Raw genomic sequence first — 57,671 nt, forward strand, 5'->3', positions numbered from 1 at the left:
GAATTTACAGGAGAAGTCGTCGAAGTCGGTTCCTCCATTAAAAACCTGAAGGTCGGAGATCATGTATTGGTACCCTTTAATATTGCCTGTGGTGTATGTCCTTTCTGTAAACAGGAATTATATGGAAACTGCCATGAGTCCAATCCGGAAGCTACTGCAGTAGGTGGTATTTTTGGGTATTCTCATACAGCTGGTGGCTTTGATGGCGGACAGGCAGAATATGTACGTGTTCCATTTGCGGATGTAGGTCCAATGGTAATTCCTCCGGATCTGGACCTGGATGATGCTGTTCTGCTTACAGATGTAGTTCCAACTGGTTATCAGGCTGCAGAGATGGGTGGTATTAAAGAGGGGGATACAGTGGTAGTCTTTGGAGCCGGACCTGTTGGCATTATGGCAGCAAAATGTGCATGGCTTTTCGGAGCAGGTCGGGTGATTATCATTGATCAGCTGGAGTATCGATTGGAATTTGCCCAAAGATTTGCTCAATGTGAAGCCTATAACTTCCGTTCATTATCTGATCCAGTACTATTTTTGAAAAAGACAACGGATTATTTTGGTGCGGATGTATGCATTGATGCGGTAGGCTGTGAAGCAGCAGGTAGTACACTCCAAACCATAACAGGTAGAAAAACATTGCTCCAGGCAGGTTCTGCAACAGCTCTGCACTGGGCCATTAACTCTGTCAAAAAAGGCGGTATTGTGTCCATTGTGGGTGTATATGGTCCTACAGGTAATTTGATTCCGATTGGCAATGTGGTCAACAAAGGGATTACCATCCGGGCCAATCAAGCCTCTGTGAAACGGCTGTTACCAAAGCTTATAGAACATATACGTGCCGGACGACTCAATCCGAAAGAAATTATCACCCATCGTGTACCATTGGAAGAAGTATCGGATGCCTATCATATTTTTTCCCGCAAGCTTGACAACTGTATCAAGACAATACTTATACCTCCTTCCGCAAGAGCCTAACACGAACCATAAACCTGAGCTATCATGAAAAAAAAACCTGAAGACTATTCTCATATCAAGGGATGGGGAATAGATGCTGATCCGGAAAATGAACCAACCTATCCAATTAAGAAGTATACAGGTGATGACCACCAACGCCTTTCGTATGCCAAACCGCCACAGCAGCCAAGCAAAGTGGAGATACTACATTCCAATGAACGTCCTGGTCTGACTTCTGTTTTTGGTACATCATCTCCTCCATCAGGTTTGAGTGGCCTTATTCGTCGGCATGCCTTTACATATAGTGAGGGCAACTGGGGTCACTGGCTATCACTGATACTGGCAGATCGTATCAATGTGTGGGAAGGTATTGCCTCGGATCTGCTACATGGCCATATTCCGAATATATTTGCAGAACGAGGATGGAATGCTGAACTTAAATACAACAAAAAGGGTGCTATTCAAAAAGTTGTTACAGGCGTCTTAGTTGCAACAGTTGCAGCCGGCTTACTATATGGGCTAACAAGAAAGAAGAAAAAGACTCACTGGTTGTAAGTTGATTCAAATGTATGCTTTCTCCTTGAGAAACTAAGTTACCTACTTTTGTTAGTCTGTGTACTCAGATATATCCAGATCAGCAAAAAGAGAATCTCTATTGCACCATCTAGCATATAGATATTGGAGATTACATCTGTAAGGGAATAATAGAAGTCCACAGAAATAAATGCCAGGGCTGTCAATGCCCCAAGCAGGAATGCAGGCCTGGCATCTGTATGGACAAACAAAAAGCTTCCCAGTGTTAACGAAACAGGTATAAGCAGAGCGCCTACTGTTTTTACCAGCCAGATATCTGTTTTATATCCGGTTATCATCATAAAAGTTTCTATATCTATTAATGGCCATAAGGCTGTTATCAAAATATAAACACTCTGGATTTTTATCTGCCATCTGAATAATTTCATTTCTTATTCTATGTAAGTGTGTTTACGTTTTTATTCGGGATATAGGAAGTATACAATTACTCTCCCTGTAATCAGAAACAGATAAAAAAGCCCCTCTGAATCAGAGAGGCTTTTTCGTAAACCCATTTATGCTGATATATACATAAACCTTATGTCCTTTATGAAATGTTTGTGTATCTGGCCATTTATCTCTCTTTCTGCCCATTTTACATATCTGTGTAGTAGATTATAAACCAGTACTGTTTCCTTACCTACTCTTAGTAAGGACTCTACAAAGTTCATACTTGGGATTTATGTATAAAAGAGGATAAATACGCAATTACCAAAACAGGTATTTAACGTAACAAAGAGGAATAGATAGCATCTAGTATCTTCCTCAAAAAATATTTCTCTTTACTGATGCAGAGCATTTCAAATCTCGGCTCGAACAGGCCTTCGCTATCGAGCCAAGATCTTTTCCTTAAAAATGAAAAGTATAAGCACACTAAAGAAAATAACTATTCTTCTGTTTGTTTCCGCAATACTTCATGTGTACTTATATCCTGCATAATTACCCTCTTGATACGATTTACATACTCATCTACTTCCTCAATCTTTTCTTCGTAAATGGCTTGTACAGCAGTACTGACCTCGATCTGATTGACCATAGAAATAAGCATATTTTTCCGCTCCTCCAGAATTCGCATCGCCATCCATAAAGTCTCTTCCAGTTGTCTGTCTTTGTCCTCCAGAAGAGTTTGCGCAACATAGGCATGACCTGAATGGCAACGAAAGCGAACTACATTGCCATGTTTCATCTGCGACAATGGACCTCCACAATCCGGACAGATAAATGCAGACCGTTCGCCAAGCTCTTCTACATTTTCAGTGGAAGTTGTAATTCTTTCTACAATGGCGGCCTCAGCTTTTATATCATCCGGAATTGGATGTTTTTCTACCTGCCGATATACAAGTTCGTTAACTAAAATACCTATCTCCACTGCAGGTACATTATAGTTCACTTCCATCTGAAGCAAAACATTTCCAGGCATGTCCCGATAGGTAGCCTCAGAAGGGTCCTGAACAATCGTGATCCCTTTGCTACGTCGTATAGCATCCATTCCTACAATACCATCATATAACATTCCGGTTAGAATAACTCCAATCGTTCTGGAACCATGATAAGCTGCTGCGGAACGGAACAATGTATCAATGGAGGGACGAAATCCGTTTTCACGTGGTCCTTTGGTCAGACGAATGTGATTGTCTGTTAGTATCAGATGACAATCTGCTGGTGCCAGATAAATAGTTCCATAGGTTATAGATTCATCTGCCTCAGCAACCTTGCATGGGAGTATGGTGTACTTTTGAAGGGTAGATACAATACTTTCTGCAGAAGAGGCAGCAGATAAATGCAGCACAATAAAGATGGCAGCAGGTAGGTTCTTTTCTAATGGAGTAATTAGTGTGATGAGAGTTTCCAGACCGCCTGCTGATGTCCCAATAACAACAATATCATGTCTGTTCATAATGTGATACTAGTCAGTAGTGAAAAAAATAGTAAAAAACGAAGTGTCTGTTGTTTCAAAAGTGTCTTCTTTATATAAGAAGTACAACTGACTCAGGTATTAGGATTTTTTGGTGCAATTGTTTCTGTTTTTAGGCAATATTTGTTAACTCTGCACGAATTAGCTGTCGTTTTTTCATAAAATGCCTGTTATAGTCAAAATAAGTTTCTGAAATACAGTGTAATTTCTAAAAATGAAATGCTGTCTAATGCATTACCTCTATTTATAGTAATTGCTATACAGTATATCATTATGACAGAGTTTTTGACGTGGTATTTTTACCTTGTCAGAATAGTATATCTTTCTAAAGTAATTAACATATACATAAAAAATAATGCCTTATTGCTTGTTTAATCTGTAAGATAACTTCCTTAGCATATACACAATAGTTTTTTTTATATTGATGAAAGAGAATGTCAAGAAGCAAACCCAGAAAGAAAATACTGATACAATAAGTTCCGACACTAAAGAACTACCAGAGGATACGTCAATAGGTCCATTAACCAAAAACAGGCGGTTTACTATTGTAGGTATGGGTGGTTCGGCAGGGTCACTGGAAGCCATCGAAGAGTTTCTTCAAAACGTTCCTCCTGACAGTGGTATTGCTTTTGTGCTTGTCAAACACCTTGACCCTAATCACGAAAGTTTGTTACCAGATCTACTTCAACGTTGCACACTAATGCCTGTAAGGAACATTGAAGACGGTATGGAAGTACATCCCAATCATGTATATGTAATCCCGGAGAATAAAGATCTGGCTATAATGAATGGCCAGCTATTGCTTCTTAAACCTTCCAAACCACGGGGGTTCCGTATGCCTATCGATAACTTTTTACAAAGTCTGGCCGAGGACTGGGGTGAGAAAGCTGCTTGTATCATTTTTTCTGGAATGGGTTCAGATGGCGAACTGGGAGCTCGTTTTATAAAAGAAAGCATTGGACTGGTCATTGTGCAGGATCCAGCCACTGCCACGTATGATAGTATGCCCCGAAGTATAATCCAAACAGGAACACCTGATTATATCGTTTCACCTGCAGAAATGGCAGGAAAACTCATAGATTACATCAAATATCCTTCGAAAAAGCTAGAGAAAAAACACCAGAGCACAGACAAAAAAATGGCTGTTGCCCTGCAGAAGGTCTTTATATTGTTGCGTTCTCAGACTGGCCATGATTTTTCTTTGTACAAACGCAACACCATCATGCGCCGAATGGAGCGTCGTATGCAAACCAATCAAATCTTTGATTTGGAAGAATACGTCCGTTTTTTGCAGGAACACACTACTGAAACCGAAAATCTTTTTAAAGAATTGCTCATCGGGGTAACAAAATTTTTTCGTGATGCACCTGGCTTTATGGCACTGGAAGAACGCATTTTACCAGAGTTGCTTAAAAAGAAAGGGAAGAATGATGCATTTCGAGTATGGATTGTAGGCTGCTCCACCGGGGAAGAGGCTTATTCCATAGCAATTCTAATACGTGAATGTATCAACAAACTCAAAATCAGGCCTAACTTTAAAGTACAGATCTATGCCACAGATCTGGATGCAGATGCCATTAAAAAAGCTCGAAGCGGATTGTATATGGCTAACATCAGCAATGACATGTCTTCCGACAGGCTCGACAGATGGTTTATAAAAAAAGATGATCAATACCAGATTGTTCAGGAAATTCGGGAAATGGTCATCTTTGCTGAACATAATCTCCTCAAGGATGCATCCTTTACAAAGCTTGATCTACTTTGCTGCCGCAATGTGCTAATCTATTTTACACAGGAGCTTCAGAAAAAGCTATTACCGATGTTTCATTATACGCTCAATCCGGGAGGCGTTTTATTTCTGGGCCCTTCGGAAACAATCAGTGGGCATGAAGATCTGTTTGTCTCTGTTGACGTAAAATGGAAGCTATACAGACGACGGGATAATACTTCCTCTATCAATAAAATAGCAGAGTTTCCCAATACTACTATTCTACCCAAACTCCCTATCACATTGCCTGCACAGAAGAAACAGCCTAGTCGGCAACCTAGTTTCCTGACTGATCTGACCCGTAAACTGCTGCTGGAAAAACATACGCCTCCGGCAGTATTGATTGATGAAAATGGTACTATCCTCTATGTCAATGGCCGTACCGGCAAATACCTGGAATTATATCCGGGACAGATGGCTATGAATGTGTTTGACATGGCGCGTGAAGGACTTGGTTTTGAATTGCGTAATGCAGTGCTTCGTGCTTATACCCAGCAAGAACCTGTGGTTATCAATGAAGTACGTGTAAAAACCAATGGCAGCTTTAGTTTAATTCGGTTAAAGGTAGACCCCATTGAACAACCTCTGGAAATGAAGGGTCTGCTACTGGTCGTTTTTGAGGATTTGCCTCAGGTAAAAAAGACCCGGACAATAAACAGGAATGGTTCTACTGATACAGAGAAAGATCGCCTTATAGCGGAACTGGAAAAAGAGCTTCGGTTTACCAAAGAACATTTGCAGCATACCATTGAAGAAATGGAAACTTCCGTAGAAGAACTTAAGTCTACCAATGAAGAAGCCAATACAGCGAAAGAAGAAACACAGGCTCTGAATGAAGAACTGCTTACCGTCAATATGGAGTTTAGAGCCAAGACAGATGAATTGACTGAGATTAACAATGATATGGCCAATCTGCTTAACAGCTCTGACATTGCCACTATCTTTCTCAATCAAAAGCTGGAAATCAAGCGGTTCACAAACCGAGCAACCAAGATAGTCAATCTGATACAATCGGACATTGGCCGTCCGGTAACTCACATTAGTACTAATCTTAATTACAACCATATCACCCGTGATGCCAAAGAGGTACTGGATCTGTTGCAACCCAAAGAATTACAGGTTGAGGCTAAAAATGGACAATGGTATGCCATGCGAATCAATCCATACCGCACGTTGGATAATTTCATTGGTGGCGTAGTTATTTCTTTTATTGATATTTCGACACTGAAACAACTGGAAAAGGCAGCAATCGGTCTGGCTGAAAATATTGTGCAAACCATTCGACACCCGATGGTAGTATTGGATAGCAGCTTCCGGATTGTCTCAGTGAATTATAGTTTTTTGCAGTTGTTTTCGCTTTCCGAGCCACAAGTTTCCGGACAGGTGATATTTACTATAGGTAATGGTGTGCTAAGTATTCCGGAATTGCGGGAATTATTGGAAGAATTGCCCCGTCACGAAACGCAGTTTAACAATCAGGTGTTGAATTACACTTTCGATGGAGTAGGTACTAAAAATATTGTAATTAACAGTCATCGGATTGTACAAGAGGAAACATCTGCTGAATTAATTGTAATTTCTATTGAAGAGGCGGTTCAATATTAAAATATTCATAACAAACATTCTATATTTAGTTCTATACAAAAATACTTTTGGCTTTCTTGAGCCATAACTATATGTGAGGAGATCTTGTATGAGAGAGTCAGATGAAGAATCAAAATTTGCACAATTGCGTATGCTGGCAGAAAAGATGTTGCATGAACAAGATAACTTCATAGCGAAACAACCTGATAATGAGCATATCAAACAGTTGATTCATGAATTACATGTGCATCAGATAGAACTGGAGATTCAAAACGAAGAGTTAATGCGTTCACGCATGGAAGCAGAACAATCCAGAAATGAATATGCCTTACTCTATGAATCGGCACCCATTGGGTATTTTACATTGGATCAATATGGAATCATTTTAAAGGCAAACCATATGGGCTCTCTCCTAAGTGGGCGTCGTTTATCGTCTCTTATAAAAAAGCCTTTTCGGAGTCTGCTTACTTTTGATTCAGGCAAGACCTTTTATACTTTTATCCAACAGGTATTTGAAACCACGGAGAAACAATTCTGTGAAGTAGGTTTAACACACAAAACAGGAAAAGTCTCAGAAGTACGGTTGGAGGGATGGCAGATCAAAGACACAAACAATACAGTACAATGCTTGCTGGGGGTGATAGATCTTACAGAACGAAAAAGTATGGAGCGAGAAACCATGCAGTTAAAACTCACCCAGCAACAGGAACTTATGAATGCTATTCTCAATGCACAGGAGCAGGAAAGAATCCGCATTGGAGAATCCTTACACAACGGACTGGCTCAGGTATTGTATGCGGCTAAGCTCAATTTGCAAGTATTACATTCATTGCTGGATACTTCAAAACAAAAAGAAGTAGCCAAAGCATTGAATACAGTGGACAACTTTCTGGTAGAAGGCATAGAGCTCACCCGAAGTATCTCTCATGATCTGGTTCCTACAGTGATTAAAGACTTTGGTCTGGAATATGCTCTCAATGCAGTATGTAGCAAAGTATCTTCGCCTGATCTGACAGTTACGCTAGACTACAGAGGATTCAATCAACGACTTGAACAAAACCTGGAAATGGCTATCTTTCGAATCGTCCAGGAACTGATCAATAATATTCTCAAACATTCCAGAGCCCGTATGGCTCTGGTGAAAATCACCCGAAACGGTACTGACATCTTTATTCAAGTGAAAGACAATGGAATTGGGTTTGAAGTAGAACGAGAAATGGCAAACGGAAAGGGGATTGGCTTATCTAGTATTCAAAATAGAGTTGTGTTACTGAGCGGCACTGTGAATGTACATTCCCAGCCAAACCAGGGTACCCAAATCAGTATCCTCTTACCTGAAAAATCAATCAAAAAGGTAACAGTATCTTAAACACTCTCTTTTCAGTTTTTTATTGGTTCTACTTTATCGGCTTTTCGTCCGAATATGATTATGTATTTAGGTATAGCTACTTTTATTTCTGGTTTTACTACATCTTTCATTTTTTTCTATTTTCTATTGTTCTTTTTCCACGTTGCCATACAAGTTGCTATACTTAAAGTTCACTATCCGGCAATTTGTATGATTATTGAAAACTTCAACTACCTCAGATCTTTTTAAAACACCCATAATGGGGCAAAAAGAACCTTTCTATACTAAAGATAGCCCTATTCTAACAGCACAGGCTTAAAAACACATATTACCCGAATAAATATATACCTCTATCTTTTCAAGTCTAAGGCATCTAAACAAAAACAGAAATTTCACTGTTTTTAGCTGTTAACCTGATACATTTTCTCTCACACCTCCAAATCTTACAGATAGCAGTACTGCCCTATTTTCTTGTACCTGATAATCCAGAAAATTATCACTATCTTGTATGAGCAAACAAACCTCTCCCAATAGTCTCTTCTAAAAAAATGGCTTTTACTATTATAAAAATATGTTTATCAGTTTTGATTCCGACAGTGTTGACGGAAATCCAGCTGCCAGTGTTTTCTATGAACTGCTAACTCAACACTGGCAGTCAGCGTTCAGTCAGAAAAGCAACAAGATAAAGCTAACTATCGAGTTATCGCTGGAAATAGATGCTATTATCCGCTCTCACATCTTCTCTTATGACATACTGGTAAAGGAGTGGCAGGCCAATAATTCTATTGAGTATCAGATTAAACTAGCAATTGGTAATTTATTATTTGATGCAGGAGCCATCCATCATCTGCCTTTTGATTATGAGAAGATGGATGAACTTATTGATGCCTGTGTAGCTGCTGCCAAAATCCATTATCCTGCACAACCTGTGGAGAGTTAATCATTATCCTATACTAGACAGAAATCACACCCTTAGTTACACAGTAATCCTTAGGCATGGGTTTTTTGCCTATTTCAGATAAACACTTAACAATTCGTTACTATTATCTGATATAAAACAATGGCAAAGAAAAAAAAGAAGAAGAATAAAAATTCTTTATGGAAAAGCATTAAGCCCTTCGCAAAAAATAACAAAGCACTTTTATCTATTTTGGGTGCTGTAGGCGTAGGAGCTGCTTTAGCTTCAGTGATTGGTACGGAGAAAGTAAATCAATGGATTGAGCAGGCCTCGGATGCTTTGAACCGACAAAGTACACCACTAAGTAATGGTCATGTCTCCAAGGTAAAGCCTTCTATGGGATAAATCCTGTTGAATTTGCATTAGACAACCATCCTATTACTATCAAGCTTCTGACAAAGTAGTAAGAAACTTGATAGTAATAGTAATCAATGTCGTTCCAGATTGGGTAACCGGACCCGAAAACAACTACCTTGATTTTCCAGTGACTCCAGCCCAATAGTCCCTTTCAGTTTATCTACAGCCTGAGCAGCCAGGTATAATCCCAAACCAGCCCCTTCGGATCGTTCGGAAGCCCGGAAAAACATATCAAAGACACGAGTCTGGTATTGCTTTGCAATTCCGATCCCATTATCCCGAATTTCAATCAATGTTTCGAATGAGCTACTGATAACCTTAATATCCACAATGGACCTTTCCTGGCTATAATTCCGGTAACGGATCGCATTATCTATCAGATGTGATAAAATCAATTCTACCCGATCCGGATCTGTAACAAAGTGGCCGGATATCTGATAGTTAGTCTGTATAATAATAGTATCGTTAATAGGATGTATTTTTTTCATACCAGAAACAACATCAGCAATTTGTTGTTCCCAGTCAATTGTCTGCGTTTGTAGCTGCAAACGCCGATTCAGTGAATATTTCAAAATTTCGGCAATGACTTTATCCTGCTTCTTCAGCACTTTTTGTCCCAAGTCCATATAGAGGTGAAGCTGTTCATTATTTAGTTGACTCTCTTCAGATTCCTGTCGAATTAACTCTAGTAAGCTCATCAATGAAGCAATAGGTGCCCGAAGATCATGAGAGGTCTGATACACAAACCGATCCAACTCCTGATTGAGATGTTTGAGCTGATGATTTTGTTCATAACGTAACTGACTGATCATTTTGAGTCGATGCAATGTACGAACAGTACCACGGGATAATGCAAAAGCCATGAGTGCCACAAAAATAAAAAGTCCTAGTGGCAAAAAAGGCCCTATGTGTAGAAGTCCTAATTCTCTTCCCCAGTCATTCACAAAAGCCAAGAGGACTGCACTAAAACCCAGCAAGTACTCCCGACTATCTGTTACCTTTTGTCTCCATGCTCCAACTAGTAGACCCCAGCTGTATATAGTAACAATTAATGTAAATAAACTAAAGCCTTGAAAAATTCCATATAGTAATTCTAGTGGGCTAACTAATGCCAAAACAGCTACAGGTGAACACACCAGACCAATAGTCAGGTAAAACCATTGGGGAAGTAAACGAGGAAAAGCGGAACGAATGTGTGATGCAAAAGCAAAAACAATTAATGCAAAAAACAAATAATTGAGGCGTACTACATTTTGAAGACTTATAGAAACAAATAAAAGAATAAATTCTTCATTATTAGTTATAATTTCTCCTACAGAAAGCAAACAAACGAAGGCAAAGTATAATGGCGGCTGATAATCTCTTCTATACCAGAATAACCCCAGAAAGGCCGCCAACAGCATACATGAAATTAAACCAAAAGTGACTGCAATAGTCTGAAAATATTGCTGATGTGTAGGAATTCCATAGGTACTGGCACCGCTAGAAATAATAGGATTCTGATTCTGTACTGTGACAGCAGGAATATGAGTTTGTATGACCAAAGAATCCGTATGTAGAACAGACATCTGCGCATACCCAGGCAAAAAACAAATCCACAATGCCAATAAAGCCACAAACAGTTTCCGGTCTGACCGGCCAGGAAGAAACATCATACTCTACTACTCTTTTGTGTATATTCATCTACGAGCTAATTGGTAAGTCTGACCAGGAATTTATTCTTCTAATTTCTTAAAAAAGCAGACAAACTCCACTACTCACCCGATGAGTGACCTAGAGAATATATGGATAAACTTTTCAAAGATTCAACTTCCAAAGAAGACTGTTTTACTTTTCTAAACAAATAGTATTGATTTTCAAACACATTATTTGTCAAAGTCTAGACATTATCTATATTTATGAGAATTGACAGAGAACTAAAATTTGCGGATATTTTTCACTTAGTATACAACACAATCTATCTTTAGACCCGCAAAAGTTGGAGAGAAACAAGAAAATAGTTTTTCCAATTTAAGAACAAACACAAGAACTATTTACAGGTATTTATAATATAACATTAGGAATAACTTTTTCAGTGTATAATTTTTACCCACTTACCTGTATGTTATATACTCAGATTAATCTATCAGGACCTATTCTTATCATTGAAGATGATGAAGATGATCAACTTATTTTAACCAGAATTCTTAAAGAATTGAATCTTGCAGATAAAGTTATCTATTTTTCTACCCCGATAGAAGCGTTAGATTATCTGCAACAGGCAACTGTCCACCCTTTTATCCTTATCTGTGACATTAATATGCCTATGATTAACGGCATTGAATTCAAAAAACAGATTGATCAGGATCCAGTGCTAAAAGCCAAATGCACTCCTTTTATTTTTTGGTCCACCTCTATCAGCGACACACTTGTCCATCAGGCTTATACAGAAACAACCATTCAGGGATTTTTTCAGAAAAGCTGCAATTATAATGAGCTAAAACAGCAACTTTACTACATTCTGGGTTACTGGTACTATTGTCAGCATCCGGTTTTTGAGTAAGACCATTCGATAAAATCATATTATTTGTCCATATTCTTGCCCAACTCTTTACTCTTTTCTACTTCGGTCTAGTAGTAAAGAACTGGTCCAGATAAAAAGCACGGCCCGTTTTTAAGCTTTTTAGTAAAATATCTATTCTTTATTTTCCAATCGCACTATTCTTCCTATAGAACTCACAATCAATTACATACTATCATACAGAAGGGCATTATCTTTTATACTTAACTTTTATAGACACTAAGCAATAACGCTATACAGGCGAATTCAGCTGTATACCCTGGAAATTATACTTTTATTCGATGAATGCATACCAGTTTTCTGAAGATGACTCTACAGAATATAAACGACTAAGATTCTCTTTGCAAGCAGCAGGAATTGGCACTTGGGATATAGACTTGATACAGAAAAAAATCTATCTGGATGACAGATGCAAAGAATTGTATGGATTCTCTCAAGAAGACAAAGTAGACTATGAAAGATTGTGGCAACATGTACATCCCCAGGATTGGTCACAGGTACGAGAGGCTTTTACTAAAGCAATGAACACAGATACAGATGGAAAATACAGCATTGAATTTCGTATCACAGATTCTTCCAACGGACAATTACACTGGTTGCATTGTCAGGGGCAAGCTTATTTTACCAAGTCACAAGCGGATGAGCAAGTGATAGCTTATAGAATTTCCGGAATAGCACAGGATATTACGGAGCAAGTAACTACCCGACAGATCCGTTGGGATAGTGAGCAGTATTTTCGGAGTTTGGTACAGGATACACCTGTTGCAACCATGATATTTCGTGGAAGGTCTCAGATTGTTGAAACGATTAACAATCCGATGCTTCAGATTATCAGTAAGGATGCTTCAATTATAGGCAAACCCTTTCGAGAGGCTATGCCCGAACTGGAAGGTCAGGAATTCTTTGATTTGCTGGAAAAGGTATATCTTACCGGGAATCCTGTATTCCGCCATGAAACACCTGCCATACTCCTCACAGATGGAATTCTTACAACCAGATACTTTGATTTTATCTATAAACCTCTCTACGATCCCGCAGGTGAGATCTATGGTATTATTAATGTGAGTGTAGAAGTGACAGATCAGATGCTAATCCGTCAGCAGATAGAAGAAAAGAAGCAATTGGTTGAGCAAAGCGAAATACTGTTCAGAAGTCTGGTTGAAAACACACCAGATGTGATTACACGTTGGGATCAGCAACGAAGATTGATCTTTGCCAATAAAGCCTTTGAAACCAAAACAGGCGTTTCGAATAGTACATTATTGGGCAAAACCAACCTGGAAATGGGCCAACCTACTGATATAGCAGAGCCTTATATGGAAAGTTTGCAACGAGTACTGGATAGCGGACAACCAGCCGACCATTACAATCATTTTCCGTCAGTGAAAGGTAACATGCATTACTATTCACGTTTGGTTCCAGAGTTTGGAGCTGATGGTTCTGTACAGGGGGTACTGGCAATTGCCAGGGATATTACGGATCTCAAAAAGATGGAAGCCATACTGGAAGAACGGGTACAACAACGTACACAGGAATTATTGATGGCCAATCAGGATCTCCAACGTTCCAATGATAGCTTACAACAATTTGCCTATGTTGCGTCACACGATTTACAGGAGCCCCTTCGTAAAATTCAGACATTCAGTTCTCTACTGCAACAACAATATGTAGATAAGTTGGAAGAAAGTGGTCTGGATCTTCTAGAACGTATGTCATCTGCAGGAGAGCGTATGTCTAAGCTGGTTAGTGATCTATTGGCCTATTCGCAAGTATCGACTCGTCAGCCGTCGTTTGGAATAGTTTCACTTCAGTCTGTTATGAACAATGTGTTAACCACGCTCGAACAAAAAATTTCGGAAACCAAGGCACAGATTGAGCTGGAGGAGTTGCCAAAGCTGAAAGGAGACGAACTGCAGTTAACTCAGTTATTCCAAAATCTACTGTCTAATGCGATAAAGTATACTATTTCAAACCAGATTCCTGTAATTCGGGTTACTTCTCAACGTATTGAACGATCTCAATTAGATCCTCAGGTAAAGCCAACAGGTAATGCGCTGCACTTTTATCAGATATGTGTACATGACCAGGGTATCGGATTTGACAATCAATACAAGGATCTGATATTTCAGGTATTTCAACGACTACATGGAAAACAAGAGTTTGTAGGCACAGGCGTGGGATTATCTATTTGCAAGCGTGTTGTCGAAAACCATGGAGGTACTATTACCGCCGACGGTATGCCGGGACAAGGAGCTATTTTTTGTGTATATCTGCCAGTATAAAAAGATTTTATCTTGTATCATTACAGTATAAAATCTTTTTAAAGCAAATCTTTTTCTTCGAGTGAAGCTTTCAACTTTTTATGGTTATTCCAGAAACGATTTTCAATTTCATGCATAATGTTCCAGAATTCCGGATGTTTTTTAATAGAATCAACTTCTGGATTATCTGGCAATAAAAGAACCCAATACTGAAAATTTTCTTCTTTTGAGAATAGCTTCAGATGCTCAATTGCTTTAGTAGTATTGCCCTGATAGGCATAATATTCAACCAGATTCAGATTTTTATAAATCGATTCATTACCATCTACAAATTCTTTAAACTGTTTAATAAAAACTTCTGATTCTTTCTTTTTACCCATTTTTCCCCAAACAATTCCTATTCGCATACTTTCGTTTTTAAAAATATCTAACTGTTGCGCATCTTTGGTTGCGAGAAATTTCTGGTAGTATAAGTAAGATTCTTTGTAATCGCGCATGAGAAAGCTGACCTTTCCCAGTTCTTGGGAGATGTAAAATCGACTGGTATCCCGAGCAAACTCCTTTTTAAAAAGCTGTTTAGCCTGTACAATATCCTTATTTTTGGCAAAAATAGCTCCAATCTTAATCCAGTTTGCAAATGGATTCTTTGGATAATAGTCTAACGACTTCCGGATATACAGAAGTGACTCATCTATAAAACCAGCCTGTAGAAAAGCATTGCTCAGATGCATATACGTGTAACTGGTATTAATAGAATCCTGAGACGGAACATTTTGCCTAACTCCTCTCAACGCATACTCCAGGTATTTGTTTGTATCAGGAATATAGTTATTGTATAACTCTGACAGGAAATGAATGGCAAGATCTGAGTTTGGATTATACTCCAATGCTTTCTCCAGATAAGGTACAGCCTGCCTATATTCTCCTTTATGCATATAAAATAAGGCTTTCGCAACCAGACTTTCAGCTAACTTTGAGTCATACAGCCAAGCTTTATCTGCATAACTACCCATTTCAGCCCCATACTTCTTTTCCGTTTGATAAAGATCCAGATAATAATAGGTCATAGCGGCATCAGCATAGGCTAAGGCAAATTTTGGATCACGGCGGATGGCTTCATTAAAAGAAGGAATGGCCTTCAACAAACTTTCCCGTGTTCCCTGGGAGAGCATATCCTTTGCCTTCAGATAAAAGTCATAGGCTTCCAGATCTTCAGTAGGTACTTTTTCGATTTGTTTTTTCTCTTCAGGTGTAATGATCGCCTCAATCTCTTCTGCAATATTCTGAGCTATCTCTTGCTGCAAAGCAAAGATGTCTTTCGTCTCCCTCTTATATTGGCGTGCCCACAAATGTTTATCACTGCCCGCTTCTATTAACTGGATATTTAATACAATCTGATCTCCAATCTTCTGTCCACTGCCTTCAATAAAATAGCTTACGTTCAGTTCTTTTGCCATTTCAGGAATGGAACGAGCATTATTACGGTATTTTTCAGTGGAGGTCCGGCTAATGACCCGGAGCTCTTTTATCTTTTGAAGGTTAGTAAGCGTTGATTCCATTAGTCCATTAATTAAATAGACATTCGTAGAATCATTGCTGTCATTTTTAAAAGGCAGTACGGCAATTGATTTTTCCAATTGTGCGAATCTGGGAAAAGCCCCAAGATACCGTTTGGCGACTCCAATAATTACTACAATCACAAGTATGGCTCCACCCAAAATAAAAGCATTTCGTTTCCAGTTGGACTGACTTAAACTAGTGGAATTTTGCTCAACTGGCTGGAATTCTTCTGCCAGATCGGCCAGCATATCTCCTACTTCTCTTTTGCCAACTTCTCCGGGAGGATAGCCATAATATTCACGAAAGCATTTAATAAAATAGGATGTACTGTTAAACCCTACCTGATGCGATATTTCAGATACATTAAAAGAAGAACTTCGCAATAGTTCCATACCACGTCTGAGGCGTACCTGGCTAATAAACTGACTAACGGACAGATTAGTCAGCTTCTTTACCTTACGCAACAAGTTAGACCGACTCATATTCATAGCTTCTGCCAGCTCGGTTACTCCAAACTGCTCATTGGAAATATTCTCTTCTACAACAGCAGTAATCTGATGTAAAAAATCATTGTCAATGGATCGGCTTTCCAGCATAATAGTCGGATAACTAGAAGGTTTGTAAGCGTAAAAAGACAGAAAGTCTCCAAATACCTGACAGCACTTCGATAAGCCCAGTTAAGTACGGAAACAAGCTTTTTTGAAAGCAATTTACCTATTGAATTGATCAGTTGCATCATAATTTATATGGATGCGTCATAATTTATATAGCATTCTTCAAATTTAATGGTTTTGTCAGCATAGGTATTTAGTGCTGCCGGTAGCGACACCTTACCTTTGTATCATTACCTATCTCTAATACTTAACACACTCAAACAATGAAAACACAATCCACAGACTCTTTACAGATAGTCAGTAAAATCGCTTTCTTATGTATTTTATTGGTATTGGTTGCCTGTAAGCAGAAAGAAGAATCATCTGCGGCTTCAAAAAATGGAGCCAAGGCACCTGAAGTTGATATCCATACAGCTATTGTAAAAGACGATATCAAAGCACTTCAGCAACACATTGAGGCAGGTACAGATCTGAATGAAAAGGATCCTTTTGGAGGATCCAGTCCCCTGATTACAGCTGCAGTGTTTGGCAAGACAGAAGCTGCGAAGATGCTGATTGATGCCGGAGCAGATCTGAATTTTAAAAATAAAGATGGCTCTACTCCTCTTCATACAGCTGCCTTCTTTTGCCGACCTGAAATTGTGAAGATGCTATTAGACAAAGGAGCAGACAAAACCATCCGAAACAACTTTAATGCTACAGCTTATGAATCGGTGGCCACCCCATTCAAAGATGCAAAAGGAATCTATGATATGATGGGTAAGGCGCTGGCGCCCATGGGGTTAAAACTGGACTATGCCTATATTGAAAAGACTCGGCCTGAAATTGCCGCCATGTTGAAATAGATCATTCACCAGATTTTTGATTACTAAAACTATGACACTAGCAGAAAGAAGATATGATATTGACTGGATACGGGTAATTGCGATAGGACTGCTTTTACTGTATCATGTGGCGATAGGGTTTCAATCCTGGGGTATGATGATTGGATTTATCACAACAGAAAAAACATGGGAATCACTATGGATTCCCATGGCAATGCTGAATGTATGGAGAATACCACTATTATTTTTTGTGTCTGGCATGGGTGTATATTTTTCGCTCCGTAACAGAAACTGGAGTGAGTTAATGGCAGAACGGGGTAAACGAATACTTATCCCCTTTATTGTTGGTACTTTCCTGATTGTTCCGCTACATATGTATGTATGGCAATATTACTACCATATGGAGTCAAGCTACTCTCCCAGCCCTGGTCATTTGTGGTTTTTAGGTAATATCTTTGTGTATGTGTTCATTCTTTCACCTGTCTTCTTTTATCTTCAACTAAATCAGGATGGCAAAGTAGTTCAGGGCATGAGAAAATTGTTTAGTACACCATTAGGTCTATTCCCTATTATAGCTGTATTCATTGCTGAGGTTATACTGGTAGATCCCAGGCCTTACGAGTTATATGCTATGACATGGCATGGATTCTTTTTGGGATTCGGGGCCTTTTTTTTCGGTTTTTGCTTTGCTCTCAGTGGCTCCTCCTTCTGGCAAATGATGGGTAAATGGAAAATACTTTTTCTGACTATAGCCACTTTATTATTTATCATACGAATCAGACAATTTACCGTACCTGGCTATCTGTTAGTACTTGAGTCAGATTGTTGGATATTTTCTGTTTTTGGATTTGCCTACAGCTATCTGAATCATCCAAGTAAAACGTTAAGCTATTTAAGCCAGGCTGCCTATCCGGTGTATATTGTGCACATGGCTGTTTTGTATACAGGATCTCTGCTTATCTTCCCACTGAATATACCAGCACCTGTTCAGTTCATCCTGGTTTTACTGTTTACTTTTGTCGGATGCTTTGTCTTGTATGAGCTAATCAGACGAATAGATATTCTTAGATTTTTATTTGGGATGAGTAAAAGGGAGGCATCTAAAAATGCTGTTTCTCAAATTGTTTAGTTTCCTATATCTAGACTAGAGAGACAGCCTTAGGTGAGCAGCGATATACATTCTATCGCTGCTCTATACATTTGCAGAAACGCAGAATATTGTTGAACTGAACTTATTGAAAAACCTTGAGCAAAATATATTCACTAAGCTTGTGGTAGAAACACAGTAAAAGTGGCCCCCTTACCAGGTTCGCTGGTAGCTATAATGGCTCCTCCATGATTCATGACAACTTTTTCACAGATTGCCAATCCTATACCTGTACCCGCATATTCTATCCGACTATGTAACCGTTGAAATATTTGAAAGATGCGACTTGCATATTCCTGTTCAAAGCCAATACCATTATCTATGACATCGATCTGGTGGTAATCTGTACTTTGTCGGGATACTTTAGCAATTAAAGGCAAATCAGAAAAATCAATTTGTTTGTAATGTACCTGAATGACAGGCGGAATCCCTTGCTTATGAAACTTAAGTGCATTACTCAACAGATTCTGGAAGAGTTGACTTAATTGAGATACATCTCCGGATATCTCTGGCAGAGGATCTATCTGTATTTGAGCACGGGTTTCCTCAATACGCAATTCAAGTTCAGCAAGAACCGAAGTAAATAATTCATTCAACGAAACTGTAGTTAAAACCTCTTTGTTGGGAACAATACGTGAAAAAGTGAGCAAGTCTTTTATCAGTATTGACATGCGATTCGCAGCAGATTGCATCCGTTCCAATATATGCAAGCCATTGCCCAGAACACTTCCATGCTCTTTTTTTAACAAGTCTCCAAACGATTGAATCTTTCGCAATGGCTCCTGTAAATCATGACTGGCGATGTAGGCAAACTTCTCCAGGTTATCATTTGAACGGGCCAGCAGTTCGTTCGACTCGGTAAGCTCTTCGTTAGTTGTTGCCAACTCTTCATTTGTAGCGGCCAATTCCTCATTGGCAGCTGCTAGCTCTTCGTTAGAGGCAGCCAATTCTTCTGTACTCTGCTGCACCTGTTGTTGCAAGGCTAGTTGCAATGAACGATCTGCTGTTACATCCTGTGCTGTACCTGTCATTTTTATAGGTACTCCTTTTTCAGTAAAAGTGGTACGAGCCTGGGCATGAATAATGTATTTTCTGGAAGTTAGACGATTAACAATCATGTACTCCAGATCAAATATACCACCGGATTCAGGCTTCCATGCTAACTCAAGGGCTGCCCGTACCCGCTCCTGATCCTGAGTAAAAACAAGTGGATAAACATTATCCAGATGAGTTACTCCACTTTCGATTCCCAGCCACTCAGCCATACGTTCGGAATGCAAGACCTGTCCGGTTAGTGGATCTACTATCCAGGTACCTAATTGAGCAAGTTCTACCGCTCCACGCATAAGTGATTCAGCTTCTTCAACCTGCTGGCGGGATACGACCTGCTGTGTCACCTCTGTAGCCGTAACCAGAACGCCGTATATAACGCCTGTTGTATTTCGAAGAGGTTTATAAATATAATTGTAATAGCCGGTATAGGGAACGCCATGTCTTACCAATTCTATCCGCTCTTCCGGCTTATAAAATATTTCTCCTGATTTGAATGTTTGCTTGAGCCGATCAATAAAGGGAGTGGAAATAAATTCCGGCAATGCCTCTGGTAAAGTTTTTCCTATGATAGAATCATTTCTACCAAGAAGTTGAAACATAGTGTCATTGACAATACTGATAGTCATCTGCTCACCAACAACCACCAACTTAGCTACTGGAGAATTCTGCATAACACTTCGTACAAACAACTCACTTTCTTCCAGTTTCAGCCGTGCTTCTACTTCCTGGTCTATATTCTGAGCTATTCCCGAAAATTGATAAGGTTTTCCATTCGCGTCATACTGATATTGTCCTATCACTCTCACCCAGTGTATAGAACCATCATCCCAGACAAAACGAGCCTGATACCGAAGCTTTCCCGTCTTCTCTGCCTGTTGATACGCCTCATCTCTTATACCACGATCATCCTGATGTACATGCTCCACCAAAGTTGCCCGATTGACAATTCGTTCATTACCAGTGAGAATATGCGCCAGTATAGTAGAATGGTCCACATGATTATCTTCAAGCCGAACTGTAAACCGTCCTGCATTGGCTCCCTCCAATGCCAATGCAGCCAAATGATCTGACGTTTCTGCTTGTTCCCGGGATTCTATCAGCTCTGTTATATTTTGTGCAATTCCGGTAAAACGATACGCTTCGCCTGTCTTGTTGAAATATGTCTGCCCTTTACAATGAATCCAGCGCAGCTGCCCATCTTCTGCTCCTATTGTACGAAATTGTATATCGTACGCCCCATCGCTTTGTGGATTAAGCGCTGATTGCACAGCCTCACGAACACGTTCTGCATCCAAGGGATGTATGTAGGTAAGCACCTCTTCATATGTCACGGTATCTTCTTTGGAAAAACCGTAGAGTTGCTTACAGCGTTCATCCCAGTGTACCTGTTTGTTTACTATATCTAGCTCCCAAGTGCCAATCTGGGCAAAACGAAGAGCAGCTTGTAGCCGCTCATTTTCTGCAAGAATATGCTCAATAAAGGTATCTTGTTTATCACTCATTCTATAGGATATGCACAAAAAACGGAAAGAGAAAGAACTTATAGCTTAGCTTCTGCCTGTCAAATATATAAATTTTCCTATAGAACACTGAACACTCTATTTGCATTTTTGTGAAATAAATCCAACCAATAATCCTTCTTTTTATGAAAATCTTAACCTTATCAAACCATCCTGATACTAGTTTATGATCCATAGCCGGATATGATAATTTGTACAGATACAACATTTTCAGATAGTTAACATCCAAATACAGTAGTATTATTATTCATAAAGAAGGACCATAAAGAAGGGGTACAGTATGTAAAAAGAAAATACGTCCTGCTCATTTTTATTGTCAAATGAACACAGACGTATAGTGTCAAATTAATTTTGTTGATTACTACTATCTTTTTTAAGTGCGATATAAATAGATAGTGGTACCAACCATAGGTTTTGTTTGTACAATCAGTGGACACTGAATAGCTTTAGCTAAATCTCGTACCAAATGTAAGCCTAATCCCTGTCTGGTATTGAAGACTGGACTTTCCTGAGTTAGTATTTGTATAGCGGCTTCTTGTATACCGGGACCATTGTCAGTAATCGAAAGGATTGTGTGGTTATTTTCCTGAAAAGCTTTCCATTCCAGGCTTGCATTAGATGTTAACTTAAGCGCCTTGATAGCGTTAGAAGTCAGATTATACATAATGGTTTGCAGGTAATTTTCATCGGTCAGCAAAGTTAGATTTTCGGGATTGGAGAATGTAACTTGTACAGATAAAGTGTCCCCAAACGATTTTTGTATGTAGTCAAATAAAGAAGCTATACGTGTTGTTTGGATGTTAGGTTTGAATATTGCCATTTGTTCTTTACTCCACAGTAGCAGTGTTTCCATTGTTTCCAGTAGTGTTTCTGCTGACTCAGTAATTTTCTGCTGGTGTTGTGTAGCTTGTTCGGGCGATAACAGGTCAGGAGCTTCCTGCTGTAGATTCAGAAAGTTAATCAGACTGGCAATAGGGCTACGCAGATCATGGCTGATAATAGCAAAGAAGCGAGCTTTTATCTTATTAGCCTCATCAAGTTCGGTATTGAGTTTACGTAGTAGCTTGTTGGTTTTCTGACGGGAACGGCTTTACCAGTAAAGCAGTCCTCCAATTACTGCCAGTAAGCCTATACCAATCAGTAGTCCCAGACGTATTTTCTGCTGATTGGCAATAGTTAGTTGTTGGATAGCAATTTCGGCATTTTTCTTTCCTAATTCATATTTACTTTCTGTTTCAGCGATCTGGTTCTTCGTTTCCTGTGAGAACAGGCTATCATTAATAGTGTGGTAAAACTGCATATCCGTATACGCTTTGCGGAAATCGCCTTTTTCAGCAGCTAGTTCTGCACGTAGTCCTCTTAGAAATGCCAGATTTCCCTGATCATTGGCATCCTGGCTTAAGGTAATCCCTAATTCAAGGTATTGGGCTGCCTTTTGTAATAATGCAGCCCGATTAGCAGGCACTTCACATGAAGCCTTTACTCTGGCAAGTGTATCTGACTGAGCCAGATGGAGATATTCAATGGCAATGTTACCAATGTTGCTGAGTGAGAGAGTATTCGCCGGACTTTGTTTATTCCAGATTCTCTGAGCCTGGAGTTTGTACTTCATTCGCTGATAATAATCACTTTCAATAACTGAGAAGTTTGTATATACTGTGGCAATTCCTATACTATCCCCTGTCTCTTTATATAATGTCAGTGCTTTTTCATAATAATCGTGTGCTTTGGTAGTATCTTTTTTGTTTACATAGGTAGTGGCAATGCTTGCATATCCGGTTGCGAACCGGGCAGTATCTTGTGGACTGATAAACTGAAGGGATTTAAGATGATACGTCAGTGCTTTATCAAAGTGATTCTGGTTATTGTAAACAATGGCGATATTATCAAGGCACAGGGATATCAAATAATTGTCTTTTAATTGCTCTGCAATCTGTAAGGCTTTGATATAAGAATCAATAGCTTGCTGAAAACGGGAGCTTCGTTGATACGTAGACCCAATGCTATTTAATGTAGCTGCTTTGTTATACTGATCCTGGTTGGCATTATGAATTGTATAGGCTTTCTGCAAATAGGTCAGTGCCTCCGTATACTCTCCTTTTTCATTGTGCAACCCGCCAAGGATAGTGTAAAATACAGCAATCCCTTTCTTCCACTTCATCCTTGTTACATGATCCAATCCTTGATGAGCATACGCCATTGCTTTCGTAAGGTCAGACACACTGTACTGCTCGGCTATTTTCTTGTAGGTTCGGGCTTTGAGTGTATCATCCAGCGGTTTTGAGAGAAGACTAATCAAGGAATCTGTTTCTGATTGAATAGCTACCTGTGTCATGCCAAGTGTTACTACCCACAGAAAAAGGAAACAAGCCAGTACTTTTGCCATTTTATTTGTATAAATGGGTTAACGAATCCTTATACCTTCTGCCAATAGGGAGTTGTATCTGATTAATCTCTACAATCGAACTCGTCACCTTGCTGATGTAATGTTGCTGAACAGCATAACTCCGGTGAATGCGCAGAAATGATTGAAAGTTTTTCTCTTTCAGCAAGGCACTCAATGACGATAGTACACAATATTTACGGTTCTGTGTTACAAGGTTTGTATAGTCTTTCAATGCCTCCAGATATACTATCTCATGAAGGTTAATTTTCACCTGTTTATAACCATCTTTGATAAAGATAGTATCAGCACCTAAAGCATTATCCAGCAAACAGGCTTTTTTCCGTATAGTCAGGTAGTACTCGAGCCGCTCCATGGTTTGAGCAAATCGTTCGGTACGTAAAGGTTTCACCAGGAAATCCAACGCCTGCTTCTCGAAACTTTCCACTGCATAATCCGGAAAAGCGGTGATGAAAATACATGCTGGAATCTCATATAGCTGTTTCCGTAATTCCAAGCCGCTAAGTCCAGGCATATCAATATCAAGCAACAGCACATCTGGCAGTTGACTATGGGCTAGAGACAGTGCTTCATCAGCAGAAGTACATACTCCGATAATTTTCAGAAAGGGATATTTACGTACAAAGGCTACTGCAGTGAGCCGATCCACTTCATTATCATCTACAATAATACAGGTATAAGTAGTATGCATAGGTTGTACTATTGATCTTCTTTACTAGAAATTTCAGAAAGTATGGCTTCGTTTAGTATTAGTCCGGATTTATTCGGTTGGGGAAACATGCTTTTTTCTCTTTAAAGCTCTTTTTCAGAAAATCAAACTGCCATTGGGCGATTAATTCTGTTGTTAGTCGATTAGCAGTGGCAATCAGCAGGTTGCTTTAGTAGGTTTGTTGCTATCATAAAGACTACAAAACGACCTATGAAAACTTACATTCCTTTTACTATTACCACCCTGATCCTGTTACTGGCATGTCAGAAAAACGATGATACAGTAACCCCGCCCGGACCCACTACACCTAGTACTCCTGGGGTGGTAACTATAGCAGGGGTAGCTGCATGGGATGCACTTTCTGAGTCAGAAAAAGCTCGTGTAACATCATGGAACACCTTGTTTTTACACCAGTCTGTAGGCACAGACCTCGAAGATGGCAGTGAAGCCAATGGATACAAATTTGCCTATTATGGTCCTGATCAGCAATTGTCAACGGGATTGAGCGGCGGTATATTTGTAGATGTCTCTCCTGGCTTATCTAACGGAAACCCTCTTGAAAAGCTACAGGTATTCAAGAATAATGTACTTAAACATAAAGCATCCCTACGCATAGCTAGTATGAAATTTGGCTATGCGGACATACGTGAAGAAGATCTCACAGAGGTTGAAAATGAATACGTGAAAGTTGTAGATCAGATAAAAGCAGCGGGTATTCGGGTAGTGCATATCACTCCTCCTCTGGTTTATGCTATCAGTGAAAACAGTGCCAAGATGAAAATGCGGACATGGATGCTACAAACCTTTAAGCAAGACATCGTATTTGACTTTCAGGATATAGAAAGCCAGACGGATGGTAGTCGCTGCCAGCAAAACGATATCTGGCGTATTTGTCAAGCTAACCGATCTACAACCAGTTGCCCCAGCAAAGGACAAGGCGTTGATGGCGATGGGGCAGGTCATCTATGCGAGGCGGCAGCTACACAAATCTCTAAAGGCCTTTTATATGCCATTTATCAGGCAGGCAAATAACAATCTAAACTACTTCCTATAAACTACACACAACATGAAAAGCCAACCTTTAGCCCTTCTACTACTTTTGATTTGCTCTCTACAGGCTGTAAGTCAGCAATTGGAAACCGGACAGTATTACATTAAAGTCAATGCGACAGGAAAATACCTGAGCATTGATAATATGAGTCAGGATAATCAGGCTCGGCTCGTTCAGTGGGATTTTACAAGTAAACCCAATCAGCAATTTACTGTTCGTCGGATGAGTGATATGCGGCTTGGGGTCTATTATCTTATTCAGCCTGTTCATAGTGGCAAATACCTGAGCACAGAAGGCAAAACGGAACGAGGTGCCAAAATCATTCAATTTGATTGGGTTAATCAGGACAATCAACGCTGGTATCTTGATTCCTATAAAAATGGCTGGCAAATCAAGTCAGTAGAAAAACAGTCTCGGATCTATCTTTCCGGATATGGAGCAAGTACATACACACCGGAGAATGGCTCTTACTTTTTTATCAATAATGATGCTCTGCCCATGTATTTTGAGTTTAAGAAAGATGAGATTGGAAAAGACAGTGATCGATTTAAAGCCAAACGTGTTACTTTTTAACAGAGACTAAAACCGCTACTTATAAAATTAACATCTATGAAAACGATAATTCTCAGTTCAATAATCGGGCTGGTAATGCTTACTTCTTATGCCCAAAATCCTGTTGGCAAATGGAAGTTACTCTCCCATACGTTTTTCTATGAGGGCACAAAGATGGACAGCCATGCTGCACTGATCTCTCAAAGACCCTGTGCTGCAAAAATAGTCTACGAAATCAATGCGGATGGCACCTTTCGGTTGAATGCAGCTCAAAGCGGGTGTGATGAGAAGTATAGAAATATACAGGAGAAACTGTATAGCAAAACCTATTGGCGACTGGAAGGTAACAAATTTACTACCTCTGCGACTAACTTCGTAGTAGGTCAAAGCTACACTATTAGCATTTCAGGCAACAAGATGACTTGGGTTGGCACAGATGGTCAAGGCACACTGGTGTATCAAAAATTATAAATTCTCTTACTTTCTTTCACGTATCACTACTGCCTCTATGAAAAATTATCTCTTTCAGCTTTCCTGTATCCTGTTGTCTCCCTTTGTCTGGATTTCGTGTAAGGATAAAAACACAAAAGGACCACAAACAGCTACGAACTCTTCCCTTTGTATACTTGACAATTATGAATATGATGGTTACTGGAAAAGAAATGGCTATATGATTCTTGACCTTAACCATGATCAGAACAAGGATAAAAAATTTATGGTCTTTGACATTAAGTATATATCAGGCGAATATAAATTTGTAGTAAAACGAGGCCCTCTCCCGATTGATAGCCTGGCCACTAACTGGCCTGCGGAGGTCAAGTCGGTCAGCTATGGCTACACCAGTAGTATGGTAGTAAATGCCCAGATGCTAATGCGGGTAAATTCTATTTCCAGCGACGGACGTTTTATCTACCACTATGATTCTACCTACAAATTTCCAAACAGTATCCTTACGTACAACTATCTGAACAATGCCGCTTTGTATGCAGGCAACATGGCTGGTAAAACGCCACAAGGTAAAGCGATGTTTTGGTATGTAAATGGAAATGTCTCTAAACCCAAAGATGTTATATTTTACTTTAGAGAAGGATTTTGCACAAATGTAACTACTCCAGGCAATAAACCAGTACCGATGACAGACCTCGTAGATGGCATTCCTACTTTATCAGAAGCATGGAAGAAAATAGATGCAGTTCTGACAATTGAAGGCACTTATTATACACATTTCTTTTTTGACTTTGATGAATGGCGCTTCTTTCAAACCACTGATTTTTGTATGTCTGTATGGGGAGCACCCTGTGAAGGAGGTCAAGTACAATATGTAGACTATCAAAGCATGAATACCCTGATGGACTGGCCGGATGGCTGGACCAAACCATGAGGTTTATAAATAAAGAATCACTGGCATAGGTCTACATTGAAAGCAGCGTCCGTTGCGTTTGTAATGAAAGAGCATTACTCAGGTTTGTGATTCCTCAAACAAAGCTCTACCAACCAATGCAACGGACACTCTTATCAATTTATGTCAGCATGGATGTTCAAACCAGTATTTCTGCTTTTACTCTCAAACTCATAAAACTGGTAAGCAATCAATAGGTTATTCCAATCATTGTCGCTCAACTAGTTGTCGAATGTAGGTCTGAAGAGTAATAGCTCCCCGAATAGGAGAATTAGCTATTTCAGGACCTTTTTGTAAAGTAACATCTGTCATACCTGCAAATGATTGTGCGGCTTCTTTCGAAAACCCTACCTCCATCATAACAGATTCCCATTGGCTACGAGGAGTGGTCACTACTTCAACTGGCCTTTTCAAAGCCACACTAAATGCAGTGGCTACATCTGCAACCGAATACTGTTCCGGACTTTCTACATGATATATACCCATATGGGAATCGGAGGTTATTAGTTGTGCTGCCACATGCCCTAAATCTTCCGGAGCTACCATAGGTAAGGAAAAGTCGGCAGGAAAAAAAGTATATAACTTACCTTCTTCGCGAACAGAAACCAGAGACATATCCCAGTTGCTCATATAATAAGCTCCCCGAATAATTGTAGCTGGAATGCCTATTTTGGACAGGTGCTGTTCCATTTCATACAATACACCCAAATCTCCGATTTGATCACCTGGCTGAGCCCCATAAGTAGACTGAGCAACAACTTTCTCAATCCCTGAATCTGTTAAGGCTGACAATATAGACCGAATGCTATCCAGTTCACGTTTGCTTGTGTCAGTATCTGGTGGAGCAGGTGGATTCAGTAAAAAAAGGCGTTTACCTTGCTGAAAAACAGAACGTAGTTCCTCTGTTTGAAACACATCTACTACAGCAACCTTTGCTCCGAGCTGCTCCCACTCGTGAACCTTATCCTGATTTCGGGTTATAACTGTTACTACTTCATTTTGTTTCAGAAGGGTTTTGGCTACTACAGAGCCAATATGTCCCGTTGCACCCAGAATGATATACATAGCTGTTGTTTGTTTAGTAAAAAAATAGATTTCTATTACTGCTGCGGAGTATACTACTTATAACTTCACAGTAACACAAACATAGAGTGGGTCTATGACAGCTGTATGTCAGGGGTATACGAAATATCTTACCTAAATCAGGTTTTTGTTTCTAAAGAAAAGAGATGCTCTGAAGATAAAAACCTGTTTTGGGTAAGTAAAAAATGAGAGCGGTTGTGGAAAAATTATGAAAGGGACAATAAACTAACCAAACTAGAGATATTTTTCAAAATTAACCATCACCTATACTCTTTTCAAAAGCATAAGTGATGGTGTTGAAAATAAACTAAACTCACTTCCAATATTCAAGATCTTTCATATATGAAGTATAAGGAAAAGTAGACTATTCGCTTTTTATAGCTTTGATGGGGTTAATATTAGTTGTTTTATAGGTAGAAAGGAAAACTGAAAGCATCACCAGGGCGATAGAGACCAAACTTGCAACCAGAAATAGTATACCATTAATGTGTATCCTTTCAGGATAACTCTCAAGCCATTTATTTATAATCAGATAAGCAATAGGCCAGGCAATGATATTGGCCAGAATTACCAGCTTCAGGAAATCAGCCATGAGAAGGAAGAGTATGGATCGGCGACTTGCTCCAAGGACTTTTCGGATTCCGATTTCTTTGGAACGTTTTTTCCCTTCAAATAAGCTCAGGTTTATTAAACCAAGACAGCAGATAAAAATCACAATATTGGAAAAGAAAGTGGTAAGTAGTTGTAATCGTTTCTCATGTACATACTGAATGTCGTAATGATCATCCAAAAAGAAGTAATTGAAGGGTTTATCGGGGTACACCTTTTTCCATATATCCTTCACACTACTTATCACATGCTGAGGACTGTTCTTTGCAAATTTCAGTGAATAAAATACCTGTTGCCCCTTATCCTGGCTTAGGTAAAAAAGTGTGGGTGATACAGGACTTTTTAGGGATACATGCCGATAGTTTTTTACAACACCAATAATCTGCACCTTTTCCCACTCATCTAACTGCTGGAAGTATATATATTTGTTCAGGGCATCTTCAGGGAAAGAATAGCCCAGAACCTTTATAGCCTCAGCATTTAGAATAATACTTCCATACTTAGCATCGGAAGGAAAGTCTTCTGAGAAATTTCTCCCTGCCAGTAATTGAAGTTCCAGTTGGCTTAGATAGTCGTATCCTACATACATCACCTTATAGGGTGTTGGATCATATATTCCATTTGCCTGCTTCTTTATAGAATTGACATAGGTAAAGCCTATCTCTGTACCTGGAACGGAAGAAGACGTAGAAATACTCTCAATAGCAGCGCTGTTCAGGACTTCTTTTTTAAAAACCAGATAGTCATCATATCTATGTTCATTATCAACCCTGCTATAGGCTGTAGGATTATGAATGATGAGTTGGTTCTCCGGATTGAAACCAATATTCGCGGTACGCATAAATTCCAATTGTCCGGATACGAAAAGAGACCAGATAATCAGTATCAATGCCATACAAAACTGGAACACGACTAATGCCTTTCGCAAACTAAAACTTCTGTTATTCATCACAAGCTTCCCTTTCAAAACGTCAACAGGTTTAAAGGAAGAAAGAAGTATAGCTGGATACGCCCCACTCAGTAAAGTAGATACGATAAGAACTCCGATTACAGCTCCTGTAAAAACTATATAATTCAGAGAGGTGTTTATATTTTTACCAATTATATCATTGAAGGAAGGAGAAAATACCACATACAAAACTATCGCTATCCCCAACGAAAGCAGATTGGTTACAAAAGAATCAATAAGAAATTGTTTTCTCAACTGGGTTGCGGAGGCACCAAAAGTTTTTCTTAACCCCACTTCTTTGGACCTGTCCATAGCAAACACAATACTCAGGTTTGAGTAGTTGATACTACTGATTGCCAGCAGTAAAAATGCCATCAGAATAAGAAAGAATACAAGATTTAAACTTCCATTTATTTTTAGTTCGTCTTTGAAATCAGATTGCAGGTAAATGGATGTAACAGGTGTGAACACAATGCGCAATTGATTCTTTATAAAGTCTGCCTTGTAGGTTCGGGCAATTGATGTGGCTACCAGATTAATATCTTTCTGATCTTTTATCTTGCTACCCATCTTTACATAGGTATACCATGCAGGTGAATACCATGGGTCCTGAACAAAAAATTTATAATTAGGATCACCAAAGATGGGAATAAGGATATCAAATTTCAGGTGAGAGTTTTCAGGAATATCCTCAAAAACTCCGGTAACTATTCGGTTTGAGTTTTCATTATCCAGTTCAGTTATTACTAATCCGATGGGGTCTCTGTCTCCAAATAGCTTTTTTGCAATTGAGGTTGATATCACAACTGAGTTGCCATTCATTAAGGCAGTTTTACTATTTCCACTTACCAGCTGTACTGAAAAGAAATCCAAAAAAGTACTGTCAACATAATAGACATTCTGCTCATAAAATATCTTATCCTGATACTTAAGTGGCACCCCTCTGGTTGCATCCAGATTTTTCGAGATTCTACAAAAGCCAGCTACATCTGGTAGTTTTTCCTTTAGTGCAGGACCTAACCCTAAATAATTTCTTGCACTGCCCTGCCATTCTTTTTCACTGGTATATTGGGTATGGTCAACTCTATAGATATACTCTGCCTCATTTATAAAGGAATCATAGCTTAACTCATACGCTACATATTGAATAATGTATAGGACAACTGCAATACCAATAGAAAATCCCAGAATGTTGATAGCGGAGTAGATAGTATTCTTTTTGATATTCCTCAGTGATAAATCCAGATAATGCTTCAGCATAAATAGTTAGCAGAATAACAGGTGAACAATTAGTGCGAAGAAGTACAAAATAAATTACCCTTGCTTTAACTCATAAAACAAGGGTAATTTATAAAAGATAAATCAACTTTAACAGGAATGCTGTTTATCAGATAGTAAATTTCATTGTGCACACCAAAACCTGGTAACACTCACTACTTATATACTGATTTATGAAGCCTGCTATCCTTATTCTACTTTCAGTCCCTTTACCAGATTTGACTTAGCTACCTTTCTAATCTGAATAGAAATCACACCCAGCAAAACACAAACCAATAGTAATACAGCAATCGAAACACCTGAAAAGTCCATTGGCATTGGATAAGCAAACATCATATTTAATTGTGTGTGAATTAACATATAGCTCACAGGAACGCCAATTGCCAACGCAGATATGATCAGAACCAAATACTGTCTGGCAATGGTTACAGATAAGTCCAATAGCCTGGCTCCGAGTACTTTTCGAATGCTAAACTCTCTGACCCGCCCCGCCACATTGAGTGAAACCAGCCCATACAGTCCCAAACTTGCCAGCAATACAGCCATACAAGCAATTGTCCTGGTGAACTCTTCCATACGTGCTAACTGGCTAAAGAATATACCCCAGACATCTTCCTGATATCCACCCTGAAAGGGGCTATCCGGAAATAAAGCAGCCCACTGAGTCTGTAAGACCTGATAGGTTTCCTCTTGTGAACCATTTTTCACTTGCACAGACAAAAACTGATAGTCTTTCTTGTCTGCTAACTTAAAAAGAGTGGGTCGAATCGGATTGTAAAAGCTATGGGTATGAAAATCCCTTACCACTCCAATGATCTGATATTTTGTACTGTCTATCCGGAACTGGTGTCCAATCGGATTTGATAGCTCCATGTTTTTCACCAAAAGCTCATTGACAATGACTGTGTGTTTATCATTTTCAGACTGATCGTTAAAGTTCCGTCCATCTGACAGTTGCAAACCCATTGTATTAACATAATGAGCATCAACGGCTAACTGCTCCACTTCGTACTGGCGATTGGCAGGTGTATGAATTATCGCGGTAGAAATCTTTTTCCCAAGATGGTCTTTTGAACCTGCAAGTGAACGCACATTGGCATTCTGAAGCATTTTATCCTGTAATTGTTCATAGGCAGCCTGGTTCGGAATGTTCACATACAATACATCCCGCTGATTGTAACCCCAGCTACGCATTGTCTGAAAGGTTGTATTTTGCATATAAACCACAGCTCCTGTGATCAGAATACATGACAGGACCAACTGAATACCCAAAAACAGCTTTGTCAATGGGTTCTTTTTGCCAAACTGCACTGAGCCTGTAAATATCTTTACAGCATCAAATCTGGAGATATACAAAGCAGGATATAGTCCGGAGGCAATACCTGTAAAAAATAAAATAGCCAGCAGAAACACCCAAAAGTTACTATCAATCAGATTAAGCTCCAACTCTCTGCCAGATACAGGAATAAACCAGGGAAGAAAAACAGTTATGGTCAGAATAAATCCCAGTACCAATGCGAAAAATGTTACAGAGATATTCTCAACTAAAAACTGTATCAGGATTCGGACTCTATTGGCTCCAATGACTTTTCGCACACCAATTTCCTTTAGTCTTTTCGTAGTTGAAACAAGTGCGATATTGATATAATTGAAGCAAGCCAGAGCCAGCATAAACATACCTATGACAGGCAGTGCAACCAGACTTTCGATAGGAGGATCAACGGAAATATCATCCCGTATCTGTGCTGAATTTTTATGTAATGTTGCCAATGGCTCAAAGGCAAAGGAAGAGATTGCCCAGTCTTTCTGCACTTCTTTGTTTTGCAGAACTTTATACTTATCCATTCCCTGTTGAATAATCTTTAAATCAGATGGATCTTCTACCTGAACAAAGGTGGCATTGACCAAAGTATTCCAGTCATGTAATGCACCATCCGATTCGGATAAACGCAGGTTTTCAAAATTGATCAGAAAATCAAAATCAATGGCATGAGCTTTTGGAAAAGGAGCAGCTACTCCCATCACTTTAAATGTTTTGGTTCCAGCATTGCCTAGTTTTATATGAACATTCTCACCAATGGGATTTGTTGCACCAAAATACTTAACAGACATTTCCTCGCTGAGAATCACACTATTTACATCTGCTAATGATTGGCTTGTTCCCCACTTGAGAGGAAAAGTAAGCATCTCTAAAAAGGTAGGGTCAGTATAACGTACCCGCTCGGTAAATACCTGATCACCATATTTTAGTACAAGATTTCTGTCTTCTATCCGACACACATGTTTAATCTGAGCAAAATCTTCCTTCAGCATTTGCCCCAGAGGCCCTGGTGTTTGTCCATATTGTTGTAGTGTACCTTCTCTATCTGCAAAAAAAGTAGTCAGGTAAACAGAATGTTTATGAGTATGGAATTGATCAATATTGTTGTCATAGGCAATAAAAGCATAGACAAGCATACAAATACCAATAGCAACCGCTAAACCCATAATATTGATGAATGCACTCAGCGGGTTTCGCATCAAACTTCTGAACGAAATTTTGAAGTAGTTCTTAAACATACCATACGGGTTAGGAGATAGTGTAATACGTACCTTTTTCATGATAAGCGGTCGCATCAGACGTATCATTTCCCAGGTATACATTCTTCGGGCCTGACGGTAAGAGAGTGTTTCCAGATTGTCCTGAAAAAGCTCTTCCATGTCTCCTTCAATCTCTTCAAGATATTCTTCTTTTACAAGCAGGCGCAAAAGCCGGAGAGGCCATTTGGGTGGGGCGTAGTGGTTCGGTTGTTTCATAGTTGTCTGGGTTTATTTAGTTAGGTCAACGATACATTTGGAATGGCTTCCCATAAACCAGCCCGAATGTCTCTCATTTCAGCAAGGACCTGATGGGCATAGGAGGTTGTGGCATAGATACGTTTGCGTTTGCCTCCTCTCTTCTGAGTAGCTTCTCCAAATTCCGAAGTAAGGAATCCTTTTTCCTCCATACGTTTCAGTGCCGACTGGATAGAACCTACACTTAGCTTTTCCTTCAAACGTGTTTCCAGTTCCCGCTTAATCTCTACACCATAGGCATCCTCCTGCAGCGCAGCAACTGTAAGCAATACCAGTTCTTCAAACTCTCCCAGTTTTGTTTTCTTCATTAGTTCAATATTATTCGTGATTGCAGTAAATATAAATCAATTTATTTAATTCGCAATTGCAGTTAATATATTTTTTGTAGGTAATACCAGAACTCAAGGTAGTGAGTTAAATGAATGAGGAACAGAAGGTTATTCAAAACAGAAGTAAGCGCAGACAGATCAGTTGTTTACTTACAAGGAGGATATCTTTTTCCATTCAATACGTAAAGCCGACATCTTCTCTGATTCAAAACGAATCTCGGGTTGTATCACAAAACCGTTCTTCTCATAAAATGTCAGAGGCGAACAATAAGGCATTCCATTGGCTTTGCTATCCTTATTATGATCAATAACCCAGCCTAATAAGTGAGTTTCGTGTTCTTTGAGTGCATTCAGGAGTTTTTTTCCATATCCTTTCCCCTGAACAAACAAACTTATAAGAATCGCAAACCAGCGTTGCTCATCCCTTTTAAAGGTCGCAGCCCAGCCTATTATTTCTTCCTCTTCTCTGAGCAGAAAATGGGTTTTATCTTCCAGTCCATCCAAATATTTATCAAATTCAGCAATGGACGCATACTGGAGTTTTTGAGGATATTCCTCATTCCACAGTTTCAGGACACTTGCTTTTTGCAAATCTGTAATGCCCTTTTGTATGGTAATATGCATAAGAGTTGTTTTTACTTAGTAACTGACAATCAATACTGTGAGGCACACAATTTTAGCTTTGCTTTTCTAGATGCGAATAGCTTCGGGAGAAATATCAAAGATTAAATATATTCATATGGTTAAGTGTAAAGTTACTGAGGAAGAAAAAAGAACAGCAGAAAAATTCTACAAAGAAGCTCTTACTATGCTCAATGAAGCTGGATTATCCTATCTCGTAGGAGGAGCATTTGCTCTGCAACAGTATACAGGCATCTATCGTGACACCAAGGATCTGGATATATTCTGTAAAGCCAGTGAGTATCCTAAGATTCTCAAACACTTTTCCTCTATGGGATATCATACGGAAATTACCGATTCCCGATGGTTGGCTAAGGTGTACTTTCACGATGATTACTTTATGGATATTATATATAACACAGTAAATAATATTTGTACAGTAGATGATAGCTGGATGGAAAATTCGTATGCGGGAGAGTTTTGTGGTGTACCTGTTCAGTTTTTATCTGCAGAAGAATTATTCTGGTGTAAAATCTATGTACAAAACCGGGAGCGGTTTGATGGAGCTGACTTGAACCACCTGATTGTGCGTTATGGAGACCGTTTGAACTGGAACCGGGTGTGGATGCACCTGGAGATACACTGGCAGTTGCTTATGGCTCAGCTGCTTAGCTTCCAGTTTTGTTATCCGTCAAAAAGAGATCTGGTTCCCCATTGGTTAATGGAGGAGTTACTGGCAAAAGCCAAGGAACAGTATGATTTACCAACACCGCAACAAACGTTGTGTCTTGGGCCTCTCATTGATCAGACGCAGTATGATATTGACGTACGGGAATGGAATTATAAAACAATCACAATGAAAAGCATATAGATATGAATTTGAAAAGCAAACAAATCGCTGCTATTGGCGATATTCATATTAAAGCAACTGACCGTGGCAAATGGAAAGAATGCTTTCAGTCTGTATCAGAACAGGCATTTGCGCTGATTCTGTGTGGTGATTTGACAGATACCGGACAAGCCAGTGAGGCTGAGATCTTGCTTGAGGAACTGAGTGTTTGCTCTATTCCGGTGATAGCAGTACTGGGTAATCATGATTATCATGATAATCAACAGGATGAAATCAGACATGTTTTATGTAATAACAAGATTCATGTATTGGATGGAGAATCAGTGGTTATCAATGGAGTGGGATTTGCAGGTGTAAAAGGGTTTGGCGGGGGCTTTGACCGGTTTATGCTTCCCCGCTTTGGGGAAGAAATGAATAAAGCGTATGTGCAGGCGGCAGTGGAAGAATCCTTGAAACTGGATCAGGCATTGTATCGCCTGGAGGGAGATGATATTGATATACTAAAAGTGGCTGTATTACATTACTCTCCTATCAAAGAAACGGTGGTTGGCGAGCCTGAGGAGATTTTCCCTTTTCTTGGATCATCTTACTTAGCAGAACCGCTGGATCGCAGGGAAGTAACGGTTGCCTTTCATGGGCATGCTCATCATGGACACCTGGAAGGTGCCACCAAACAAGGTGTAAAGGTGTTCAATGTTGCCAAACCTGTATTACATAATGCGGGTTATACTAATCCTTTCTTCTTGTATGAATTACCACTTCAGGAAAAGGAGAACCAACCTGTAGAACATCTGATAGTAGCACCATGATGCTTGCTGGTCAGCTAATTCTGCATGTAATTGTTAGTAAACGATGAAACTTTCTCATCGTCCTAAATCTCATTTGAAACAAAAAAGACACTGATTAGAATTATAGGTTCAAATTAGTGTCTTTTCATTAATAAATCCATCTTGATTCTTGCTAAAATAATAATCCGTACCGGATACCAAAACCAGGGTTTATACCTTGCATAGCAAACAATCTTCTTATCCATGGAATTCCATGACAAAACAGGAATTAATCTAAACCTACATCCAAATCAGATAAATCACGTATATTCGCCCCCTTCATGTAAGTTCTTTACTTTATACCCTCTGGAAGAGGTTCTGCATAATGCCGATTAATAGGGAATCGTGTGAAAATCACGAACTGTCGCGCAACTGTAAGTAACCTTCAAAGCGTATACCCTTGTTTGTCCACTGTATCAATGATATGGGAAGGATGGTATACGTGTTACAAGTCAGGAGACCTGCCTTTTCCAGTATGACAATGCTTTCGCGGTTTGAAGCACGGTCAGGTGTGGTGTTTTCTGTTCTGAAATTTTTACAAACTATGGATCTGAGGCGGTTCACGTAGATGAACCTCATCATATGCATGCCTGTTTTCAGTCAGATCTCTCCCCTGTCTTTGATTTTATCCCTTGTTACATTGTGGAGTGTAAGAGCTTTTAACTATTCATCTTAACACAGTTAAAAGTATGCAAACACCTTATGGCTGCTATCCGCACACTGATAGCCAGAGCCACCTATTAACTGTCTATATACCGTCAGACAGAAAGAGTATTTTTGATGATGAGTCAACAAGTACCCATCAGATAGTAAAAGATCATGTCCTTGAGGCAAAAGTGGTAGGTAAAAACATTCCACCTGGAACCCAGACTGTTTCATCGGCTTTCGGTCTGTTCATCAATCAATTACTCTACCAAACCTCGACCTTGTATTTCTCTATGAATAAGTCCCTACAACAAAAGTTGCCTCTATTTTTTTGTCTATTATTTCTGCCTTTATGTATGCTGGCTCAATCTGAAAAGGGTAGTATTTCCGGATATATACAATCCGAAAATAAAGAACCACTCCCTAATATGACCATTGGCCTGGATGAAACGGCATATGGTACTACCAGCAGTGAAACGGGGCACTTTCTACTCAAAAATATACCTGCCGGAAAATATATATTATCCATTAGTGGCATTGGCTATCAGGCATTAAAACAAACTATTGTGGTAAACGCAGGACAAAGAATTTCGCTAAATTATCAGCTTAACAGCAAGACCAATGAGTTGTCGGAAATAGTGATTACATCCGACAGAAAATCCGGTTTCACGGCTATTACCAAACAGGCAATTCCCCTACGGGATATCCCGCTGACGACCTCTTCCGTTTCTGTAAAGACTATAGAACAGCGTGGAGCAGATGATCTGGGTGAGGCAATGAAGAATACTACAGGAGTGCGAGCGAATAATACGTATGGGGGATTTCAGCATTTTACTATCAGGGGATTCAGTAACTTTGTACTACTTGTAGATGGTGTCAGAGACGAAAGACACAACATCTCCACCAGTGCCCCTACAACGAATCTGGCTAATGTAGAAAGTATAGAAGTGTTAAAAGGTCCCGCTTCGGTTTTGTTTGGACATTCAGCGCTGGGAGGGATTATCAATATTGTTAGAAAGCGCCCAACAAAAGAATTTAAAGCGGAATTTTCAGCTACCTATGGAAGTTATAATACCCGCAGAATGAGAGCGGGAGCCTCCGGTTCTATCAGTAACCAGTTGCGGTATCGGGTTGACTTTGGGATGTCCGATACAGAAGGGTATCGATATTCTGGGTCTACTACAAACAATGCCTACCTGGCACTGGAATATACACCTACCAGTAAAGATTTGTTTTATCTGACAGTGGGTGTAAACAAAGACAACTATGATACGGACACAGGCATTCCTATGCTGGAAGGTAGTAAAAAAATACCTGGACTAGATGTCGATACGCGGTACAATGACCCTGCCGACTTTTTAAAACATACGCGTTTCGACTATCAGCTTAAATTTGTACACCAGTTCTCTGAAAAAGTAAAACTGTCAGATCAGGTATCCTATTATGATGACAATATCAACTATTTTTCAACAGAAGAACTTTCTGTCAATGCCTCACTGGATTCACTTACCCGATCCTTTCCGTTTTATTTCAACCACCTGACCAAACCTCTTCAAAATCAGTTGGAGCTTAGTAGTGAATGGCTAACTGGTTCTATTGTACACAAAGTATTAGTAGGTTATGCACTCAGTATACTGGACAGGAAGACCTATAACGGAGATGTCAATGGTCCAGCCAAAAACGCTACAATTCCTATTCATAATCCGATTCTCAATCAGGGGTATATTTCCTTCACAGACCAGAATTATAGGGCTACTATGGAAAATGTGCATGGAGTATATATACAGGATTGGATCAAGGTTGCAGAGTATTTGAAAGCACTGATAGGATTACGATATGACATCTTTAATGGCAGCTACTATACCAATCAGGTAGACGCAACCCGGCATGTGACCGAAAAAGGCCCGAAATCAACTATTTCTAAAAATGCATTGACCTATCGGTTTGGACTGGTATATCAACCTTTTGAGCCTTTGTCTGTTTATAGTTCGTATTCTACTTACTTTAAACCTTCCCGCCGAATTGCACCCAATGGAGAAACGTTTGATCCGGAAACTGGTTATCAGGCAGAGATAGGCTCTCGTCTGGAGCGTTCAGGCTGGACAGCCATTCTTGCTTTTTATTATATGCGAAAAAACAATCAGGTAGAAGCACTTGCAGGAGGTATCTACAAACGGATTGGCTCTGCAGAATCCAAAGGGTTTGAAGCAGAAATCAGTGGAAGTCTTTACAGAGGACTGGATGTGACAGCAGGGTATACATTCTCTAAAGCAAAATACCTTCCATATGAAGGAAGTGAGATAAATCCGGTGGCAGGAAAACGGGTATCTTTTGCACCTGTCAATATGCTGAATCTGTGGCTAAACTATGAATGGCAATACACAGCACTGAAAGGATTAAATCTGGGAGCAGGAGTCAACTATATGAGTGACACGTTCACAAACAGTACCAACACGTATACTCTTCCAGCCTATACAGTAACCGATGTGGCTATTGGGTATCGCCTGGGACGAATCAATATAAGGCTGAATCTTAACAATGTATTGAACAAAAGGTACTTTGCCAATGCGATCTATTCCAATCAGTTCTCTCCCGGCCCTACCCGAAACTTCTTGTTAAGTCTAAAATACACGATCTAACTTATCCTGTAAGGAAACAATAGTCACCTGAACTTTAGAAAGAACGCATAGAAAATACACATTCTCTCCTTCTGAAAAAGATCCTCCCTCTACCTTTCCTTCTGACTAACTGTCCTTCTGAAAGAAACTTGTAACAAATAGAGCCATGTTCGGCTTCTGAGAGAAAAATACGTTCAGAATCCATAGGCTGCCGGTCTTGTCACGGGATTCTTTCAGGAGGTCAAAAAACGAAAAAGCGGATTACTTGTGATCAGAACATCCTTAGTACTCACCTGGAAGTGGTTGAAACGAAAAATGTATCCCCAAGAACGACAAACTAAAATCCGAAAACCAATAAAGAAGGTAAAACACATACTACTTTGAAGTAACACGACAAAATACAGAAGTTTATTTTGCTTTTTACTGTAAATAATAATATGCGTCTGCACAATATTCTCTGGTAATTTTCAAATTTGAAATGAAAATTTTTCCTAGATTTAAGAATACACTCTTAGTAAGCGAAACAAGGTTTTCTCATGCCGTTATTACATTTCTTATTATCTGCGCTGGAAGATGCCGTTATGGCTTTTGATATGAGCAGCAATCAGTATCTCTTCATCAGTCCGGCCGTGGAGAAGATCACAGGATATAGTGAGGCTGACATGAAGCAGCAGCCCGGTTTATGGGAAAAAATCATAGACCCACTGGATCTGAATGAAGTAGCCCGTAGTACACAACAACTGACACAATCAGGAGAAGTCAAACTCACACACCGTATTATCAGTGCAGACGGTACCTTAAAATGGGTACAGGTAAAAATGGTGCAATTTACACTGCCAGATACCCAACATGAAGTTCTGATGCATATTATTCGAGATGTGACAGATATCTTATTTCATAGAAGAGAATCGCAAAAAAAGATCACTTTTCTTGAGTCGGTCATCAATGCGGGTCCCGCACTATTGTTTCGTATCAATCCGGACCAGGAATATACATTTGTGAATGATACCTACACCCGGGATTTCGGACAAAAAAAGTCGGATCTGATTGGAAAGAAAATATCGGACTTCTGGCACCCCGATGATGCTGGAAAGGTGAAAGAAATTTATCAGGAAGCAAAAAACAAACCTGGCTAGGTAATCCATATTACCCACAGAAGATGGGACAAAGACCGAAAGATCCATTGGCTGGAATGTGATATTGTGGGAGTCAAGGACGAATTTGGAGAGGTAAAAGAAATTCAGGGAGTTGGACTGGATGTTACGAAACAACACCTGATTCAGATGGAGATAAAGCGAACCAAGGAAACACTGGAAGCGCTGATCAATAATACAGAAGATAATATCTGGTCTGTAGACTGTGACAGATGTATTCTGTTTGCCAACAAAGCCTATAAAGAGTTTGTTTTCAGAATATTTCAGATTGAGATCCAGTCGGGTATGCAATTGCATGAACGGGTGAGTGGTAACGAACAGCAACAGTACATAGAAAAATACAAACAGTTATATGACAAGGCATTTAAAGGTAATTCCTTTCGTGCCTACAACGAGTTTACAGATCCCACTACACAGGCTAAGATCATTCAGGAAGTGGGCTTTAATCCAATTTACAATGAAAAAGGCCAGGTAACAGGCACAGCCTGTGTAGCTCGTGACGTGACAAAACAACTGGCTGCTCAAGACGAAATCAGACAACAAAATGCACGTCTGCGGGAAATCGCCTCCCTAAGTTCACACGAACTAAGAGCGCCTGTGGCTACTATTATGGGTCTGATCAGTCTGCTAGATGAAGAGGATGTCAGCGATCCGGAGAAAAAACATGTAATTGCGGATCTAAAAACAAAGTCCATGCAGCTGGACGAAGTGATTCATCAGATTGTCAACACAACATTTATCCCGCAGAATCCTTTGTAAAGGAAAGATACTTCCTATCAATTGCAACCCATCAGATAACTAATTGCATAAAAGCAACCATTTTCTGAGTAACTTTGTGTAACAGCAGAAGTGGCGCAATTGGAAGACGCACTCAATACAGTTCTGAAAGGATGACCCCCAATGGGGGGTTAGTGGCACGACTACCCTTATTAGTATAGTTGCAGGTTCAAGCCCTGCCTTCTGTTAAAAACAAGCCCAAACTTCCATGTTGGGCTTGTTTGGTTTTCAGCATGTCCACATAACAGGTTTGATGGTATTTTCCACTTATTCATCTTTGAATGAATTGGGTTATTCTTTATCTCATACCTCCAGACGCTGCTATTTTTTCTCCCGTAATCCAGGCAGCCTCATCGGATGCAAGAAACGCTACAACCGGAGCCACTTCTTCCGGCTTGCCAACTCGGCCAAGCGGAGTGGCAGCAAGCAAGGCTTGTTCAATAGCTGAGCCTGTCAGACCCAGTGCTCGGGCACCTTCCGTATCTGTATTGCCCGGAGCAACCGTATTGACCCGAATGTTACGTGGTGCAAGTTCTCTGGAAAGGGAAATAGTTAGTGCATTTAAAGCAGCTTTGGTGGATGCATACAAACTTGTATAAGGTCCTGGATTCTGACCTGCCACAGAGCTGATATTGATAATACTTCCACCCGAAGCAGGAAAATAATTCAATGCCTGTTGAATAGTAAGGATTGGGCCCAATACATTTGTGTGGTACTGCTGTTGAAAATCAGTTTCTGAAATACTTTCCACTGGACCAAATCGGCTTATCGCAGCATTGTTTACAAGTACATCAACTTGTCCAAACACTTCCTGTACTTTTGCAAACAACTTTTGTACATCAGCAGATTTAGCTACATCTGCCTGTACCGCAATGGCTTTTCCACCCTGCGCTGTAATTGTACTGACAATACGTTCTGCATTGGTTTGATCACTTACATAATTTACCACAACAGCAGCCCCTTGTGCTGCTAAAGTCTGGGCAATGGCTGCCCCTATTCCTTTGGATGCGCCAGTTACAACGGCAATTTTTCCTTCTAGTTTTGTTTTCATGTGATTCTGATTTGTAGAAGCAAAATTAATATCACTACCTTTACGTTAGATATGAGTTTCCCATTGGAAAGTAGTTTCCGCTGGGAAAGTAGGTTCTAATATTGTATGCGAAAAAAGATTTTTATAGACGAAAAGCCGCTCCAGTGTCCAAGCCAGCTAAGGGCTATTCATGATACGATGGATTTGCTAGATGGTAAATGGAAAATTACCATTATCGGTTGTTTAAGCTTTGGCAATAAACGTTTTATGGATCTGCAGCGCGAGGTGGAAGGAATAGGTTCCAAAATGCTCTCCAAAGAACTACAGGAACTGGAAATCAATGGTTTGGTCAGTAGAACAGTGATGAACACCCGACCGGTCACGGTTGAATATGCGCTCACATCATATGGCCAAACATTGAGACCCATTCTGTGGGAAATGGCAAAATGGGGACAAACTCACAGAAAGAAGATTTTTTCTGACAATGAAGATCTGGAAAGCTAGTTCTGCTTTCTGAAACCTATGCTACAACTGGTAAGCAGGCTTATACATCCCCTGAGCAAGATCTGCTACTTCGTTGAAGAGTGATTTTAGCAGAGTCACATTCTCAGATAGGGTATCCATATCAACACATAAAACAGCATTGATCTTATCTGTCAGATGTGGAGGTTTTATGGTTGATTGTTCCAAGACCTGAATAGCTCTTTTATCACTGATAGGATAGAGTTCATTCAGGGCAAACAAGGCGGTCACTATGTTTTTGATTGCTCTCGTGAGACAACCCAGCGTGTTATAGACATCTTGTTTGGCAGCAAAAGAATCACCATGCCAGATGGTAAATTCAGCAGACCATAAAGATTGTTGTACCACCAACTGTTTTAGCTTGGGAGGGTATGTCTGTACTGCTGATTTTAGCCTGGCAATGATGCCTTCCGGGTCATACAACGGAATGCACACCTGAGTTTCTGCCAGAAAGATAATAGAGGAAAAACCATAAGGAGGTTGTTGTTCAAAATGGTTCTCCCATAAGCCTTCCTGCGCATTCTCAATAGTCGTCGTTATCTGTTCGATGTTCTTGTAAAGCAAATCAACTTTTCCATACGCCGTTTTTACCCAGGCACCTCCATTTACCCATGGACCCCATTCATAAAAACCCGTAACTGTCGGGCTACTGTCTTTTGCATATTTCTTTGCGATAGCCTGTATTTCCCTGATATCAAAAGGAGCTTTTTCGTAATAATAGATTCCTACATCCAGATCAGAAGTCTCCGTTGCTGTTCCTGTTGCATAAGAACCACCTAATACAATCGCCTGGACATTTGTAAGACCTTTTAAGTCGTTTACAATAGTGTCTAGTATCTCTTGCTTTTCCTTAGGAAGTATCATCATTGTATGTAATCGAAAAATAAAACACCAGATAAATCAACACTCAAGATATATAACTTCCTGTAAATAAGAATAAAAGAGATGAAAAATGACACATCCCTGCTACTGGATTTTATCACATCAGTTTACGTGGTGTTTAGTTTGTCTCACAAAGTAATTTGATGAGAATTCACGCCAAAAAGTTTTCTGTGCAGAGTTCATCGCATGAAAGGGATTGAGCATAGTTCTATGCAAACTATTTTTTTGTAAGGGCAGCCCAACCTCATCAGTCACCAAACAAATTGCATTTTATTCCGATCACTTTCATTGATGCGCATAACTTACCGCAAATTAAATTTTGACCAGAACTCCGATCATTTTTTCCTTTGCGCATAACTCACGGCAAAAAAGAATTTGATCGGAATTCACCGCAAAAGGTGCTCTACACATACACGATTCCTCCAGAATTTTGAGGAAAAGAATTTTACTTTGATTCCATACATAATGGATCATCTTTAAGAAGCTGCAAGATACCTTCAATCGCTAATGGTCGTATAGGTGCGTTGGGAATCTTTTCTCCGCGAGGTTGGCCTTTGGCCTGTGGGCGGGAGGATCGGTGAAAAGTGTCCTTTTTTGAACAAGCAAAAAAGTACCATGTTGCAAGTAGAATAAAGATCAGAAATTTGAGAAAAGAAAGGAAGGAGGTTGCATATTATCTCATTCTGAATCACATCGAAAGTCACTCATGCTATACACAAATAAGCAATGCAAGTAAGAATATCTCTTACTTGCATTTGAAATGAGCCCTATTCTAATAACCTATTGGATTTACCAATAGCTATATCTATGTATGGCAGCTGGCACATGCGAATAGCCTTCCAGCTTTGTAGCACGTTCCACAGGCAAACCAGCAGAAGAATATACATAGGTATACAATTCTTTAGAACTAGGTGTTTCCCGATAACCTGGATTATTGGTAAACAATTTAACCCCTGGCAGATAATACTCACTACTGATCAACGGCATCGGATTAGGTTGGCTGTCATAATTGCCATAGAGCACATTGTAAGAGAATTTCAGATCCGACTCCTGCCCACTGGCAGCTCCGGAAACCGCAATACGGGTCAGATTGCCATTGGCGTCATAGCTATAGTCATCCACAGTGAGAAAGCCACTGATATAGCTACGCTGGCTTTCACGGATAAGCTTCCCATTGGCATAGGTAAAGTGGTGTCGGTACGATACCTCATTATAGCCATTGTAAGTAACAATCTCGGATACAAGATCTCCGTCATAGGTGTAAATCGCATACGAAGGATGTTTGGTAAAGTTGAGACGAACAGGACGGCCATTCTCATATACAATGGTATATCCTATGTTGCTATACGAATCATATCCGGTCAGTTGATAGGTAGCATCATAGCTAAGTTTGATTGTCCCCATCTGACTCAACAGGTTGCCTGGTCCCTGTGGCTGTTCCGTATCCCCGCTGTCAGTAGGGATTGTGTCTTGCGGAATGGTATCGGATGGAATCGTATCCTGTGGAGATTCTGAATCACCAGGCTTGTCTGACGAGTGCTCTGTATCAGGCAGAATAATAGAATCTTTCTTGCAGGATGAAAAAGAGATAGCAGAAAATACAATTGCTGCTATACATAGTAACTTCATAGTTTTCATAAATGTGTAGTGTTAAGTTGTTAACTGTGTGGTGTAGTGAATAATGAGTTTGGAGGTAAGACAGGAAGCGAAGAAGGATGGTTGCCCGGAGAATAAAAAAAATAAAATAATTTATTGACAACCAGATTACAGGTTACGAAGCAACTTTTTATGCGAATAAGTCAGCATATACCGGTATCAGGATAAGTAAATTTGTTGACCTACTTAAATTTTAAAAAACAATTGCGAAACCGAAAAGTTGCACATACATTTGCAACCATTCGGTTTCACTAAAACAATCAGGCCTATGCGTAGAGACATTTTTCAAGCCGTTGCAGACCCAACAAGGAGAGCCATTATAGCCTTAATTGCATTACAGGCGATGACACCCAATGCCATTGCCGACAACTTCAACACGACACGACAAGCTGTGTCAAAACATTTACGCATTTTAACAGAATGCGAACTTGTCAAACAAGAACAAAAAGGAAGAGAAATCTACTACTCACTTGAAATTGACAAATTAAAAGAAGTAGACAAGTGGATGGAGCAATTCCGAAAAATCTGGGAGACTCGATATAATCAACTGGATGATGTATTAGTAAAACTAAAAAACAATAAAAATGAATAATTTACTATTTGACTTTACGGTTGACAAATCAACCAAATCTGTATTCGTAACAAGAGAGTTTGATGCCGAGCTTTCACTTGTTTGGGACGCATTTACGAAAAAAGAAATCCTTGACCAATGGTGGGCACCCAAACCGTGGGTTTCCAAAACCAAATCAATGGAATTCAAAGTTGGTGGACGAAGGTTTTATGCAATGGTTAGCCCGGAAGGACAAGAAAGCTGGCAAATACAAGACTATACGTCCATTAGCCCTAAAACTAACTTCAAATATGTAAGTGTATTTGCAGACAAAGACGAAAATCCTCATTTGCCAGGTTCGAATTGGGATTTGAATTTCAGTGAGCAAAATGGAATAACTAAAGTTAGCATTACTATTTACAACGAATCTCTTGAAAGAATGGAACAGATGATTGAAATGGGTTTCCAGGGAGGTTTCACTATGACACTAAACGAATTGGCAGTGTTGCTGACGACTTTATCAGTAGAGAAGAAATAAAAAATTGCCCATACCAAGGTATTGCCCAAAGTGGGGGACTGAACCACTTCGATTGGAGATTTCGCACAAGGTTCAACTTTTGTTGTTCAATTGAGCTTTTGTGGTAAAAATCCCGCCTTTGGCAATACCTGGACCGCCCGAACAACAAATCCTTCCACCGACTCTGCTAAAGTCCATTGCCTCACCACAATGAGATCCGTGTCGGTTAGCTTTGGTACGTTAAGCAACTGACAAAGACGAAGAAAAGAGCATTACACTAATTTGCCTTGGTTCCTGAATAGCTCCTCCCTCTGGAAACCCTTCTTTGTAACCCTTTTAGTGGGCAGTTATCATTGCACCCGATCCAGTCTCTTTGCAATACTTAAAAAATTTCAAAATAAAAGAATCCTCTCAGGCAACCGTTCATTGACAGATTCTGTCTTCTCTCACAGAAAGTATTTGTGCGTGTCTGGAATTTACTAAAATTGTCAAGTATAATGAAAAGCTCTTTGCGCCATCTGGGAGCCCTGACGGGAAGTCTTGTACTCTTGTTTTTATTGGGAGGGTGTACAACTCCGGAAGATATAATCCCCGGATCATCTAATAACTTCGAGTTATATGAGGATGATGTTTATGCCTTTGGTGGAGGTGGAATTATACGGATGGACCCACTCGGAAATGATAGCCTGAAAACGGCGGTTACGGTCACCTTTGGTCAGCCTCGTCATGGAACACTGAGTATAGAACCTGATGGCGATACCTATTATAAACCAGAAAATGGATTCTTTGGAACAGATAGCCTGACATATGAGGCATGTAGTGAAAGTACCTGTAAAACACAAAAAATACGGCTTCATATAGAAGTTCCTCTGGACCCAAATAACTGTACGAATGTTGTGGTGGCGGACTCTCTGCAAACAACCCGAAATACACCCAAAGGCATCCGGATATTTGAAAATGATATCATCTGTCCAATGGCTGGCAGGTCTGTCTATGCACCGCAGCTAGGCACATTTCGTACTATTGAGTATGCAGGTAGTTATAAAAACACCATTTATGTATACCAGCCACCGAAAGATTTTACTGGTGAAGATTCGTTTCGCTATCGGGTTTATCCGGACCAGAATTACAATACCTATCTGGAGGTGATTGTAAAGGTGAAAGTTAACTAATACCAGCGGAATCGAACCAACTATAATAGCAACATCACTCCTTTTTAACTTTAAACTACGTGCATTCAGAACAGGAAATCATTGCGGGATGTCAGCAGCAAAAACCAGCTTTTCAGGAAAAGCTGTATCAGCTCTATTCCCGAAAGATGATGGCTGTCTGTATGCGGTATACACGGTCCAGATTTGAGGCAGAAGATATATTCCACGAAGCCTTTGTCAGGGTGTTTGCCAATATTCACACATACAATGGAGGTTCTTTTGAAGGATGGTTACGACGTATTTTTGTAAATACTGCGATTAACCATTACCACAAAAACCGTAAATACCAGGATCATCTTGACTATAGTCTGGTAGAAGAAAGCTCTCCGGCAGAGGATGATATAGTAAGCCAGATCAGCAGTCAGGAATTGCTGGCACTCATCAATCAGTTACCAGAAGGGTATCGACTGGTATTTAATTTATATGTAGTAGAAGGGTTTACCCATCGTGAAATTGCCGATATGCTCCAGATTGCCGAAGGAACTTCCAAGTCCCAGCTGGCAAAAGCGAAAAATTATCTAAAGGATCTTTTGCATAAATATTCAATCTCTGAGAAATGCTGAACGAAAAAGAACTGGAAGAAATCCGTCGCAAAATGATGGAACTCGAAGAGGAGCCCCCTGTGCAAGGTTGGGCATCTATTCAGGCAGAGATACAACCTAAGCGTCGCTGGCGTCTGTTTGGCTGGCTGGCAGTACTGCTGTTGGTCACAGGATCAGTTGCTTTGCTGATAAAGTATAGAGATCATATCTCACTACACAAACCTGCTCCTGAAATGGCAGGAAATAATCGTCCGGTAACAGAGTCAACTCATAAAAACAATAAAACTCAAAATACAGAATCAGCAGATACACCATCTTTACATATATTATCCACTCAACAAGAAAAGGTAGCATCAGCAAACAGAAAACCTATACGATCTGTTAATAAAACAACTGTAACTATTTCCAAATCTAAAAACAAGACTAAACCATCTGAGACATCCGGAGAAGGAAGTACTCTGGGTACTGATCGCCATAAAACACAAAAAACAGTTACCAGAACTCAGTTTTCAGAACTACCTGTTGATTCTCCATCAGATGATTTGACAATAGTAGCCAATACATCCAAAGAGAAATTGTATCGTAAACGAGGTAGTTCAGTCCGAAGACCGGATGCAAAGGTTTTGAATGAACCAGTACGTACAGCCGTCACCCATTCTATAAAACAGGGTACTCCTATTCAAAAGGATAATGACTTCAGAAAAGGAACAGGTAACGATTCTGTCGAACTGTTTGTGCCTTCTATCCATTCCCTGGCATTCCGGGATATTACACTTCAACAAACCGGAGCCGTTAGACTACCTGCTATTACACCAAGATTTCAACCTGACAGTATACCACAAGCAGAGTCTCCGATTAAACCCACTATTCCCTCTGAAAATAGAGCTGGATGGTCTGTCGGTCTGTTTGTCGCACCACGTTATACCTTCCGAACATTTGTACCATCCACCTCAGATGATATTGTGATCATCCGGATGAATAATGCTAACTCTTCTCTCAAAGATCGTCTGGAGTATGTATGGGGGCTGAATGTTCGCAGAGATATTACAAAAAGATTAGCTCTGGAAAGTCATCTGATGGTATCTCAACTTAGTGAGAAGCTAGGCTATTCCTACAGAACAGATCACATTGAGGAACTTATTCGTACAGTGACTGCTCCAAATCAGGTTACGATAACACCCGTATATGAAACCGGACAAAGACAGGTAGCTAGTAACTATACTTACGGTGGACTTAGAATAGCTGCTACTTATTATTTTAAGGCGAATGGACGCCACCGGTTTAATCTGACAATGGGAAGTGGTGTCAATTTGTTACTCAAAGGCCAGACTCGTCAATATGTAAATGGCCAATTGGATCAAACGACTACATTTCCTTCAAAAGAGAATGTATTAAAGCCGGTAAACTATACTATTCTGGCAGGTATTGGCTACAATTACATGCTAAATCGCAACTATGAATTAACAATCATGCCTGCATTTAATTATTCGTTGGCTTCTACCTATACTCAACAATCTCCTTTTGGATTGCGTCCCTATTCGGTAGGAGTTCACTTACAACTAATGCGAAAGTTGGGTAAATAGAGCCTATAAACAGAGTATGTAATTGGTATAAATCTGTATCACCTGAAAGTAATTCAGGTTTATACCAATAGATTCTACTACTTGCCCGGCGTGAAATTACAGCAAAACCAGAATGCTTCAGTGGTCTTGAAATATATACTTGCCGGATGTGTCTGTTGTATCAATGCTCTAGTTTACCTGGTGGTAGATATCCCCACCGTTCCAGTTCCTCCAGGTTTTTGATATGCTTACAGACGCCATTTGTAAGTAATACAATCCGATCACTGATTTCGATAATATTCCGGTAATCATGATCGGTGATGATAAACCCTATATGAGATGTGTACCTACGAATCAAATCCATAATAGTTTGTCTGTATATTGGCTCCACATAGGAAAAAGGCTCATCCAGCAAGATAAATTTGACATCCATACTAATCAACAACAGCACCTCAAAGTACCTCCGTTCACCCCCTGATAATTCAGAAACCCGTTTGGCATAAAGACTTTTTACCCTTTCATCTGACAGCAAAGTGGTTTTGCCAGAATCGGCGTGAATATATAAATCTATGATTTTTTTCAGTGTCAGGCTTTGAGGCAAAAAACCGTGTTGTGGTAAATAAGCTATCAGATCACCTTCCTTATACGGATGCGTATATGCCTGTCTGTTGATCCGGATACTTTTATTTTCTGTTTCCAGGGTTCCAAAGATAATCTTTAACAGTGAAGATTTCCCACAGCCATTTCTCCCCAGAAGACCCACTATATCTCCTGTGCAGCATTGCAGGTAACAATCTGTTACAATGTTTCTGGAACCAAAAGAAAGCATAATGCTATCTACCTCCAGTACATTTTTTAGAGAGGTATCATTTGCCAGATCAGAAGAAAGCATAAGCAGAGTAGTAGATTAATACCGAATGATATACCTATGAGAAGAGACTTTGAAATGCCTTGATTAAAATAAAAATAATATTGATTGGCATACCGGAGATGGAAGAAGAGGACAGCCAGAACAAAACCAAAAATGCTGAATGACACAATAAAGAAAGGAATACTTTTCAACAGAATGCCTATTAATCCAGAGAAGGGAAGGTTAACAAACGTTATTGTTTTGTAGTACTGCCAGACCAAACGAAAGGTCTGTAGGCTTCGTAATGGGCTCATTGCATTCTCTTACACTATGGATTTGAACAGATACCACACTGAGATCTGTGTTTATGGGAGAATCACAATAAACATACCAGAAATGAAGACTTTACATTTTTAGCTCAAGTATCCATCCATTTTGTTAATCACAAAAGAAGTGGTAGAAAGGAGTTTGGATATACTATCTTACTAATAGCTTCAAGATAAAGTTTATTACCGAATCACAGTAATTACTTTTTTATCAGCAGCATTACTACCAACAAGGATATAATTTCCCATAGGAACCAGGTTGCCGGACTCATCGGTAGCGTCCCATTCGGAAGGCGTAGAGAGGGTTTTGAGAAGCTGTCCGTAACGGTTATATATTTTTACTACTCCCTGAGAGGGAATGTAAAAGGCATCAGCTACTCCATCCCCATTGGGAGAAATGACAGGAACACAATCTGTTGGAGTGCTTACATTGATAGTTGTACTGGCTATTTGCTGACATTGTAGTGCATCTGTTACAATCAGTTCATAACTGCCCGGAATCAGATTATCAAAGCGATTGCCAACAGAAGTGATTGTTTCATTGCGACTGGTTTCCCGTAAAGCCAAACGATAGGGCTTTGTTCCACCTGTAATAGTGGATATGTCAATTTCCAGAGTGCCTTTTTGTTTCTCACAGGTAGCATCTGTAAACGTAGTCACCAATTGTGTCAGATTGATACCAGGAGCAATAGAAACACTTATCTGCTGCTGTGTAAGACACACCGGAGACAAAAACATAATTGTATAATTACCTGGCTCACTACGAGTCACATCAATTACACCCGTAGATTCATTCAAAGTTAACCCCTCTGATGAAGTATAGGTCACCTGGCTTACTGAACCTGTAAAAACTGGAGCCTGCAAACCAGCCTCTTTACAAAACGAACTACTGTTATATCGAATTGTACTGGCTGTGCCCTGTAAGGTACTCAACTCACTAATCCCATCCGGTGCAAACTGATTGGTATGGCTGATAATACCTCCACTGGCATAAGTTACCTGTACATTTTCACTGATGCAGTTTGTACTTTTTTTCCAGACTCTGAATGTAAATACCTCTCCTGTCTTAAATCCCTTGTTTGTGCCATCATCCCCATACGCCGTTAGCGCAGCTGGTTGTTTTTGCCACTCGATATAGCCACCACAGGTTTTTACACCCAAAGAATCGTAAAACACACCAATGGCATCTCCTGCTTCCAGTGTTACTCCGTTAACAGTAAGCGGAATGGTGTTTTTGATAAATATCGTATGATTGACACCCGTAGGACGTACTTTCCAGGGTATATTCTGCGCGGTGAGCATACAGCTCCAGCACCAGAATAAAAGTACCCAGATATGTCTGTTTGTCATCTTGTTATACATATAACTTTGGAAAGTCGGCGCAGCCTGAAAGACTGCGCCTGTTTCTTCAATTTACTTATTTTACAATGATCAATTTACTTCTCAACTGCTGACTACCTGTCTGAATCACACATAGATACTGTCCCGGAGCCAGATGGCCTACTGATAGGGTAGTTCCTTGTAGTGAATCTTTCTGTACTTCCAGCACTTTTGTACCCATTAGTGTATAGATACGAATAGTAGCCGAGCCAGTTTGTTCAGTCAATGTCTGTATCTGAACGCTTTCTCTGGTTGGATTGGGATACAGCGTAAGCAACTGTGAGTTTACCTTGTCTCCTGTATGCAATGTAACCTGGCTGGCAACCTGTATTGAGTTAGAGGCATAAGTTCCATTCCCTTTTTTATACGTTGTGGACACTTCTACTTCCTGCTGACGATCCTGTTTCCATACTTTCAGATTAAATGGGGTATTGGCCTGCATTTTTTCATTTTCCCAGATAGTTACAATCAGGTTTTCGCCTGTATACTGTCCGGCTCCTGCCAGTGTTCCTTCTGTTGTATAGACAGCTACCTCATCCCCTGCTACCAGCACCTTACCAAGAATTTCATTTGGCAATACAAGCAACGCATTGTTAGCTGTTGTAGTTACAGGCAAATCATAGTGAGTGGTACTTTTCTCTCTGGCTGCACTTTCTCCTGTTCTCATGCCTGCCAGTGAAGGATAGCGAAAGTCAGGAATGGCTTTGTTCATCGAAACCTTATAGGCCAAACCAGGTTTCAGTGTACCTATCTGATCAATAGGAGGATTTATAATATGAGAAGGCAGGTAGTTATAGGCGACTACATTCGCTGACCCTGCCGGATATTCGTTGCTCTGCACAAAGGTAACGCTGTTCTCAATTGAACCCAATGCAGCTGTAAGTGAAACCGGATTACTTCCGAAATAAGGTAGAAAATACGGATAGGTAGTATAAGGGATGCTTATAGGTGTTTGCGGATCAATCTTTTTACCACAAACCGTTAGCACCTCTTCCTGTACTACCAGTACTTTGTATCCTTCCAGGATATTCCAGCTGCCAGTATTGATGCCGTTCTGTGGAGCATACAATATCTTGCCTGCGGCATCTTTTACCAGAATATTCTGAATAGAACCGAAAATAGTTTTCATCGTTGTATCTGCGGGATGAACATTCAGTGAAATCAGGTTCCAGCCCTTGTGTAAAGCTATGACCTGCTGAACACATGGAGCCACTGTGTGTAAGGCAGAAATACTGCTAAGGCCATTGGTTGCATAGCTACCTGCATGCGTATAAGGACTTGTTGTAGTGTAGGTTGCCACTACCTCTATTTCTTTCTGGTCTGAAGCACGCCATACTTTTAGAACAAACGATTCACCTGTTGTAAACCCGTTTTTAGGAGTAGCAGTTGTAACCCAAGCATTCAGTACCTGATTGTCTCCTGTCCATTTCACCATTCCTCCATTGACCTTGTTCCCAGCATTGTCAGTAAAAAACACACCAATATAATCTCCAACACTCAGCGGACTGCCTTCAATAGAAGAAGTCAGTGTGGCAGGCAGCACAATCAGGTGATTTTCCCCTCCGCCAATTACAGGTGTCCAGGGACCGTTTGATTCTATCTCAATCGTAACAGGATTACTGGTTAGTGTATCGTTAGGATAAGCAGGGTTGGTTACTTTGGCAGTGTATACTCCGGCATTTGCCAATGTCAGAGACGAAAATACCAGCTTGTTGGTTTGTGTGGTTGCTACCAGTACTGCATTTTTATACCAGCGGTAGGTACTTGTTGTAACGGTATTATCTACATCCAGGTCAATAGTATATGCATCGCCTTGTTTCAACTTGATCGTTTTTGCAGACCCGATTTCACCCTGGTTATAACTATAAAAACGATTGTTTCCATTTCCATTTCCTTTTTTCAGCAGTTTCTCACGGGTAGGTACCAGTGTCAGTAAGTCATCAAAAGTTAGCTGGTTGCCCTGGACAAAAAGTTGTTCCATATTCAGATGAGAGATATCTGGCAGCGAGGTAAATTTATTATGGGCCAAACGCAGATACTGCATGTCGGGATAGTTAGTCAGATCTGGCAATGAATCCAGTTGATTGCTTCCACAGGAGATAAAGCCAAGTTTGGTATTGGCTGAAATATCCGGAAACTCAGTGAATTGATTTTGTGAAAAGTCAATTCCCCATAATACAAGATTGTGCGATAAATCAGGTAATGAAGTTAGCTGATTGCCATGACATTGTAGCACGTCCAGTTGAGTAAGAGCAGCAAGAGAAGGCAATTGTGTCAGTTGATTGTAGGATACATCCAATGTAACAAGATTTTTAAAATCGGATAGATCAGGCAGAACGGTTAATTGATTACTGTCGCATTGAATCAATGCCAGACGTGATTTGACAGGCAACGAGAATGCAGGAAAAGAGGTAAACTTGTTTTTTCCAAATCTTAGAAAAACCAACTTGGGAAGTGACGATAAGTCTGGCAATGAACTGATCTGATTGGCAGAGCAATTCACTTCGATCAAGGCTGTATTCTGGGAAAGAGCAGGAAATACAGTAAATTGATTCCGGGAAAAGTCAAGGCTTTTTAAATTAGTGAGTGGAGAAAGATCCGGTAAAGAAGTAAGCTGATTTCCACCACAGCCCAGAAAATTCAGCCCTGTGAAGTATTGAATGCCTGCTAGATTTGAAATCTGGCGATTGTAGCAGAAAATTGTATCGATAGTAGCAGCTTCGGCGACAATCAATTCACCACTGGAAGTTAGGGTATGGGGAAATTTGTCACGCAGGTATTGACGGAAGTTCGCATCCGGAATGGGTACAGTTTGGGCAAACACCGTTTGAGCACTGGCCAAAAACAGAATCATTACACACAAAGCAGCAAAGATCTGTCTGTTTAGCGACCGGATCGTATCACTCTTGGTAGAGTAAAAATCTCTCATGTAGTTAGTTTTCATTGAATGACTGATAAAAGTTTGAGTAGTAGTGTATGCTAGTACTACATCCTTTCTCTTTTGAAAGTAACCCCTGTATTTTATTTATTTTTCTTCCTCTTCTTCTTTTTCTTCTATCTTCCTCTTTTTCAACATATAAAAGCTAAGTGTAAACTCGTATGAATTAAAGCGGGCCACCAGTCTGTTGGGTACAGGTGCCGTATAAGAAAAAGCTGCCTTGACATAGCCTCCCAACACAGGCAACCGTTCAAGCCCTGCCAGAAAACTAAAATTCTCTTTATACTTCATCGATACGCCTGCCATAAACAAATCATTTAGTACCAGTCCCATATTACCCTCCCACAAAGTCTGGTAGGCAGGCACATGCCGTATTAGCAAAGCCGGATATAAGCTTACCTGCGAACTAAGAGGAATAGGTTTGCGAAGACTTAGTGTGTAATATCGTTTCAATCGGGTAGTTTCCTCAATGGGCCTGAGCTTTCCTTCTGTCAGCTGGTTAACCGATACCCCTATATGTCCGTTCTGTTTGTCGAATAGCCACAAACCCAGTCCCGCATCCGGTGTAGTGGCAGATCCGGAAGAACTCACACTGGTTCCGGATACGGTATAGGAAGCAAAGCCTACAGAAGCACCACTGGCAAGAAATAGTTTTTCGGAAAGGCGAACCTGCAGGCTATACAATGCATACATCCGGTTGCGACTCAGATATTGTCCTTCTTTGTCCCCAATGAAGTTAAAGCCTACCACATGGCGCGGAAAATGCTCATCTTGTTTATTGGAGGATGTAAGTTTTAGCGTAGCATTGGCATAATGGGTATAAATATCACTCCATGCATTGGTATTGAACTGCCTGCCGATAGTGACAGCCATATCTGATTGAGTAGAAATGCTGGCTGGATTGATTAGAAAGTAGTTGTTAGTGAATTGGTTGAAAGGAATTGGCACACCAATTACCTCTTGGGCATAAGTTTGTATACAGAGCAGAAACAGGACAATGCACGCCCAGATTGCCTTCATAAAAAAAATCTTTTGTTCACAAAATGACTAAACCCTATTGCGGGTGAAGGTATTACAAATAAAACAATAGAAAGTAACCCTTTTGAAGAAAAAAAAGTAAAAAATAGCTAAATGTAGTATTTGCACTACAATCTATCATTTTTTGAAAAAGATTAGATTCATGGGTTACTTTTACTTTTTGTATGTGTAGTACCTCTATACAACTACGCTAATTGGTGAATTATTCAGACAAAGAAATACTTCAGGCTATTCGTTCCGGAGAGGATGACAAGGCTTTATCAGCCTTGTATAAGAATCTGCTGCCTAAAATAAAGAGCCTGATCAGGCAAAATGGAGGCGGACAGGATGATGCACTGGATATTTTTCAGGATGCTATTCTGATCTTCTATAAACAGGTAAAGATGAACTCCTTTAATGAAACCTACTCTATTGCCGGCTTTGTCTATACTATAAGTCGCAACCTGTGGATTAATCAGGTAAAAAGAAAAAAACGGAGCATAGAAATAACAGATTCCGAAATACCCCTGGAATTGGATGACAACATTCTCAATCAGCTTATGACAAAGGAACGGGAAGAGCTGGTAGTCAAACTACTTGCTTCACTGGGAGAGACCTGCCATCGGTTATTAACGTATGTTATCTTTCATCGTTTATCGATGAAGGAGATTAGTCAGAAAATGGAGTTTAGTTCCGAAGACGTTGCTAAGACAAAGCATTATAAATGCAAGCAACGACTTATTCAATTGGTAAAAAACACGCCGTATACACAGGAAATACTCAGAGGATGAACACAGAAAACGAACGTATTGACTGGATTGAAGCCTATCTTTCAGATAGCCTGTCACCTGAACAGAAAGCTGCTTTTACACAACAACTTCAGACAGACCCTACACTGGCCGAGGAAGTGGAACTCCACCGGATGGCGAATGACGTTATTATAGATCATGCCTTGCTTGATCTGAAGGCCAAAATGATCACTCAATACCGACCTCAGTATCA

Annotated in this window: 47 protein-coding genes, 1 tRNA gene and 1 riboswitch (2 of these 49 running past the window's edge); of the genes, 28 read left to right on the forward strand and 20 right to left on the reverse strand. The window is 39.9% G+C overall.

Annotated features, from left to right (window positions below):
- Positions 1–975: the 3' portion of a zinc-dependent alcohol dehydrogenase gene (locus QNI15_RS23200; RefSeq protein ID WP_313995101.1), read on the forward strand. The gene continues 183 nt to the left of window position 1, outside the view; the window shows 975 of its 1,158 coding nt (coding positions 184–1,158); the start codon falls outside the window, past its left edge; it ends in the stop codon at positions 973–975.
- Positions 976–999: 24 nt separating this feature from the next.
- Positions 1,000–1,509, forward strand: coding sequence for a hypothetical protein (locus QNI15_RS23205; RefSeq protein ID WP_313995104.1), 510 nt, complete (start codon positions 1,000–1,002; stop codon positions 1,507–1,509).
- A gap of 38 nt (positions 1,510–1,547) precedes the next feature.
- On the opposite strand, the gene QNI15_RS23210 is transcribed toward QNI15_RS23205, so the two are convergent.
- Together QNI15_RS23210 and QNI15_RS23215 are read right to left on the reverse strand one after the other, a co-directional pair.
- Entirely contained in the window at positions 1,548–1,829 is a 282-nt protein-coding gene (locus QNI15_RS23210; RefSeq protein ID WP_314033799.1) for a hypothetical protein, read from the reverse strand.
- A gap of 584 nt (positions 1,830–2,413) precedes the next feature.
- Positions 2,414–3,424 carry a chemotaxis protein CheB gene (locus tag QNI15_RS23215; protein WP_314033801.1) on the reverse strand — a complete coding sequence of 337 codons (1,011 nt, stop codon included), beginning with the start codon at positions 3,422–3,424 and terminating at the stop codon, positions 2,414–2,416.
- Between the two features lie 442 nt (positions 3,425–3,866).
- Between QNI15_RS23215 and QNI15_RS23220 the strand changes: the two genes are divergently transcribed.
- The 4 genes from QNI15_RS23220 to QNI15_RS23235 all read left to right on the forward strand — a co-directional run bounded on the left by QNI15_RS23220 (position 3,867) and on the right by QNI15_RS23235 (position 9,445).
- Entirely contained in the window at positions 3,867–6,815 is a 2,949-nt protein-coding gene (locus QNI15_RS23220; protein ID WP_314033803.1) for a CheR family methyltransferase, read from the forward strand.
- An 88-nt stretch (positions 6,816–6,903) separates the two neighbouring features.
- The gene (locus QNI15_RS23225) at positions 6,904–8,163 is read left to right on the forward strand and encodes a PAS domain-containing sensor histidine kinase (RefSeq protein WP_314033805.1); all 1,260 of its coding nucleotides are present in this window, start codon (positions 6,904–6,906) and stop codon (positions 8,161–8,163) included.
- 550 nt (positions 8,164–8,713) lie between these two features.
- The gene (locus tag QNI15_RS23230) at positions 8,714–9,082 is read left to right on the forward strand and encodes a hypothetical protein (RefSeq protein ID WP_313995119.1); all 369 of its coding nucleotides are present in this window, start codon (positions 8,714–8,716) and stop codon (positions 9,080–9,082) included.
- Positions 9,083–9,202: 120 nt separating this feature from the next.
- Positions 9,203–9,445: a hypothetical protein gene (locus tag QNI15_RS23235; RefSeq protein WP_313995122.1), complete on the forward strand. Its 243-nt coding sequence runs from the start codon at positions 9,203–9,205 to the stop codon at positions 9,443–9,445.
- Positions 9,446–9,528: 83 nt separating this feature from the next.
- On the opposite strand, the gene QNI15_RS23240 is transcribed toward QNI15_RS23235, so the two are convergent.
- Complete coding sequence (locus tag QNI15_RS23240; RefSeq protein WP_314033806.1) at positions 9,529–11,112, reverse strand: sensor histidine kinase; 1,584 nt, start codon at positions 11,110–11,112, stop codon at positions 9,529–9,531.
- A 446-nt stretch (positions 11,113–11,558) separates the two neighbouring features.
- On the opposite strand from QNI15_RS23240, the gene QNI15_RS23245 reads away from it, so the two are divergent.
- Together QNI15_RS23245 and QNI15_RS23250 are read left to right on the forward strand one after the other, a co-directional pair.
- On the forward strand, positions 11,559–11,999 hold the full coding sequence (locus QNI15_RS23245; RefSeq protein WP_314033809.1) for a response regulator: 441 nt from the start codon (positions 11,559–11,561) through the stop codon (positions 11,997–11,999).
- A gap of 299 nt (positions 12,000–12,298) precedes the next feature.
- Positions 12,299–14,299, forward strand: a complete 2,001-nt coding sequence (locus QNI15_RS23250) for a PAS domain-containing sensor histidine kinase (RefSeq protein ID WP_314033812.1) — start codon at positions 12,299–12,301, stop codon at positions 14,297–14,299.
- A 38-nt stretch (positions 14,300–14,337) separates the two neighbouring features.
- Here the strand turns inward: QNI15_RS23250 and QNI15_RS23255 are convergent, their stop codons facing one another.
- Positions 14,338–16,434, reverse strand: coding sequence for a helix-turn-helix domain-containing protein (locus QNI15_RS23255; RefSeq protein ID WP_314033815.1), 2,097 nt, complete (start codon positions 16,432–16,434; stop codon positions 14,338–14,340).
- Between the two features lie 281 nt (positions 16,435–16,715).
- Here QNI15_RS23255 and QNI15_RS23260 point away from each other — a divergent pair, with 281 nt between their 5' ends.
- A complete protein-coding gene (locus QNI15_RS23260) occupies positions 16,716–17,297 on the forward strand; it encodes an ankyrin repeat domain-containing protein (protein WP_313995137.1) in 582 nt (193 codons plus the stop codon).
- Between the two features lie 31 nt (positions 17,298–17,328).
- On the forward strand, positions 17,329–18,405 hold the full coding sequence (locus tag QNI15_RS23265) for an acyltransferase family protein (RefSeq protein WP_314033817.1): 1,077 nt from the start codon (positions 17,329–17,331) through the stop codon (positions 18,403–18,405).
- A 134-nt stretch (positions 18,406–18,539) separates the two neighbouring features.
- Here QNI15_RS23265 and QNI15_RS23270 read toward each other — a convergent pair whose 3' ends face one another.
- From QNI15_RS23270 to QNI15_RS23285, 4 genes are all read right to left on the reverse strand, one after another.
- The gene (locus tag QNI15_RS23270; protein ID WP_314033819.1) at positions 18,540–20,978 is read right to left on the reverse strand and encodes a PAS domain-containing protein; all 2,439 of its coding nucleotides are present in this window, start codon (positions 20,976–20,978) and stop codon (positions 18,540–18,542) included.
- A 391-nt stretch (positions 20,979–21,369) separates the two neighbouring features.
- The gene (locus QNI15_RS23275; protein WP_314033919.1) at positions 21,370–22,017 is read right to left on the reverse strand and encodes a sensor histidine kinase; all 648 of its coding nucleotides are present in this window, start codon (positions 22,015–22,017) and stop codon (positions 21,370–21,372) included.
- A 69-nt stretch (positions 22,018–22,086) separates the two neighbouring features.
- Positions 22,087–23,382: a tetratricopeptide repeat protein gene (locus QNI15_RS23280; RefSeq protein ID WP_314033821.1), complete on the reverse strand. Its 1,296-nt coding sequence runs from the start codon at positions 23,380–23,382 to the stop codon at positions 22,087–22,089.
- A gap of 1 nt (position 23,383) precedes the next feature.
- The gene (locus QNI15_RS23285) at positions 23,384–24,091 is read right to left on the reverse strand and encodes a LytR/AlgR family response regulator transcription factor (protein WP_314033823.1); all 708 of its coding nucleotides are present in this window, start codon (positions 24,089–24,091) and stop codon (positions 23,384–23,386) included.
- Between the two features lie 228 nt (positions 24,092–24,319).
- Here QNI15_RS23285 and QNI15_RS23290 point away from each other — a divergent pair, with 228 nt between their 5' ends.
- The 4 genes from QNI15_RS23290 to QNI15_RS23305 are packed head-to-tail and all read left to right on the forward strand — an operon-like array spanning position 24,320 to position 27,093.
- Entirely contained in the window at positions 24,320–25,141 is an 822-nt protein-coding gene (locus tag QNI15_RS23290) for a hypothetical protein (protein WP_314033825.1), read from the forward strand.
- 34 nt (positions 25,142–25,175) lie between these two features.
- Positions 25,176–25,733 (forward strand): RICIN domain-containing protein, encoded by a 558-nt coding sequence (locus QNI15_RS23295; protein WP_314033827.1) that lies wholly within the window; start codon positions 25,176–25,178, stop codon positions 25,731–25,733.
- Positions 25,734–25,769: 36 nt separating this feature from the next.
- Positions 25,770–26,183, forward strand: coding sequence for a lipocalin-like domain-containing protein (locus tag QNI15_RS23300; RefSeq protein ID WP_314033829.1), 414 nt, complete (start codon positions 25,770–25,772; stop codon positions 26,181–26,183).
- A 37-nt stretch (positions 26,184–26,220) separates the two neighbouring features.
- The gene (locus QNI15_RS23305; protein ID WP_314033831.1) at positions 26,221–27,093 is read left to right on the forward strand and encodes a hypothetical protein; all 873 of its coding nucleotides are present in this window, start codon (positions 26,221–26,223) and stop codon (positions 27,091–27,093) included.
- A gap of 225 nt (positions 27,094–27,318) precedes the next feature.
- On the opposite strand, the gene QNI15_RS23310 is transcribed toward QNI15_RS23305, so the two are convergent.
- The 5 genes from QNI15_RS23310 to QNI15_RS23330 all read right to left on the reverse strand — a co-directional run bounded on the left by QNI15_RS23310 (position 27,319) and on the right by QNI15_RS23330 (position 34,818).
- Positions 27,319–28,176 carry an NmrA family NAD(P)-binding protein gene (locus QNI15_RS23310; RefSeq protein ID WP_314033833.1) on the reverse strand — a complete coding sequence of 286 codons (858 nt, stop codon included), beginning with the start codon at positions 28,174–28,176 and terminating at the stop codon, positions 27,319–27,321.
- 382 nt (positions 28,177–28,558) lie between these two features.
- Entirely contained in the window at positions 28,559–31,012 is a 2,454-nt protein-coding gene (locus QNI15_RS23315) for an ABC transporter permease (protein ID WP_314033834.1), read from the reverse strand.
- Positions 31,013–31,219: 207 nt separating this feature from the next.
- Positions 31,220–33,826: an ABC transporter permease gene (locus QNI15_RS23320; RefSeq protein ID WP_314033835.1), complete on the reverse strand. Its 2,607-nt coding sequence runs from the start codon at positions 33,824–33,826 to the stop codon at positions 31,220–31,222.
- A 20-nt stretch (positions 33,827–33,846) separates the two neighbouring features.
- Positions 33,847–34,173, reverse strand: a complete 327-nt coding sequence (locus QNI15_RS23325; protein WP_313995154.1) for a PadR family transcriptional regulator — start codon at positions 34,171–34,173, stop codon at positions 33,847–33,849.
- Positions 34,174–34,344: 171 nt separating this feature from the next.
- Positions 34,345–34,818, reverse strand: coding sequence for a GNAT family N-acetyltransferase (locus QNI15_RS23330; protein WP_313995157.1), 474 nt, complete (start codon positions 34,816–34,818; stop codon positions 34,345–34,347).
- A gap of 115 nt (positions 34,819–34,933) precedes the next feature.
- Here QNI15_RS23330 and QNI15_RS23335 point away from each other — a divergent pair, with 115 nt between their 5' ends.
- From QNI15_RS23335 to QNI15_RS23360, 6 genes are all read left to right on the forward strand, one after another.
- Positions 34,934–35,686, forward strand: a complete 753-nt coding sequence (locus QNI15_RS23335) for a nucleotidyltransferase (protein ID WP_314033836.1) — start codon at positions 34,934–34,936, stop codon at positions 35,684–35,686.
- A 2-nt stretch (positions 35,687–35,688) separates the two neighbouring features.
- Positions 35,689–36,474 (forward strand): metallophosphoesterase family protein, encoded by a 786-nt coding sequence (locus QNI15_RS23340; RefSeq protein WP_314005424.1) that lies wholly within the window; start codon positions 35,689–35,691, stop codon positions 36,472–36,474.
- Positions 36,475–36,788: 314 nt separating this feature from the next.
- Positions 36,789–36,975, forward strand: a riboswitch (cobalamin riboswitch).
- Between the two features lie 206 nt (positions 36,976–37,181).
- Positions 37,182–39,776, forward strand: coding sequence for a TonB-dependent receptor (locus tag QNI15_RS23345; protein ID WP_314033837.1), 2,595 nt, complete (start codon positions 37,182–37,184; stop codon positions 39,774–39,776).
- A gap of 515 nt (positions 39,777–40,291) precedes the next feature.
- A complete protein-coding gene (locus QNI15_RS23350) occupies positions 40,292–40,891 on the forward strand; it encodes a PAS domain-containing protein (RefSeq protein WP_314033838.1) in 600 nt (199 codons plus the stop codon).
- Between the two features lie 66 nt (positions 40,892–40,957).
- Positions 40,958–41,668 carry a histidine kinase dimerization/phospho-acceptor domain-containing protein gene (locus QNI15_RS23355; RefSeq protein ID WP_314033840.1) on the forward strand — a complete coding sequence of 237 codons (711 nt, stop codon included), beginning with the start codon at positions 40,958–40,960 and terminating at the stop codon, positions 41,666–41,668.
- A gap of 84 nt (positions 41,669–41,752) precedes the next feature.
- Positions 41,753–41,874, forward strand: a tRNA-OTHER gene (locus tag QNI15_RS23360).
- Between the two features lie 110 nt (positions 41,875–41,984).
- On the opposite strand, the gene QNI15_RS23365 is transcribed toward QNI15_RS23360, so the two are convergent.
- Positions 41,985–42,737, reverse strand: coding sequence for an SDR family NAD(P)-dependent oxidoreductase (locus QNI15_RS23365; RefSeq protein ID WP_314033842.1), 753 nt, complete (start codon positions 42,735–42,737; stop codon positions 41,985–41,987).
- Between the two features lie 105 nt (positions 42,738–42,842).
- On the opposite strand from QNI15_RS23365, the gene QNI15_RS23370 reads away from it, so the two are divergent.
- On the forward strand, positions 42,843–43,220 hold the full coding sequence (locus QNI15_RS23370; RefSeq protein WP_314033844.1) for a winged helix-turn-helix transcriptional regulator: 378 nt from the start codon (positions 42,843–42,845) through the stop codon (positions 43,218–43,220).
- Between the two features lie 21 nt (positions 43,221–43,241).
- Here QNI15_RS23370 and QNI15_RS23375 read toward each other — a convergent pair whose 3' ends face one another.
- Together QNI15_RS23375 and QNI15_RS23380 are read right to left on the reverse strand one after the other, a co-directional pair.
- On the reverse strand, positions 43,242–44,105 hold the full coding sequence (locus tag QNI15_RS23375; RefSeq protein WP_314033846.1) for a nucleotidyltransferase domain-containing protein: 864 nt from the start codon (positions 44,103–44,105) through the stop codon (positions 43,242–43,244).
- 804 nt (positions 44,106–44,909) lie between these two features.
- On the reverse strand, positions 44,910–45,749 hold the full coding sequence (locus tag QNI15_RS23380; protein ID WP_314033848.1) for a hypothetical protein: 840 nt from the start codon (positions 45,747–45,749) through the stop codon (positions 44,910–44,912).
- 295 nt (positions 45,750–46,044) lie between these two features.
- On the opposite strand from QNI15_RS23380, the gene QNI15_RS23385 reads away from it, so the two are divergent.
- The 5 genes from QNI15_RS23385 to QNI15_RS23405 all read left to right on the forward strand — a co-directional run bounded on the left by QNI15_RS23385 (position 46,045) and on the right by QNI15_RS23405 (position 50,179).
- Positions 46,045–46,368 (forward strand): ArsR/SmtB family transcription factor, encoded by a 324-nt coding sequence (locus tag QNI15_RS23385; protein ID WP_313981717.1) that lies wholly within the window; start codon positions 46,045–46,047, stop codon positions 46,366–46,368.
- The gene (locus QNI15_RS23390; protein ID WP_314033850.1) at positions 46,361–46,864 is read left to right on the forward strand and encodes an SRPBCC family protein; all 504 of its coding nucleotides are present in this window, start codon (positions 46,361–46,363) and stop codon (positions 46,862–46,864) included. Before QNI15_RS23385 ends, QNI15_RS23390 begins: the two co-directional genes overlap by 8 nt.
- Before the next feature lie 476 nt (positions 46,865–47,340).
- Positions 47,341–48,015: an Ig-like domain-containing protein gene (locus QNI15_RS23395; protein WP_314033852.1), complete on the forward strand. Its 675-nt coding sequence runs from the start codon at positions 47,341–47,343 to the stop codon at positions 48,013–48,015.
- Positions 48,016–48,074: 59 nt separating this feature from the next.
- On the forward strand, positions 48,075–48,617 hold the full coding sequence (locus QNI15_RS23400; protein ID WP_314033854.1) for an RNA polymerase sigma factor: 543 nt from the start codon (positions 48,075–48,077) through the stop codon (positions 48,615–48,617).
- A complete protein-coding gene (locus QNI15_RS23405) occupies positions 48,611–50,179 on the forward strand; it encodes an outer membrane beta-barrel protein (RefSeq protein ID WP_314033856.1) in 1,569 nt (522 codons plus the stop codon). The genes QNI15_RS23400 and QNI15_RS23405 overlap by 7 nt, the downstream gene beginning before the upstream one ends.
- Before the next feature lie 160 nt (positions 50,180–50,339).
- Here the strand turns inward: QNI15_RS23405 and QNI15_RS23410 are convergent, their stop codons facing one another.
- The 4 genes from QNI15_RS23410 to QNI15_RS23425 form a co-directional block, all read right to left on the reverse strand.
- The gene (locus QNI15_RS23410) at positions 50,340–51,050 is read right to left on the reverse strand and encodes an ATP-binding cassette domain-containing protein (RefSeq protein ID WP_314033858.1); all 711 of its coding nucleotides are present in this window, start codon (positions 51,048–51,050) and stop codon (positions 50,340–50,342) included.
- Positions 51,051–51,517: 467 nt separating this feature from the next.
- On the reverse strand, positions 51,518–52,684 hold the full coding sequence (locus QNI15_RS23415) for a T9SS type B sorting domain-containing protein (protein ID WP_314005394.1): 1,167 nt from the start codon (positions 52,682–52,684) through the stop codon (positions 51,518–51,520).
- 67 nt (positions 52,685–52,751) lie between these two features.
- Positions 52,752–55,643, reverse strand: coding sequence for a T9SS type A sorting domain-containing protein (locus QNI15_RS23420; RefSeq protein ID WP_314033860.1), 2,892 nt, complete (start codon positions 55,641–55,643; stop codon positions 52,752–52,754).
- 96 nt (positions 55,644–55,739) lie between these two features.
- Positions 55,740–56,672, reverse strand: a complete 933-nt coding sequence (locus QNI15_RS23425) for a PorP/SprF family type IX secretion system membrane protein (protein WP_314033862.1) — start codon at positions 56,670–56,672, stop codon at positions 55,740–55,742.
- A gap of 215 nt (positions 56,673–56,887) precedes the next feature.
- Here QNI15_RS23425 and QNI15_RS23430 point away from each other — a divergent pair, with 215 nt between their 5' ends.
- Both QNI15_RS23430 and QNI15_RS23435 read left to right on the forward strand, forming a co-directional pair.
- Positions 56,888–57,460 (forward strand): RNA polymerase sigma factor, encoded by a 573-nt coding sequence (locus tag QNI15_RS23430; protein WP_314005385.1) that lies wholly within the window; start codon positions 56,888–56,890, stop codon positions 57,458–57,460.
- Positions 57,457–57,671 carry the start of a hypothetical protein gene (locus tag QNI15_RS23435; protein WP_314005384.1) on the forward strand. 964 nt of this gene lie beyond the right edge of the window, so the window shows 215 of its 1,179 coding nt (coding positions 1–215); it begins with the start codon at positions 57,457–57,459; its stop codon lies off the right edge, out of view. Before QNI15_RS23430 ends, QNI15_RS23435 begins: the two co-directional genes overlap by 4 nt.

The organism is Xanthocytophaga flava, from assembly GCF_030068545.1.
Classification (GTDB): Bacteria; Bacteroidota; Bacteroidia; order Cytophagales; family 172606-1; genus Xanthocytophaga; species Xanthocytophaga flava.

Excerpts from the sequence above, each read along its gene's own strand:
- QNI15_RS23205 (WP_313995104.1), top strand. The coding sequence starts at position 1,000 with ATGAAAAAAAAACCTGAAGACTATTCTCATATCAAGGGATGGGGAATA.
- QNI15_RS23330 (WP_313995157.1), bottom strand. The coding sequence starts at position 34,818 with ATGCATATTACCATACAAAAGGGCATTACAGATTTGCAAAAAGCAAGT.
- QNI15_RS23385 (WP_313981717.1), top strand. The coding sequence starts at position 46,045 with ATGCGTAGAGACATTTTTCAAGCCGTTGCAGACCCAACAAGGAGAGCC.
- QNI15_RS23345 (WP_314033837.1), top strand. The coding sequence starts at position 37,182 with ATGCAAACACCTTATGGCTGCTATCCGCACACTGATAGCCAGAGCCAC.
- QNI15_RS23340 (WP_314005424.1), top strand. The coding sequence starts at position 35,689 with ATGAATTTGAAAAGCAAACAAATCGCTGCTATTGGCGATATTCATATT.
- QNI15_RS23420 (WP_314033860.1), bottom strand. The coding sequence starts at position 55,643 with ATGAGAGATTTTTACTCTACCAAGAGTGATACGATCCGGTCGCTAAAC.
- QNI15_RS23230 (WP_313995119.1), top strand. The coding sequence starts at position 8,714 with ATGTTTATCAGTTTTGATTCCGACAGTGTTGACGGAAATCCAGCTGCC.
- QNI15_RS23405 (WP_314033856.1), top strand. The coding sequence starts at position 48,611 with ATGCTGAACGAAAAAGAACTGGAAGAAATCCGTCGCAAAATGATGGAA.
- QNI15_RS23375 (WP_314033846.1), bottom strand. The coding sequence starts at position 44,105 with ATGATGATACTTCCTAAGGAAAAGCAAGAGATACTAGACACTATTGTA.
- QNI15_RS23235 (WP_313995122.1), top strand. The coding sequence starts at position 9,203 with ATGGCAAAGAAAAAAAAGAAGAAGAATAAAAATTCTTTATGGAAAAGC.
- QNI15_RS23295 (WP_314033827.1), top strand. The coding sequence starts at position 25,176 with ATGAAAAGCCAACCTTTAGCCCTTCTACTACTTTTGATTTGCTCTCTA.
- QNI15_RS23210 (WP_314033799.1), bottom strand. The coding sequence starts at position 1,829 with ATGATGATAACCGGATATAAAACAGATATCTGGCTGGTAAAAACAGTA.
- QNI15_RS23290 (WP_314033825.1), top strand. The coding sequence starts at position 24,320 with ATGAAAACTTACATTCCTTTTACTATTACCACCCTGATCCTGTTACTG.
- QNI15_RS23225 (WP_314033805.1), top strand. The coding sequence starts at position 6,904 with ATGAGAGAGTCAGATGAAGAATCAAAATTTGCACAATTGCGTATGCTG.
- QNI15_RS23265 (WP_314033817.1), top strand. The coding sequence starts at position 17,329 with ATGACACTAGCAGAAAGAAGATATGATATTGACTGGATACGGGTAATT.
- QNI15_RS23220 (WP_314033803.1), top strand. The coding sequence starts at position 3,867 with ATGAAAGAGAATGTCAAGAAGCAAACCCAGAAAGAAAATACTGATACA.
- QNI15_RS23370 (WP_314033844.1), top strand. The coding sequence starts at position 42,843 with ATGCGAAAAAAGATTTTTATAGACGAAAAGCCGCTCCAGTGTCCAAGC.
- QNI15_RS23285 (WP_314033823.1), bottom strand. The coding sequence starts at position 24,091 with ATGCATACTACTTATACCTGTATTATTGTAGATGATAATGAAGTGGAT.
- QNI15_RS23270 (WP_314033819.1), bottom strand. The coding sequence starts at position 20,978 with ATGAGTGATAAACAAGATACCTTTATTGAGCATATTCTTGCAGAAAAT.
- QNI15_RS23395 (WP_314033852.1), top strand. The coding sequence starts at position 47,341 with ATGAAAAGCTCTTTGCGCCATCTGGGAGCCCTGACGGGAAGTCTTGTA.
- QNI15_RS23280 (WP_314033821.1), bottom strand. The coding sequence starts at position 23,382 with ATGGCAAAAGTACTGGCTTGTTTCCTTTTTCTGTGGGTAGTAACACTT.
- QNI15_RS23260 (WP_313995137.1), top strand. The coding sequence starts at position 16,716 with ATGAAAACACAATCCACAGACTCTTTACAGATAGTCAGTAAAATCGCT.
- QNI15_RS23390 (WP_314033850.1), top strand. The coding sequence starts at position 46,361 with ATGAATAATTTACTATTTGACTTTACGGTTGACAAATCAACCAAATCT.
- QNI15_RS23410 (WP_314033858.1), bottom strand. The coding sequence starts at position 51,050 with ATGCTTTCTTCTGATCTGGCAAATGATACCTCTCTAAAAAATGTACTG.
- QNI15_RS23425 (WP_314033862.1), bottom strand. The coding sequence starts at position 56,672 with ATGAAGGCAATCTGGGCGTGCATTGTCCTGTTTCTGCTCTGTATACAA.
- QNI15_RS23325 (WP_313995154.1), bottom strand. The coding sequence starts at position 34,173 with ATGAAGAAAACAAAACTGGGAGAGTTTGAAGAACTGGTATTGCTTACA.
- QNI15_RS23315 (WP_314033834.1), bottom strand. The coding sequence starts at position 31,012 with ATGCTGAAGCATTATCTGGATTTATCACTGAGGAATATCAAAAAGAAT.
- QNI15_RS23320 (WP_314033835.1), bottom strand. The coding sequence starts at position 33,826 with ATGAAACAACCGAACCACTACGCCCCACCCAAATGGCCTCTCCGGCTT.
- QNI15_RS23215 (WP_314033801.1), bottom strand. The coding sequence starts at position 3,424 with ATGAACAGACATGATATTGTTGTTATTGGGACATCAGCAGGCGGTCTG.
- QNI15_RS23350 (WP_314033838.1), top strand. The coding sequence starts at position 40,292 with ATGCCGTTATTACATTTCTTATTATCTGCGCTGGAAGATGCCGTTATG.
- QNI15_RS23365 (WP_314033842.1), bottom strand. The coding sequence starts at position 42,737 with ATGAAAACAAAACTAGAAGGAAAAATTGCCGTTGTAACTGGCGCATCC.
- QNI15_RS23250 (WP_314033812.1), top strand. The coding sequence starts at position 12,299 with ATGAATGCATACCAGTTTTCTGAAGATGACTCTACAGAATATAAACGA.
- QNI15_RS23415 (WP_314005394.1), bottom strand. The coding sequence starts at position 52,684 with ATGACAAACAGACATATCTGGGTACTTTTATTCTGGTGCTGGAGCTGT.
- QNI15_RS23245 (WP_314033809.1), top strand. The coding sequence starts at position 11,559 with ATGTTATATACTCAGATTAATCTATCAGGACCTATTCTTATCATTGAA.
- QNI15_RS23300 (WP_314033829.1), top strand. The coding sequence starts at position 25,770 with ATGAAAACGATAATTCTCAGTTCAATAATCGGGCTGGTAATGCTTACT.
- QNI15_RS23240 (WP_314033806.1), bottom strand. The coding sequence starts at position 11,112 with ATGATGTTTCTTCCTGGCCGGTCAGACCGGAAACTGTTTGTGGCTTTA.
- QNI15_RS23380 (WP_314033848.1), bottom strand. The coding sequence starts at position 45,749 with ATGAAGTTACTATGTATAGCAGCAATTGTATTTTCTGCTATCTCTTTT.
- QNI15_RS23335 (WP_314033836.1), top strand. The coding sequence starts at position 34,934 with ATGGTTAAGTGTAAAGTTACTGAGGAAGAAAAAAGAACAGCAGAAAAA.
- QNI15_RS23255 (WP_314033815.1), bottom strand. The coding sequence starts at position 16,434 with ATGCTGGAAAGCCGATCCATTGACAATGATTTTTTACATCAGATTACT.
- QNI15_RS23305 (WP_314033831.1), top strand. The coding sequence starts at position 26,221 with ATGAAAAATTATCTCTTTCAGCTTTCCTGTATCCTGTTGTCTCCCTTT.
- QNI15_RS23310 (WP_314033833.1), bottom strand. The coding sequence starts at position 28,176 with ATGTATATCATTCTGGGTGCAACGGGACATATTGGCTCTGTAGTAGCC.